Raw genomic sequence first — 54,778 nt, 5'->3', positions numbered from 1 at the left:
GCGGTACGCGAGCTGGGTTCAGAACGTCGTGAGACAGTTCGGTCCCTATCCGGCGTGGGCGTAGGATATTTGAGAGGAGCTGTCCTTAGTACGAGAGGACCGGGATGGACTGGCCGCTGGTGCATCTGTTGAACCACCAGGTTCATGGCAGAGTAGCCAAGCCGGGACGGGATAAACGCTGAAGGCATCTAAGCGTGAAGCCCCCCTCAAGATGAGATATCCCTACGTAAGTAGTAAGACCCCTTGAAGACGACGAGGTAGATAGGGCAGAGGTGGAAGTACAGTAATGTATGGAGCTGACTGCTACTAATCGGTCGAGGGCATGACCAAGCAAGGTGATAGGTAATGGATGATATTTCTTGTATGCAGTTTTGAAGGTATATAAGTTTAAGACAGTCAGTTTGACTGTCTTTTTTTCATATGTATAAAAGATTATTATCATTCAAAATGTTTTGTTATAATAGCTAGTTGATTTAAAGTGTCTAAAATGATACTGTTTTTACAGAACATGTAGTAGATGATAAACATTTACAGATATAAAATTCGTACAAAATAATAAAAATAAAAGGGAGAAGAACAAGTGAAGAATATTGCAGTGATTGGAAGTTTGAATCTGGATACAGTTATAGAGGTTCCTCAAATGCCAAAAGCAGGGGAAACACTTGCCGGAACGAGTGTAACTCAGATTCCGGGAGGAAAAGGAGCGAATCAGGCGTACGCAGTCGGTAAGCTTCTGGGAAAAGTTAAAATGATTGGTGCTGTGGGAGATGATGCTCCGGGGAAAGTTCTTGTCAATAATCTGAAAAGTGTCGGAGTGGATGTTTCCGGTATATCAGAGATTGAGGGAGGGACAACTGGACAGGCATTTATAACGGTAGAAGATAGTGGCGAGAATTCTATTATCATTATCCCTGGTACGAATGCAGATGTAACAAAAGAACTAATTCAGAAGAATGAGGATGTAATTCAAAAGGCAGATATTATTATTATGCAGTTGGAGATACCTCTGGAGACGGTGGAATATATAAAAGAAATGGCGATAAAGCTTGGCAAGACGGTTATTTTAGATCCGGCTCCGGCGGTTCGTGATCTTCCGGATAGTTTCTGGACAGGAATTGATTATATTAAGCCGAATGAAACAGAGCTTTCTATATTGGTGGGCAGGCCGCTTGAGGGGATAGATGCAATTCAGGAAGGTGCCTGTTCTATGTTAAAAAAAGGTGTAAAAAATGTATTGGTTACACTTGGGAACGAAGGGTGCTTGTTTGTGGCAGAAGGAACGGAAGAGTATTATCCGGCATGTAAGGTAGAGGCAGTAGATACAACTGCAGCAGGAGACTGTTTTACTGCAGCATTTGCTTTGGCGCTAAGTCAGGGAAAAACCTGTGGAGAGGCTATTGTGTTCGGACAAAAGGTGGCATCTATTGCAGTAACCAGAAAGGGAGCTCAGACTTCTATTCCATCACCAGAAGAAATTATGGAGTAAGAGAGAAAAAGGGTTACAGTATTTGGGAAAGTTATTACTAAATGCTGTGACCCTTTTTATGTTAATGTGTAAGAAATGTATTTTCATGACGCGTCAGTAATAAGTGAAATAATTAACGAAAAAATAAAATTTCTTACACATAATTTAAATTTAGCAATAATACATATTGACAATATGAAAAAATATTTTATAATATAATTAAAATAGCATAAAAAGTGGAAGAAAAATAAGGATAAATTAGCGAATATAGACATAAAAATCCATCCATATGTGATATTCGGAAATTTGCCTTAAAAATTTTTTTCACAAAATGCTGAAATAAAATTTCATTTAAAGGAGGAACTATTAATGAAAAAGAGAACAATCATGAAGAAAATGCTTTCAGTTGGTCTGGTTGGCGCAATGGTACTTTCATTAGCAGCTTGTGGATCTAGCAGCAGCGGAGATTCAGAAGAAGCTAGTGGAGACAGCGGAGATGGCGTTACACTTGAATTCCAACAGTGGTGGGGCGTAGAGCTTCCGGATGGAGCACTTCAGGAGATCTGTGATGACTTCACAGAGGAAACAGGAATCAACATTGAACTTCTGAGCAATCCTTATGCAGATACTAAGACTCAGATCGCGGCTGGTGCAGCAGCAGGAACAATGGCTGATGTAGTTGGTCTTGATGGATCTTGGGTATATGATTTTGCAAAACAGGAGTCTATCGCAAACTTGACAGATTTGATGACAGATGCAGGCTATGATGACAGCCAGTTATCAGATCAGATTCAGGTAGATGGAAGTACATACATGATTCCAGTTGTTAACTTTGCATATCCATTATATGTAAATATGGACATCCTTGAGGAAGCTGGGGTTTCTGAGGTTCCAACAACATGGTCTGAGTTCTTGGATGCATGCGATAAGATTACATCTAATACAGATGCAGCTGCATTTGCAATTCCATTATCTTCTGAAGCTCCTAACGGTATTCAGAATCAGTTCATGACATGGCTGTAGGCATCAGGCGGAGCTATGTTAGAAGATGGAAAACCGAACCTTGAAGGTAATGAAGATCTGGAGAAGGTTGTTGATTTCGTAAAAGAGATGAAAGACAACGGATACCTCTCTGACGGTGCTGAAGCTATGAAAGAGCAGGATATGGTTAACGAGTTCGAAAACGGACGTCTTGCATTCATGGTAGATGGAATTTCTCACTTGACACTGATCAAAGAAGAAAGCCCAGACCTTAACTTTGATTACGCTAAGATGCCTGTAATGGATGGTTACGAAGGCGAAAGCGGAATGGACGTTGCTAACTGGGGTATCGGTATTGCTGAAAACTGCGAGAACAAAGAAGAAGCATGGCAGTTTGTAGAATATCTTATGAGCCCAGAAGTAAATGCTAAATTAGCTCAGCTTGCAAATGCTTTCCCAGGAAATGCAACTGCAGAGCCTGATTATTCTGAAAACGATGAATTATTCCTGAAAGCATACGATATCTTCCAGACAGGTTATGCTATCAACGAATTCACAGGTGCTCCTACATCTGAAGATTTGATGAGAAGCTTTAATGAGCAGCTTGTATTATTTCTGGATGGAGATACAGCATCTGCAGCAGATATGTTAAGTGCAGCACAGGCAAGCTGGGAGCCGGCTTTTGAATAAAAATCGGACAGAAATATAGGTTAAAGAGTTAGAGTTAAAGAATATAGGCTGCGCGTATATTCGCGCAGCCTATACTTCTCAATAAATGAAGGAGGTGGGATGATTGGCAAAGGGAAATAAAGTAATGACAAGGCCGGCAGGAAGCAAAAAGGATGTTTTAAAGAAACAGGCAACACCATATTTATATCTTTTACCAACAGTTGCATTAATGATTGTTCTGCTGGTTGTACCTATTATCATGGTTATCGGATATTCCTTCTTCGATAATGTGATTGTTAATAAGAATCCTATTTTTGTTGGATTACAGAACTATAAAGCAGTACTGACGGACCCAACATTCCTGGTCGCAATAAGGAATACGCTTTTCTTTGTTATCGTCAGCATTGTAGCACATCTTTTAATTGGTATGTTATTTGCAATGGTATTGAATACAAGATACCTTGGTGTTAGAGTAAAAGGTATTTTCCGAGTAATCTATGCTTTGCCATGGATGTTTACAGCATCTGTTATCGCAATTCTCTGGAGAATGATGTTAGATCCGAATGGTGTAATCAACTATCTTATTACATCTATGCACATAGTTGATAAAAACGTATCGTTCCTGGCAACGAGAGATATTGCGCTTAAAGCGGTTACAGTGATTAATATTTGGTCGGGATATCCTTTCTATATGATTAGTATTTTGGCAGGATTACAGGGAATTTCAGGAGATTTATATGAGGCATCCGCACTGGATGGCGCGAATGCTATTCAGACATTTTTCCGAATTACAATTCCTCAATTAAAACCGATTCTTGTCAGTCTTCTGATGTTAGACTTTGTTTGGACATTGCAGCAATTCGCTTTGATTTGGATGACTACAGGAGGCGGACCGGTCAATGCAACCGAGACGATCAGTACATATATATACAAACAGGGCTTCACGAAATATCAGTATTCAATGGCATCGGCTGCAGCCGTAATTCTTCTTATTGTATGTACGATTATTGGAATCTTCTATGTCAGACAACAAAGATCGGAGGATTAAAGTATGATAGGAAAGAAAAAAATTTCAGTTCAGATTTTAGTTATCATAGTATTGATCATTGGTACTTTGTGGGCGGGTTTTCCGATTGTATGGATGTTCTTGAATTCATTTAAGCCTAATGCGGAGATTTTTGCATGGCCGCCGACATGGATTTCTGAGAATTTTAGTTTGGATGCTTATAAAGCAATCTTTACAAACCCGGAGCAGGTAAGGTTTTTTATTAACAGTTACATTATAGCTGGGTTGGTAGTAGTGATCACTCTTATTATTGGAATTATGGCATCTTATGCATTTAGCCGTTTTGACTTTAGAGGAAAGAGCGTAATTAATACGGTTATCGTTGCTGTACAGGCTGTACCGCCGATTACTTTGTTGATTCCATATTTGAGTTTGATTGTAAGCTTAAAATTATACAATACATATGCAGCACTTGTCCTGACATATCTGGTATTTACGCTTCCATATTGTATCTTGATGACAACGGGATATCTGAATACTCTTCCAAAAGAGTTAGATGAAGCGGTTATGATTGATGGAGGATCCCGTTGGAAAGCTTTGTGGAAAATCCTGGTTCCTACAGCTGTACCTGGTCTGGTATCCGTTGGAATGTATACATTCATGCAGGCATGGAATGAATATTTGTTTGCGTTAGCATTGACAAAGACGAATGATATGCGTACGGTGCCGGTAGGTATCAACTTGTTGATGGGACAGCATTCATATGAGTGGAATCAGATGATGGCAATGAGTGTACTTGGATCATTACCGATACTTGTATTATTCTTGTTCTTCCAGAGATACTTTATCGCTGGTATGACGGCAGGATCAGTAAAAAGTTAAGACAGATAATATTTAGGAGGATTTCAATAGTGATGAATGTATTACAGATTGAGCAAAAATACAGGCAGGCATATGAAACAATGGATGAGACAGTGAAAAAGCGTGTGTCTGAGAAGCGTTATACAGCAATGGGATATACCAGCAACTTAGATATTTTGTGCGATTTTCAGGTTGAAAGATTGAATGAATTGCTTGCAAAATACCTTCCAGATGGAGATCTTTCGCAGATGGAAGTCCCGGAAAAGGTTCACACTATGGAAGAATTGCTCCAGACAATTGTGTATTATTGTAGCCGGGGAATAGGCGGAGAAGCAGATATAGAGAATACAAAACTCTTGGAAGAGTGCTTTTCTGCACAGTATGGAATGGGCGGAACGGCAGTTCAGGCGGCTTTGGCACTTGCTCAGGTGGGCTGCCCGTCTGTCGTGCATCTTACAGATGACTCCAAAGAGGTATGTAAGTTGTTAGAGTCTCCTTATGTTTATACCGTTTCTGAAGAAGGAGAGTTGGTACATACAGATGGAATTGTCCAGACTCAGGATCAGGAAGTACACTGTATTATACAGTTTAAAAAAGGTGATGTGATCTGTCTGGGCGATCAAAAAGCAGAGATTCCTTGCTCGAACCGATTGATTTTAACAAAGATTACGGTGAATGAATATGTTCCGTTTTTTAAACCTTATTTTAAATGGGTTGAAGAAAATGCAGAACATGTGAGCAGTAATGTATTGTCCAGCTTTAATGCGCTTTTAGATCCGGAAGTTTTGAAGGAACATTTGGATTTTGCAGAACAGCATGTTATGAAATATCGTGAAAAAAACCCGGAAGGTATCGTATTTTTTGAAGATGCACACTTCCATGATATTTCAGTAAGAAAGCTTTGTCTGGAGACGGTATGCTCTTGCGTGGATATTGTCAGCCTGAACGAAGAAGAACTGAAGTATACATTAAAAGAAATGTATGATTTTGATATAGATATTAGTGACATTATTTCCTGTGTTGAAGGTGCAAAATTTATTCGGGAAAAATTTGGTATCCGTAAGGGTATTATCATTCATACCAAAGATTATTCTATGTATGTAGGTGAAAAACTGAAAGCAGATATCGAAAAAGGGCTGATGTATGGAAATATGTTGGCTACTGCAAAAGCACAGAATGGAAGTTATGGTACGAAGGAACAGATTGGAGAGGTTCTTACCTTTGAGCTGAGCCCGAAGGGGATTGAGAACTACAGTAAAGTGATAGAGAGCAAATACGCGGATGAAGTAACATTAGTACCGTCGAAATATATTGATAAACCTAAATATACCATTGGATTGGGTGATTCATTCTTAGGCGGCGTACAAATGTGTTTCTAAAAAATATTTTATAGAAAAAAATGGTAATTTATAGTATTATATTTCTAGAGGAGGACTAAATTATGTTAATGAATATGAAAGACATCTTGGCAGTAGCAAAGGAGAACAAATTTGCGATTCCGGCATTCAATATTTCCGATTACTCAATGTTCTTGGGAATCATGGATGTTTGCGAGGAAACTAATTCACCGGTTATCATTGAGATTCATCCAGATGAATTAAGCTTTACTGGACCAGAAATGGTTTTAGCTATTAAGGAAAGAGCATATAAGTCACCAGTGCCAGTATGTATTCACTTGGATCACTGTAGTGATTTTGGAACAATTATTTATGCGATCCAGTCTGGATTTACATCTGTAATGTTTGATGGTGCAGAGCTTCCTTTTGAAGAAAATATCGCGGGTGCTAAGAAAGTAGTAGAAGCTGCACATCCTGCAAATGTATCTGTTGAGGCAGAACTTGGAACTATCGGATCTACTGATCCGGCAGATTTCGAAGGCGGAACAGCAAAAATCATTTATACAAATCCAGACGATGCAGCAAAATTCGTTGCAGAGACAGGTGTAGATACTCTTGCTGTTGCAATCGGAACATGTCATGGTTTATATCCAGCAGGAATGAAACCAGAACTTAAACTGGATATTTTGAAAGAGATTGAAGCAAAAGTAGATATTCCATTGGTTCTTCATGGTGGATCTAACAATCCGGACAAAGAAATTGGAGAATCTGTAACACTTGGAATCAATAAGATTAATATTTCTTCTGATATCAAGGTTGCATATTTCCAGAAAATGAGAGAAGTATTAAAAGATGAAGGGGTAAGAGAGCCAAATGTAATTGAGCCTCAATGTATGGAAGCTATGAAAGAGTGTGCAAAACATAAATTAGAACTCTTCCAGACAATTGGAAAAGCTTCTTTATACTAAGCCTTTTGGGCTCTCCCTTCAAGGAGAGGTGTCAAAGTGAAAAAAGAGAGTATGCTGAATAAAGGTGTTCTCGAGGTAATAAAAGAGAACTATAACTGCATTTTTTCAGCTGAAAAAAAAGTAGCAGATTTTGTCTTGAAAAATCCACAAAAGACGGTGGATTCTAATGTGTCTGAACTGGCAAAGCAAAGTGGTGTGAGTGATGCAACGGTTGTAAGAATGTGTCACCATATTGGCTATACGGGTTATTATGAATTCCGTATTACTCTGGCGAAGGATTTGGGAAGACAGCAGTATGAGACGGTCAATCGTGTACAGACGCATGATGAGGTAGAAAGGCAATTTCGAGAATATGCGGAGAATATTATCGCAATAGGGCGAAGGATAGATGCCGATGTCATGTGGAATTGCGTGAATCTATTGAAGTCATGTAAGCAGGCGCATCTTCTGGCCGTAGGAAATACATGTCCATTAACTCAGTATATGGGATTCCGTCTTGGAAGATTAGGAATTAAAAGCACATATAATGTTGCCGCAGAATATTTTTTGAATAATGTAAATTTAGCTGATTCGGATGATATATTGGTTGCAATTTCTCAATCTGGTACATCCAAACAAGTGATTCAGGGATTGGAGCTTGGAAAGGAAAAAGGATTAAAAGCGATTGCGATTACTGCTTATGCAAATTCACCAGTAGCGAATCTTGCAGACTATGTACTGCTTTCGGCAGGAACAGAAGGACCTTTTAATTATTATAAAGGTTTTGCGCATTTGAATGAAACTGCAGTAATAGATGCTCTTTTGAACTTTGTCACAAATGCAGAATTAATCAATAAGAAGCAGGCTGACAGGCCTGAGATTATATTATCAGAATACAAGATGTAAGTATGATAATGTAGAACAGCGGGGCTCTTTTGCATGCTTCATGTATGAAGAAGCCCTGCTGTTTATTTATAAAAGCAAAGTTTTGAAAGAATAAAATGTTTGGAGGAAATAATATGAAACGTTCAAGGATTAATCAGGTAATTAAGGATATGGAGCAGTTGATCAAGGAACATGGGTTTGAGATTCCACCGTTTGCAAAGTGGGCTGCTGAAGACTGGAAGAGTGTTGGACATGAATATGATGAAATTCGTGATAATAAACTTGGATGGGATATTACGGATTACGGCCTTGGCAAATTTGATGAGGTCGGATTCGCGCTCCTTACAATTCGAAACGGAAATCAGAAGATGCCAGAGAAGTATCCAAAGACATATGCAGAGAAATTATTAATGCTCTACGAGGGACAGACCGCTCCATTGCACTATCATGTATCTAAGATGGAAGATATTATCAACCGAGGCGGAAATGATATTTATATCACTGTTTATAACGGAACTAAGGATATGGAAAAACTGGATACAGATGTAGTTGTATATAAAGATGGTAAGAAAGAAATTGTTCCGGCAGGAACAAAAGTGCTTTTGACACCTGGAGAGAGTATTACAATTACACCTTATATGTTCCATGATTTTGTAGTTCCGGAAACTGGCGGATCTGTTCTGTTAGGAGAGGTATCTATGTGTAATGATGACGATAACGATAACTTCTTCTATGAGAGAATGGGACGTTTCCCAACGATCGAAGAAGATGAGCCGGCATACCGTCTGCTGTGTACAGAATATCCAGATGCAGAATAGTGGGAGGAATGAACGTGAATTATGAGATTAGTAATCGATGCATGACGGTTAAGATAGCTGCCATTGGTGCAGAGATGCAATCTGTCATAAAAGACGGGACAGAATATCTGTGGGATGGAGATCCGAAGTACTGGCCGGAGAGAGCACCTATATTATTTCCATTTGTAGGAAGATTTACAGATGGGAAATATACTTTAAATGGTCAGGAGTATCATATGGGAATCCACGGATTTGCAAGAAAACTTTCGTATCAGGTTGTAGAGCATGAACGAGACAGGATCGTGATGGAACTTGTGGATACAGAAGAAACATATGAATCTTATCCGTATCATTTTGTTTTGCGCGTGAGTTATGAACTGGATGAGAATCAGATTAAGATTGGATATCAGGTTCGGAACAATTCAGATAAGATGATGTATTTCGGAATCGGCGGGCATCCCGGATTCAAGGCACCGCTGGAAGATGGCCTGGAATTCTCAGATTATTATCTGGAGTTTTCGGGAAAAGGTTGCCCGGACAGGGTTGGTCATACAGAAACTTGTTTCTTGAATGGAATCAATAAAGAATTTCCATTAGAAGATGGGCAGAAGATAAGAATGAGACATGATATGTTCGATGATGATGCTATTGTTCTTCAGAATATGCCGGGGGAAGTGACATTAAAATCGGACAAAGGAACAAGAAGTGTTACGGTATCTTATCCTAAGATGTCTTATCTAGGATTCTGGCATGCGCCGAAAACCGAAGCGCCCTATATTTGTATTGAACCATGGACTTCCCTTCCATCCAGACAAGATGTGGTAGAAGAGTTCAGCAATAAGAGTGATCTGGTACGTCTGGGAACTGGTGAGACTTATTGCAATCAGTGGAGTATAACAATCCGTTAAGGATCTGCAGATATATTGATATGCCCTTTAAGTTGTCGTAGTGCTTAAAGGGCGTATCTCTCCAATTTTAGAGTTGAAATAAATATTTGTAAAAAATAAAAAAGTCCTTGCAAAATAGATTGCGGAGAGTTATAATAGAAAGGTAGTAATCCTCGATAGCTCAATGGTAGAGCACACGGCTGTTAACCGTGGGGTTGTTGGTTCGAGCCCAACTCGGGGAGCTGGATATTGACCTATAGACTTTGCAGTCTATAGGTTTTTTGTTGTAAAGGATTATTTTAGGAGGGTTATTATGAGATTATTAGCAGATACAGCAAATATAAAGGAATTAGAAATTCTAAAAAATAAAAATCTTATCGAGGGAGTTACAACGAATCCTTCGATTATTTCAAAAGAAGGAAAAGATGGTATAAAAATACTTAGAGCGATTACAGAATTACTCCCTGATATGCCAGTATTTGGTCAGGTTGTTGGGGAAACAGTTGAAGATATGGTCGCAGATGGGAAGCGTATTAATTCTGCAGGAGATAATATGGTCGTAAAGATTCCTGCTAATTACCATGGAGTAGAAGCAATTGCAAGACTAAGTGAGCTGGGAATTAAAACATGTGCAACTGCGATATTGACTGCCGCAGAAGCCGTTCTGTGTGCACAGGCCGGAGCCACATATGTTGTGCCATACACAGGACAAAATGATATCATAGGGTATAAAGGTGTCGATACACTTTCGCAAATATCAACGGTATATAAAAAATTAAATATAGATACAAAGATTTTAGCTGCATCTATAGAAAAATCACAGGAAATTGTCGACTACTTTATGGCAGGAGCAGATTGCCTTACACTTCCATATCATGTTTTTGAAGATACCTTTACTTCACCGAATCCATTAACAGAGCATTATATCAATAATTTTAAGCGAGACTGGATGAATGCAGAATGCTTTTTTGAATAATAATAGATAAAAATGACGGGCGCTTGGCGAGCGCCCGTATTCCCAAAAATATTGAAGATATGGTAATAAAAATTCTTGCAAAATAGATTGGGGAGAGTTATACTAGAAAAGTAGTAATCCTCGATAGCTCAATGGTAGAGCACACGGCTGTTAACCGTGGGGTTGTTGGTTCGAGCCCAACTCGGGGAGTTTTTTATAATCCGTAGGCAGATGCTTACGGATTTTTTGTATTACAAGGCGCAGAGATTTTTAGTACAATCTCTGCGATTTTTGCGATATGCTGGTTTATTTGATATGAAATATTTAACTCAAATATTACAAAGATTTTTACAAAAGAGAAATAAGATTTTACATTGTTACAGTATATTTTTTTCTGAATCTATTATTACAAGGAGGATGAAAAAGATAATGAGAAAAAAGAAAAGAATTGCCAGCGTATTGATTGCCCTGGCTCTTATTGTCACAGCAGGCTTATCCTTTCCGGGGCAATCTGGAGCTGTTCGTGCAGAAGAGGATACAGACAATATCACAATTGTAGATGCCAATACGCAGTGGCAGTACAGAGATGACAATCAGGCACCGGCTGATGGCTGGAAGACCAGCGAGACGGTGACGGAAACATGGAAGACGGCGGCAGGCAGTTTTGGTGCCAAGAATGGTGTGATTGCGGACCTTGGTGGCGGCTGTACTCCTAAGACTTTGTTAAACCAATACATTGAGGGAACTTCGAATGATATTCCAGTCTACTATTTCCGCAAAACATTTGATCTGGAAGATCCGACAATCGTACAGTCCGTCACGGGAAGTCTTCTTTATGATGATGCTGTAACCGTTTACATTAATGGAGTAAGGATTGCAGGATATGATGATGGTTCCTTTGATGAAAATGGATATGGAGGCTCAAATGCAAGTGCTCCGAAGACAGGAGAAATTAATTTCACAGAGATTGAGGCTTTGAATCTGAAAGGAACAGGAAATGTGGTGTCTGTAGAACTTCACAACGGAAGACCATCGAGTTCTGATGTTTATCTTGATTTTCAGTCTCTGACATTTGGTACAGCAGTGCCGGAGAAAGAAGTCAAATATATCTCTCTGAATATTGGAAGTGACGAAACACAGAGAACTATTACCTGGATGGCAAGCTCTGATAAAGAGGCATATGTGTAGGTGGCGACAAAACCAGAGGGATGGGTCGAAGGGAATGAATTCCCGGCAGATGCAGTAAGCTATACAGCTACACAAACTGATAGTGCAGTAAACGGTCTTAAGAGTTGCAAGGCTACCATGACAGATTTGAAAGAAAACACAACCTATCTGTATAGAGTAGGAAATGATGAAAAGTGGTCTGACACTTACTCATTTACCACACAGGCATTGGGACAGGATCAGGAATTCAGTTTCTTGTTTGCAGGAGATCCGCAGATCGGAGCAAGTGGCAATTCAGCAGCTGATACTACAAACTGGCAGAATACCATGAGCAGATCATTGCAGGCATTTCCGCAGACGAGTTTCCTGTTAAGTGCAGGAGATCAGGTGAATTCCAGAGATAGCGATACTGAATATGAAGGATTCCTCTCTCCGGATGCAATGCGCTTGATTCCACTGGCAACCAATGTGGGCAATCATGACAATGGTTCTGAGAGATATACATCTTATTACAATATGCCGAATGTATCTGACAAAGGTGTAACAACAGGTTCAGGAAGTGGTGACTACTGGTTCATGTATAATGGTATGCTTGTGATGTCCATCAACTCAAATAATACAGACACTGCAGTGCACAGAGCATTTTTACAGGAAACACTAAACAATCATCAGGAAGCAACCTGGACAGTTGTAACCTTCCACCATTCTACATACAGTGTGGCAAATCATTATTCAGACAGCGATATTCAAAAAAGACGTACAGAACTTTCACCTGTATTCTCGGAGCTTGGTATTGATGTAGTATTGATGGGACATGATCATTACTATACAAGAACCTATATGATGAATGGATGTAATGCAGTCATTCCAGAGGGAAATGATGTGACAAAGGGTGAAAAAGCACCGGAGAGTGTCACGAATCCAGCAGAAGGACAAGTATTCTATTTAACAGCGAACTCTGCTTCCGGAAGTAAATATTATGCAAGAAATGGACAGCTTGCAAGTGGCTGGCCAGAGTATGTTGCTGTTCAGGATCAGAGTAACAAAACTACGATTACCAACGTAACGGTGACCAGAAATTCCTTTACCGTAGATACATATTATACAGACAAGGATGTGCTTCAGAAGATGGATTCCTTTACTATCTATCGTACAGAGGATCCGACGATTCGTGTGCCACAGACAGAGACTGGGAAGATAACTATACAGGATGGAAAAGCATTCAATCCGATGACGGGTGTCAGCGCACAGGACTATGAAGGAAATGATATTACAGAGCTTGTACATGTAACCGTTTATAATGCAGATACAGGTGAGCAAGTACAGTATGTAGACACATCCAAGACTGGAAATTATCGTATTGTATATGATGTGACAGATACATATGGAAAGACGGCTAGTGCGGAACAGCTTGTAGAAGTTGTTAAGAATACTGATGAAAATCCAGGTCAGAATCCAGATGAAAACCCAAGTGAAAATCCAGATGAGAACCCAGGACAGATTTCGGGTACGGGTTCAGGGAATGGACAGACAGACAACAATGGAAAGGGAAATGGTTTGGCAACGGCAGGAACCAGTCAGTCATCTAAGGCAACAACTGTGAAGACCGGCGACGAGGCACCGCTTGTGTTATTTGGCGTGATTATGCTGTTAGCAGCAGGAGCAGCCGTAGTTGTTCTTCGCAGACGCAGTATTCGATAAAATACAAAGAAAGCAGGAAACAAGAAGTGAACGGGCAGAAGATATTACAGGGAAAGATACAGAATAAAAAAGCGGATCTATTGGTCATTGCCATGATGACAGTTATTGTCATCATGACACTGGTGATGAACCGATGGTTCTCAGTGGAATATATTATGTATACTTCTGAGTCTTCTACTTACGAACGCGGAGTTGTGACCCGGATTCTGGCAGAAGAGTTAAGTCAGGAGGAAGGAAGCAACAGGTATCGTGGTGTACAGACCTTAAAAGTTGCCATGAAGAGCGGAAGCCTTAAAGGACAGGAGATTGAAGTTAAGAATGAATTGAGCGCAACTCATAACATTGCCACAGGTGTGGGACAAAGATTGATTATCAAGGTGGATACTCCAGAAGGTCTGGAACCATATTATACCGTATTTAATTATGACAGGACGGTGGGTATTTCCATGATATTGGTAATGTTTGCCGTGTTTATGATCTTGGTCGGAGGAAGAAAAGGAGTAAAGAGTATGATTGGTCTTTGCTTTGCACTTTTCCTGATTATTGATTTTCTGTTACCGGCTGTTTATCATGGATGGTCACCTATCGGGCTGGGAATCATCTGTGCATTCTTAATTGCAGTATTTTCTATGTTATTGCTCAACGGATTTAGTGAGAAGACATTTACCGCAATTACAGCGACTATGGCAGGAGTCATATTAGCAGCTGTTTTCTATTATATATTTTCTGGGATTCTGCATCTGAGTGGATTTAATCTGGAGGAAGCAGAGGAATTGATTATTGTTCAGGGTGCAACGGGTCTTAAGGTTGGACAGACCTTATTTACCGGAATTCTGATTGCATCGTTGGGAGCGGTGATGGACATGACCATGTCAGTAGCTTCAGCTTTGTTTGAAATGAAGGAAATTCATCCGGAAATGTATATGACAGAAGTATTCCGTTTAGGAATTTCTATCGGACAGGATATGATAGGAACTATGTGTGAGACTTTAATTTTGGCATTTGCCGGAAGTAGCATTACGGCACTTCTGGTAATGATTGCATATGGAGCACAGTTTAATCAGATCTTAAGCTCTGATTATGTGGCGATTGAATTGATACACAGCTTAACGGGAAGTATGGCGGTTATCCTTTCGGTTCCGATCACAGCAGGTCTTTCTGCATTTTTTACTTGTAACAGGCAACACTGCAAGTAAATAAAAATTTTATTGCTAAATGGCAATTTTTGTGTTACATTTAATACACTCTTTGCACTGCATATAGATCTACAGTACAAACTGAGCAGACCGTGACAGGATGTCATGGAGTCGGGTCGCAGAAATTGCCGGGCATCTGGAGTAAGTTGCCACTGGCAGATTCCGTAAGCTGCCGGTGGCAGCTTTCGTAGGTGACAGTGGAAGTAACATCCACGGGACAGTAGTTGCTAATACTGATTCGTGGGTGTTTTTTATTCTTTTTTCGTGAAGTATATCATAAAATTCCCCACAATATATTTAGTGCCATAGAGCTATCTTACGTTTGGGAGGTAACTAATATGGAAGAAAACAGAATAACGAATGATGAATTTCAAAAGGTCGCAAACAGGGTCTCGATGGTGTCAATTGTCGGCAATATAGTGCTTGCGCTTGGAAAGCTTCTTGCAGGAATTATCGCTCATTCCAATGCGATGATCAGTGATGCGGTTCATTCGGCTTCGGATGTGTTCAGCACGATTGTTGTGATTATTGGAATTCGGCTTGCGTCGAAAGAATCTGATAAAAACCATCCTTATGGTCATGAACGGCTGGAATGTGTGGCGGCGGTTGTCTTAGCGATGGTTCTCTTTATTACTGGACTTGGCATAGGGATGGAAGCATTGAAAAACATTTTATCTGGTAACTATAATGAATTGCAGATTCCGGGAATGCTGGCGTTGATTGCGGCAATTGTATCCATTGTCAGTAAGGAAGCCATGTTCTGGTATACGAAGATCAATGCCAGAAGAATCGATTCCAGTGCACTGATGGCAGATGCATGGCATCACCGTTCGGATGCATTTTCTTCTGTTGGAGCATTGATCGGTATCGCAGGAGCAAGGCTGGGATTCCCAATCATGGATTCTATTGCCAGTCTGGTTATCTTTGTATTTATCATAAAAGCAGCATATGACATTTTCAGGGATGCAGTGGATAAGATGGTGGATCATTCTTGTGATGACGAGACGGAAAAGCAGATATCTGACTGCGTGATGGAGAATGAAGCAGTAGAAGGAATCGACTTGCTCCAGACACGTATATTTGGAAATAAAATATATGTGGATATTGAGATTGCGCTGGATGGTTCTTTGCCATTACAAAAGGCGCATGATATAGCGGAAGAAGTTCACCATGATATAGAACGAAAATTTCCGAAGATCAAGCATATCATGGTCCATGTTAATCCTATGAAAATCTGAGGTAGAAAGAAAAGAGGCGAAGAGATTTGTGCGGGAATATCTCTTCGCTTCTTTTACAGGGTATCATATATCCAGAGGAAACGACTGGTAGAAGCTTCCTCTGGCGGAGGGTAGACCTAAACTAAAACAGTCCGGCAAGAATCTCTGCGCATTTCTCGATGCCGAGGACGCCACTATCCAATGCAATGTGATAATTCTGCATAGCGCCCCACTTCTGATCTGTATAGAACTGATAGTAAGAAGCGCGTCGTTTATCCTTGTCTTTCAGACGTTTTTCAGGAGAAACTTCACGTTCGCCGTATTGCTCAACGATTCGTTCGGCACGTTTGGCAATGCTTGCGTGAATAAATACGTTCAGACAGTCGGCCTCGTCTCTTAAAATATAATCTGCACAACGTCCTACGATGACGCAAGGTCCCTCTTCTGCCAGTTTCAAAATGACTTTTCGCTGAATTGCCCACAAGTCATCTTGTGTGGAATGTCCGTAAAAATCTCGGTCAGAGAAAGCATTGGCAAACCAGCCGCCGTGGGAAGAATATTCCCCGCGTTCTGCGATATATTCTTTTGCAAATCCACTTTCTTCGGCGATTTTTTCAATGAGTTCATGATCATAACAAGGGATTCCTAATTGTTCGGCTACTTTTCTTCCGATGGTCCTTCCGCCGCTGCCGAATTGACGGCTGATAGTAATGACTCTGTTTTTCATTTTACCGCCTCCTTTTCTTGTGCGATTTTCTTGTTAAGTGTTTTATATGTGTATATAATTACGATCAAAGAAATGATAAATGTAAGCACATCGGATACTGACATGGAGTACAGGACACCGTCCAGACCGAAGGAAAGCGGAAGTATTAATGCAAAACCTACACCGAATACAACTTCACGGACCAGAGACAGCATGGTGGAAGTCATAGCTTTTCCCATAGACTGCAGGTAGATGAAAGTTGCTTTGTTGACAGTGGCAAGGGTCATCATACAAAGGTAGGTTCGGAATGCTTTTACTGCAAAATCGGTATAGTAGATGCTTTCGTTGGATGCTCCGAAGATACCGATTAATTGTCTTGGGAAGCATATGACAATAACGGTAGCGACGGCACCAACGATGGCTTCGGCAATCAGCAGATGAGAGAAAAGACTCTTGGCACGGTCATCCCGTTTGGCACCAATATTGTAGCCGACGATTGGAATACAGCCGGCTGCCATTCCTACTGCAATTGAGATAACAATCTGGAAGAATTTCATAACAATTCCTACAACTGCCATTGGGATCTGGGCATATTCCGCCTGACCGAAGATTTCATCCATTGCCCCATATTTTTGAATCATGTTATTTACTGCAGCCATGGAAGCAACCAGCGAGATCTGAGATAAGAAACTGCAGATTCCCAGTGGAAGATATTTTTTACAAAGTTTTCCGTGAATACGAAAACTGTTTTTCTTAAGTTGAATTGCTTTCATGTGGCACAGATACCATATGGCCAGGATAGCAGTCAGAATCTGCCCTGTGATGGTTGCCACTGCAGCGCCCATCATTCCCCATTTGAAGATAAAGATGAATATTGGATCCAGGATAATGTTGGCAAATGCACCTGCCAGTGTGGAAATCATAGCGAATTTGGGACTTCCATCGGAACGAATAATGGGATTCATGGCCTGACCGAACATATAGAACGGAATACCTACCGTAATCCAGAAGAAGTATTCCTTAGCCTGACGGAAAGTTTCTTCATTGACACGTCCACCGAACATAGTCAGGATCTGTTCCTGAAAGATAAGATATACAGCAGTCAGGATGACACTGCAGATGATGCACAGGATAACGGCGCTGCCGATACTTTTGTGGGCGTCATCTTTTTTGCCGGCACCCAGACTGATGCTGACGAAAGCACAGCAGCCGTCACCGATCATGACTGCGATAGCCAGAGACACGACTGTCAGTGGGAATACGACTGTATTTGCTGCATTACCATAAGATCCCAGATAGCTTGCGTTGGCGATAAAAATCTGGTCAACAATGTTGTAAAGTGCTGCTACCAGCAGCGAGATAATACAGGGTACAGAATACTTGCGCATCAATACCCCGATTGGTTCTGTTTCCAAAAAACGATTTGATTTTTGGTCCATGATATTTTCCTCCTTCATATGTTAATTATTTTGTAAGAGACTTCTCTGGCAAAATAAAAAGTGTGGCCAAAGAGCTGGATTTATGCCCAGGGCCACACGCTTCACATAAAAATAAAAAGCATGTAGCATTCAACCGGATTTACGCAGTTTTGCTACACGCTGTACCATGTATCATAACAGTTTTTTGGGATGATGTCAAAGGGGTTTTTGGGGAATTTATGAAGTAGATTATACTGGCAGATTGGTACATTTTTAGGGTTGAGACGGAAAAACCAGCGTGATACTATATTGATATAAAAGATTGAAAAAATGATAAAATAAGGGTAAATTTACAATGTCAAAGTTTTCAGATGATAAGAATGTAAGAATAAAAAAACGTACGAAAACCAAGGTGATCATAAGCAGTATACTGATTGGTATTAGCATTATTTTGAGTCTGGCTGCGAGAATGTGTCAAGACTTTGCCCAGTGGTACAGCACGCATATCTATCCAGTATGGGTGGAGACAGTTGGTCGTGCGATGGGATATTTCCCCTTTTCTGTATCGGAAGTACTACTTTATCTTATGATTCTTATTTTCCTGGTGTCTGGTGCACAGCTTCTGATTCGAAGAATTCGGAAGAAATTGAAAAAAGAAGAAGGATATGGATGGCTGTGCAATGTTTTCTTAGCGGCAGGCGTCTTGTTTTTCTTATATGTGGTCAATTGCGGAGTGAATTATCACAGGGATTCGTTTTCGGAAACTTCTGGGATTCAGGCAGATGAATATTCGATTGAAGAGTTGAAGGAAGTCTGTGTATGGCTGACAGAAGAAGTAAATCAATATAGCAATGCGGTGGAACGGAATCAAGAAGGAACCATGGAGCTGGAGGTGTCGACAGAGGAACAGGCAGTGACTGCTATGCAAAAATTAGGCGAGACATATCCAGAGTTAAAAGGATATTATCCAAAGCCAAAAGGATTGCTGGATTCTTGGATACTTTCCATACAGAACCTGAGCGGGGTATATTCTCCGTTTACCATAGAAGCCAATTACAATCAGGCAATGACCGATTATAACATTCCATTTACCATCTGCCACGAACTGTCGCACTTGCGAGGATTTATGCAAGAGCAAGAAGCCAACTTTATCGCATTTCTTGCCTGCCGCGAGTCTGAGGAAGCAACATTCCAATATAGCGGAAATATGCTGGGGTGGATTCATTGCATGAATGTATTGTATAAAGTTGATTACGATGCGTGGGAAGAAGTGTGCGGTGAGTTAAGCACGGAGGCAGAGACAGATCTGCAGGCGAATCACGAATTCTGGGCAAGGTATGACGGGACAGTCGCAGAAGTATCTAATAAAGTGAACGATACATATTTAAAGGCAAACGGACAAAAAGATGGAGTGGAAAGTTATAATCGAATGGTAGATCTGATTGTGGCATATAAAAGGGACAGGGTAAATTAGGGACGGAGGTTTTTTTATTTTTCTCCGTCCCCAATTTTGCGTAGTGCCTCGGCGAAGGCGTTGTTGATGGGTTCGTCTTTTTGTTTTTTTAGATATTTTTGTACATCTTTTTTGGAGACACCGGCACCTTCTTTTTCTCTTCTGGCTTTGAATGCGGAGAGTTTTTCTTTGTATCCGCATTGGCATACGAAGGTTTCGTCTTCGCCTTTTTTTATTAGCTCCATCTTTTTGTGGCAGTTTGGGCAGCGGGCATTGCTTAGACGTGCAATGGTTTCGCGATAACCGCATTCTCGATCCTGGCATACCAGAAGGCGGGCGCTCTTGCCGTTGACTGCCAGCATTCGTTTGCCGCAGCGTGGGCATTTGGTATTGGTCAGGTTGTCGTGCCGGAAGTTCCCATCAGCGTTTTTGATCTCCTGAATGAGTTCTTGTGTATAATCGATAATTTCACGAAGGAATATATCTGCTTTGTGATTTCCTTTGGAGATCTGTGAGAGTTCCATCTCCCATTGGGCAGTAAGCTCTGGCTTTTTTAGATCCTCCGGGACAAGGTCCAGAAGTTGTTTGCCTTTGGAGGTGAGCAGAATCTCCGTTCCTTTTTTCTCGATATAGAAGGAGTGAAATAGTTTTTCGATAATATCAGCTCTTGTGGCGACGGTTCCCAGACCGCCGGTCTCCCCCAATGTTTTTCGTGCTTTTGCATCTTGGGAATCCATGTATTTTACTGGATTTTCCATAGCGCTTAGCAGGGTTGCTTCGGTAAATCTTGCTGGTGGTTTTGTCTTTCCGGTTGTAAGAGAAACCGTCACAATTGGAAACTTCATGCCTTTTTCCAGAGCAGGAAGCGGTTGTTCGGATACATATGTGGCGGCATCATTTTCCTCATCCGCGTCATCAATATTATCCGCTTCATAGATGGCTTTCCAGCCTGGAGATAGAACAATCTTTCCTTTTGCAATAAAATTTTGTCCGGCAGCAGAAGCTTTCATTGTGGTCTGCTCATACTCAAAGGCCGGGGATAGAACACTGATAAAGCGGCGCACAACTAGATCATAGATTTTGCGTTCTTCATTGCTCATGTGATCAAGCTGCACATATTCTTCCGTCGGTATAATTGCGTGATGATCACTGACCTTTTTGTCGTCTACAAAAGATTTACTGGTTCTAATCGGACCTCTCAGAAGTTCAGGAATGTATTTCTTATAAGGTCCAGTGTTACACGCTTTCAGCCGCTCTTTAATGGTCGGGACAATATCGGTTCCGATGTAGCGGGAATCGGTTCGAGGATAAGTGAGTACTTTGTGATGTTCATACAGACGCTGCATAATATTCAAGGTTTCTTTGGCAGAGAAACCAAAGCGTTTGTTAGCATCACGCTGTAATTCTGTCAGGTCATAGAGACCTGGGGAAAATGTTTTCTTAGCGGATTTTTGAACATCGGTGATGGCCAATATCTGCCCGTTCAGTCTGGCAGTGATATCAGTCATAACATCCTTTTGGAAAGAACGAAGACTTCCGGTCTTGGCGTTCTGCCAGGTCCATGTGACCGGGGAGTTGTACTGGCTGGAGTTGGTAGTACATTTTATCCCATAGTAGTCTTCGGGTTTGAAAGAACGAATCTCAGCTTCGCGGCGGGCAATGATTGCGAGAGTTGGAGTCTGAACACGTCCGCAAGACAACTGTGCATTATATTTGCACGTAAGGGCGCGAGTAGCGTTAATTCCAACCAGCCAGTCTGCTTCAGCACGGCTTTTGGCAGCATAATACAATGCATTATATTGACGACCATCTTTTAAGTGGGCAAATCCCTCGCGGATAGCCTTATCAGTCACAGAAGAAATCCAGAGCCGTTTGATTGGTTTGTGACATCCTGCTTTATCAAGAATCCAACGTGCAACCAATTCCCCTTCGCGCCCGGCGTCAGTAGCGATGATAATCTCAGACACATCCTTTCGGAAAAGTTGAGATTTGACGTTGTGGTATTGCTTGGATGTCTGCTTGATTACAACCAGTTCCCATTTTTCTGGAAGCATTGGAAGGTAGGAAATATTCCATTCCTTGAATTTCTTATCGTATTCTTCTGGATCTGCCAATGTGACAAGATGTCCTAAAGCCCAGGTGACAATGTATTTCTCACCTTCAATTGCGCCGGTAATACTTTTCTTGCAGTTCAAAACGCGGGCAATGTCACGGGCAACAGAGGGTTTTTCAGCCAGAACTAATGATTTCATGAATGTTTGCTCCTTATATAAAAAGTAATAATAATCTTAGATACCTATTCAACATATCGGATTTAGGCGGGTTTGTCAACGGATGGAAGGGCTCAAAACATGATGGAAAAAGGTTCTCCGTGGAGAAAAATGTATAGGAAAAAGAAAATTAGAAAAAAAAGAAAAAATACTTGAAAAATATGAATAACTATGTTAATATAAACATCGGTCGCGCTTGAGGAAAGCGTAATATGGCTCCGTGGTCAAGCGGTTAAGACATCGCCCTTTCACGGCGGTAACACGGGTTCGATTCCCGTCGGAGTCATTCGAGCGAAAGCTCATTCATATTATAGTGTATGGCGCCATAGCCAAGTGGTAAGGCAAAGGTCTGCAACACCTCTATCACCAGTTCAAATCTGGTTGGCGCCTTTCAAAATAGCAATCCTTGAAAAAGGATTGTTTTTTTGTGCTTAATTTGTAATTTGGGACGGGGGTTTTTTCATTTTCCTCCGTCCCAAATTAAAATATCCCTGTCCCAAATTAAATTTGCCGTGTCCCTAATGCCTGGCTGATTCGTTCGCGAGCTTCTTTGGCTTCGTGATGATTTAATCCGCTGGTGCTGATCCCGGTAACAATATTGCCTTGCCGTACGATCCCGGGGAAGTAGAAGTCACAAGATTCTTTTTTATGTGCGGTATTTACCGGTATTTTTCGTGCTTTACAGTCTGCCGCGATCTGATCGTTACAAGAGCTGCTGTTTGTTGTGGCGAGTACAATGTCTGCGCCTTCTGTCAGATTGGTGTGATATACATCCTGGATCCATTGGATGCGCCGGCTCTCACTCAATATTCGCAGTTTGTCTGTGATTTCTGGTGCTACGACGCAGATGTCGGCAGCAAAATCAAGAAGTGTCTCGATTCTTCTCTGGGCAATCTTGCCGCCCCCTATCACGAGGATTCTTTTCTCGGACAGGTCTACAAAAAGTGGAAAATATAAAGGTGATGATTTCTCCATGGAAGGCATCCTTTCTGTATAAACATTTTCTTTCATCATATCATGGATAATGAGGGTGTGACAGAATTATTTTCTGGAGTTTTCGGCGATGACCGATACAGACAAAAACCCCTTGAAGTATATCTGCTTCAAGGGGCTTTCCTTTTAAAAATCTAGAGATAAAGTCGAAACAACAAAAATCGGGGTTTTCATTTGTGTTCCAAAAACAATATATCACAAGAAAATATTTTTTGTATAGTCTATAAATACATAATTATGACAAAAAATTGTGGCTCAAGCACAAATGCAATGGTATAATATCCATGCGAAGTGTAGAGGAGGGGGAAAATGGCTGTTGAATTAGAGAACTTATATGCAGAGATCGATCCGGAATATGGCGTTGCATTGCTTACGAAGAGTTGCTTTCATAAGATGATTGGCTGGATACATATGGTGGAAGATATGGATTTTGTACCTATGCTGCACGGCGATGAATTGGTCTTTAATTCAGGGCTGAATTATGTTTCGGAGGAATGGCTGAAGAGGTATATAGAAGCACTGAATAAAGAGTGCGCCGGCGGATTGATGATTGCGATTCGTGAGGGGAAAAAGATATCACAAAAGATTGTTGATTATTGCAATGAACTGGAATTCCCGTTGTTTTCGGCAACATGGGAGACTCCATATATTGATATCATGCGTATTTTTTCCGTAATTTTATTGAAGAACGAGCAGAGAGACACGAATTTAAGCACTGCATTGCGAAATGCAATCTTTTTCCCGGACAATGAAGAACTGTATGTAAATTATTTTGAGGGAAATGGATTCTATCGCAATTTGACCTATAATGTTATTGTGTTAAGCTGTAATGTGTACAATACAGAACGTGGCAATGAACGTTTGAATCAGATTAAGAAGGAATTACATTATACCTTGGAGAGAAGAATTATATATGAAGAGAATAATCGTCTTATTATTCTTGCGACGGGGTATTCTGAAAGGAAATTATTGGATATTTTTCAAAAAATATGCGAGAAAGATGATAATGTATATGTTGGCATCGGAACAATGGTAAATAGCATCAAAGAGATCCATAAGTCTTATGAACGAGCGAGAACAGCATATGAATTGACAAAGGCTCCGATTGACAAGAATATATTATGTTACAAAGAGCTTGGAATATATAAGATTCTTTCTGATATAAAAGAGGAAGAGATCTATCCTGAGTTTGTAAAAGAAACATTAGGGAAATTAATGGACTATGATGAAGAGAATGGCACGGATTATGTAGAGATTCTGGAAGCATATTTTAAGAACGAGTGTAATATTGTCGAGACATCAAAGGCGTTATATTGCCATAAGAATACCATGGCTTATAAGATCAACAAGATTAAAGAAGTATTGGGATATGATATTACTTCTAATGAAAACAGAATGAAAATTATGGTATCATTCTATATTATGAGATCCAGAATTGGATATCGGTAAGAATTATCAGATGAAATGAGGAATCACATGGAGATGAGTAAGGGAAAAGTATGGCTGGTCGGAGCAGGTCCTGGAGAGATTGGATTATTGACTCAGAAAGCCATAACGGTCATAGAACAGGCAGATTTTATTGCATATGATGCGCTGATTGGAGAGGAGATACTGTGTATGCTTCCGGAGGATGCAGAAAAGGTATCTGTCGGGAAGCGCTCAGGCAGGTACTCTGTATCACAGGAAAAGACGAATCAGATTCTTCTGGAGGAAGCGTTAAAGGGGAAAAAAGTGGTTCGCTTAAAAGGCGGAGATCCGTTTGTGTTCGGGCGAGGTGGAGAAGAGTTGGAATTACTGGTGCAATATGGAATACCGTTTGAAGTGGTTCCGGGAGTGACTTCGGCGGTGGCAGTGCCTGCCTATGCAGGAATTCCAGTGACGCATCGCGATTTTACTTCTTCCTTTCATGTGATCACCGGACATCCAAGAAAAGATGGAAAGGATCGCATAGATTATGATGCGCTGGTGCGTATGGATGCGACATTGGTATTTCTTATGGGTGTTGGCTCGATGGGAATGATCATGGAGAATCTGATGAAAGCAGGGATGGACCCTAAGATGCCGGCGGCAGTCCTGGAAAGAGGGACGCAATACCGACAGCGCAAGGTAATCTCAACGGTTGACTGCCTGGAGAGAGACTCCAAAGATGCCAAAATTCAAGCTCCGGCAGTCATTGTCGTAGGGAGAGTATGTACATTATCGGAGCTGTTCGCATGGTACGAGAAGCGTGAACTTGCACAGATGCAGATTATTGTGACCAGATCCAGGAAAAAAGCAAGTAAGCTGACTGCACAATTAAGAGAATCGGGTGCAGAGGTGTTGGAACTGCCCATGATCGATACGACCGCTATTGCACTGGAACAGATTCGGTTGGATGAGTTGTTTGACGAACCGGCTGGAAGAGAATTGTGGCTTACATTTACAAGTCCAGTAGGAGTAGAAACTTTTTTCAGTGTTACGTTACCAAGTCTTGGGAAAGATATTCGAAGCGTGCTGCGAAAAGGAGCGGATGTAAGATTTGCTGCGGTTGGGGAAGCAACAGCAAAAGAATTGGAAAAATACGGATGGATGACGGATGTGGTGCCAGAAGTATATAATGGAAGGGAACTTGGCAAAGCACTTGTAAGAACTGCAAGAAAGGATGCGAAAGTCTATCTGCTTCACGCAAGGCAAGGTTCTGAGGAATTAAAAGAAGAATTGAAAAGAGCAGATCTTGCATATGAAGATATTGCGATTTATGAAACGATATGCAGACAGGACAGCCCTTGGGCCGATATGGTAAAGGATAAGATTAACCAGGGACTGATCGACTGGGTTACATTTACGAGTGCATCAACCGTCCGGGGGTTCGTTCAGACGATGGATGGAATGGATTTTTGCAAAGTTCCTGCTCTGTGTATTGGAGAACAGACTGCGGCAGAAGCACGAAAATACCATATGAAGATTGAGATATCGGACAGAGCAACCATTGCAAGTATGGTAGAAAAGTTGAAAGAACTTCACGCGAAGCAGGAGGTATAGTTGATGAAGAGAATATTGGGAGTTCTGCTGTCTGTCACCATGATTCTGGTGATGGCAGCAGGATGCAAAGATCAAAGAGCGGAGAATGTCTCTGGCAAGAGCGGACAGGAGATCGTCGTCGGTACAAACAGTGAAAGCGGCGGCCTGGATCCGGCGGGGATGATTGCAGATACTTATCTGGCATATTCCGTATCTGCGTTGGACGAACTTTTGACGTATGATGAGAATGGAGAGATTGAATACCGTGCTGCAGAATCCTATGAGGTGAATGACGATAAGACAGAGTGGATTTTTCACTTGAGAGAAGATGCAAAATGGTCGGATGGAACACCGGTTACTTCGGCGGACTTTCGCAACACCATTGAACGTTCTCTGGATCCGGCCAGTGGAAATGGATATTCAAACTATCTGTTCCCGATTGAGAATGCCGAAGCAATCTATAATGGGGAAGCAGATATGAGTACACTCGGAGTAGAGACACCGGATGATACGACGTTGATCTTCCATCTGTCTACGCCGTGCGTGTATTTCCTGGATTTACTACGCCTTCCGGTATATACTCCATCGTGTGTGGTTTATGCGGATGCAGTTGGAAGTGGGTGGGATATCGACCCGGCGACGAGTGTATCCAATGGACCGTTTTATCTGACAGAATATGTGCCACAGCAGTATTTTGTGTTGGAGAAGAATCCATATTACTGGGATGCAGACAATATAGCATTGGATAAGATTACCTATAAGTTCTTCGATAATAAGCAGTCGATGGCAGCAGCTTACGCGACTGGAGAGGTGGATGTGGCTTTGTCATTACTGGGGACAGTGATGGATGAATATGAGGGACAAGATGATCTTGTGGTGACGGATGCAATTGCTACACGATATATATATATGAATATAGAGAAAGTAGAAGTGCTCCAGGATGTTCGTGTGCGAGAGGCATTGAACCTTGGAATTGACCGACAAGAACTTTGCCGGGCGGTGGGAAAGGATACAGAGCCTACGGTAAATTTTGTCGCAAAATATATGGTAGATAAATCAACGGGAGAATATTTTGTAGATGGTGCGCAGGCTCCTTTTGAAGAAAATCTAAAGAGGGCAAAGGAGCTGCTTGCAGAAGCGGGTTATCCGAATGGAGAAGGGTTTCCTGTTCTTACTTATAATTATCCGACTTTGGAAATGGATATGGATACCGCACAGGTACTGCAGCAGCAGCTGAAAGAAAATCTGGGAATTACAATAGAATTGAATGCACAGGAGCTTCAGGTAAATTATTCGGAACGAAGAGCAGGAAACTTCGAATTATGCCGTATGAATTGGACGGCTGATTTCGCTGATCCGAATACGTATTTATCTATGTTGCTTTCAAACAGCACTTATAATTGTAGTGGAATCAGGGATGAGGTATATGACGCGTTGGTAGAAGCATCTGACACAGAGACAGATCCGGCAAAGAGAAGCGAACTTATGCATGAAGCAGAACAGTATGCGATTGGGGAACAGTTCTATATTATTCCGCTCTATTCTATGCATCATGTGAATCTGATCCGGCCGAATATTACGGGAATCACACAGATCCCGGCAACGGGGACACTGGATCTTAGAGGTGCATCGGTTCAATAAAGGATGGGAGGAAAGAATGCGGTATGAAGAAAGCAATTTTGGTCGTCAGCTTTGGAACGAGTTATAAAGAGAATCTGGAGCGGACAATTGGAGGAATAGAGAATTATCTAAGAGGAGAGTTTAAAAATTATAGATTGTACAGAGCATTTACCAGTCAGAGGATTATCCGAAAACTATGGGAAGAGAACAAAATTGCAATTCCGACGCTGGAAGAGGCAATTACGCAGATGCGAGAAGATGGAATGGAACATATTGTTGTACAGCCGACGTATGTGGTCCATGGCTTGGAATATGAGAGACTAAAAAGTGCATTGGAAGGTTACCGGGATTTTTTTCAGACCTTAAAATTAGGAGAACCTCTCTTAAATCAGGTAGAGGATTATAAGGCGTGTGTTCATTCTGTGATAGAAGATTGGCAGATGAATAAAGAAGAAGTAATCGTGCTTGCCGGTCATGGGACACAAGGACATGCACAGGCTGCTTATACTATGCTGGAATACGCTTTTCATTCTATGGGTTATTCCAATGTGCTGGTCGGAACCGTTGAAGGGTATCCGAGTGTATCTGACGTGATGCAGAAGCTTGGAATGTTGGAGCCAAGGCCGCTTCGGATCATACCATTTATGATTGTCAGTGGCGAACATGTTCATCATGATCTGTCTGGTGATGAGCGTTCCTGGATGGCCAGATTCCAGAGTATGGGATTCCCGTCTCGAGTAGTAGAGAAAGGACTGGGAGAGATGAAAGGGATACAGAGAATATTTGCAGAACATGTAAGAGAGGCGATGGAATCATGAAGAGAATCGTAAGGATTGGAAGCAGGGAAAGCAGACTTGCAGTGCGGCAGGCAGAATATGTTGCGCAATTGATCGAACATACACATCCTGAGATTCAAGTACAGATTATTACAATGAAGACAACAGGAGATAAGATTCTGGATCGCAGTCTGGATCAGATTGGCGGGAAAGGCTTGTTTGTAAAAGAACTGGATCTTGCGCTTCTGGAAAACCGGACAGATCTATCCGTGCACAGTCTAAAAGACATGCCTGTTGAGAACCCGGTACAACTCCCGATTCTTGCTTTTTCCAGGCGAGAGGATCCGCGGGATGCGATTCTTTTTCGCAAAGGTGTGAAGCCAGAAGACATTACGGTAATCGGAACTTCCAGCCACCGAAGACGGATTCAGCTGGAACGCCTGTACCCAAAATGTGCATTTACCGGAATGCGGGGAAATGTACAGACCCGCGTGCGTAAGTTGGAAGAAGGACAGTGTGATGCAACCATACTTGCAATGGCTGGGCTAAAACGCCTTGGAATGGAATCTGTGGCGGGAAGAATACTTGCAACGGATGAGTTAATACCGGCAGCAGGGCAGGGAATTCTGGCGGTACAGGGAAGAGCTGGTGAAGATTATAGTTATCTGGATTGCGTGATGGATGAAAAAGCGAAAGTGGCTGCTCTTTCAGAAAGAGCATTTGTGCGTATGCTGGGTGGAGGCTGCAGCGCTCCAACAGCGGCTTATGCACAGATAGAAGGAGAAGAAGTTATTCTGAACGGTCTGTACTATGACGAAGAAGCGAAAGATTATATCACAGGGAAGAAGCGAGGGCCAGTGGAGGAAGCTGAGAATATCGCAAGAACTTTGGCGGCAGAACTGAAAGCGAGGTTTAGAGAACGTGGCTAAGTATGTGGCAAAACGGCTGGTGACAGGAGCGGCGGCATTATTGTTTCTTACATTTCTTACTTTTGTGATGGCGCATAAGATGCCGGGAAATCCTTTTGATACGGGAAATGTATCGGAGCAAGTTCTTCAGACGATAGAAGAGGAATATGGGCTTGGAGAGCCTCTGCAGGTGCAGTTTGCTTTCTATATGAAGAACCTGTTGCGAGGAGACCTTGGCATGTCCATCAAGAAACCAGGAGTAACGGTAAATTCTGTGATTGCAAGAAGTCTTCCTGTGACGGCGAAGGTAGGAATACTGGCTTTTCTGTCGAGTCTGATTCTTGGAACTCTCTTAGGAATCTGGCACCTGATGACCAAAAGAAAGCTTGTAAAAAAAGTGATTTTGTTTATCGAGAGTGTAGGGATTGGTGTGCCAAACTTTGTATATGCCTTATTATTCATGCTCATCTTTGGGGTATATTTGAAATGGTTTCCAATTGCCGGGATCACGACGCCAATGAATTATGTATTGCCGGTGGCCGCACTTGCCGTGTATCCAACATGTGTGATTTCGCGGATGTTCTACAGCGCAGTGCAAAAAGAATATACACAGGAATATGTTATGTTTTTGAAGGCAAAAGGACTGAAAGAATCAGCAATCCTGATGAGGCATATGTGGCGGCCGGCTCTTACACAGTTGCTGACTTATCTTGGACAATTGCTGGTGTATCTTGTGACGGGCTGTTTTGTGGTAGAGAGTATCTTCACTATTCCCGGTCTTGGAAGAGAATTCGTTATGTCTATCAATAACCGTGATTATACGGTGATTATGGGACTTACGGTTTTTGCAGGGGCGATTGTGATTCTTGCGCAACTTGTGCTGGATGTAGTACAGATGTATCTCGACCCTAGAATTCGGTTTGGAACGGAGCAGAACAGATGAAACAATTAATGAAAGATAATAAATTAATTATATATCTGGGAATCTTGGGTGTGTTTGTGGCTGCAGCGATAGTTGTTCCTATCCTTTCGCCGTATTCGTATGATGCACAGGACGTGGCGAGTCAGAATCTTGGTGTGTCGGTGGCACATTTATTCGGGACGGATAAGTTCGGAAGAGATCTTTTTACCCGTGTATTCTATGGGTTGCGGATTAGTCTTACGGTTGGATTCGTCAGTGCATGTGTCTGCTTTGTCATAGGTGTTGTGGTTGGTGCAGTGTCTGGACTTGCCAACTTGGTTGTTGACAGCATTTTGCTGGAACTGATGAATATCATCAGTGCAATTCCGTCTATGCTCTATGTGATTCTGATACTTCTGGTATTGGATGCAAGTATTGGAAGTGTGATACTGGGAATCTGTGTGGCAGGGTGGGTTGATCTTGCGAAAATGGTAAGAGTAGAGACAAGACGGCTTCGGCAGATGGATTACTGTCTGGCAGCGGAGATGATGGGAGTTCCGATGTGGAGAATCATTTTTAAATATATTTTGCCAAATGAGAGAGGGCTTTTGATTGTGCAGACGATATTGCTGATTCCCAAAGCGATATTTACAGAGGCATTTTTAAGCTTTCTTGGGATTGGAATTGCAGCGCCCAGAGCAAGTCTCGGAACACTGATTCAGGATGCAAGGTCGTTGATTACTCAATATCCGACTCAGATATTATTCCCGGTTCTGGTACTTGCGGCATTGATTGTATGTTTGCAAAGCATTGGTTATGCACTGGAGCAACAGGGAGTGAATGGTGCTCAAAGGATACCGGAAGAGATATAGGAGGATACCGCATGGGAAAATTGCTTGTGGTCGATCATCTGACCATAACATATACGCGAAGACAGCAAGAAGTGGTAAAAGATTGTTCTTTTGAGCTTGAAAGCCAGGAAATCCTGGGAATCGTGGGAGAATCTGGATCGGGAAAATCAACGATGGCAATGGCTATCCTCGGGTTTCTCAAGAAAGGAGCCGTTATTTCAAGCGGACAGATTCGGTATTGTGGAGAAGATATCACACCGCCTCTGACTGATGTGAAAAGAAGAAAACTACGCGGTGGTGAGATCGCGGTCATCATGCAAAATGCGATGTCATGCCTGGATCCATTGATGAAGATTGGCAGGCAGATTATGGAAAGTCTAAGACTACATACGGATTGTACCCGACAGGAGGCGAAAGAAAAAGCAGAAGAATTGTTGGATATGGTGGGAATCCGAGATGTAAGTGCATGTATGAATCGGTATCCGTTTGAATGTTCGGGAGGGATGCAACAGCGTATCTGTATTGCAATCGCTCTGGCTGGGAATCCGAAAGTATTGATTGCTGATGAGCCGACGACTGCGTTAGATGTGACGGTGCAGGCACAGATATTGAATTTGCTGAGAAGACTGTCAAAAGATCTGGGGATTGCCGTGATTATGATCAGCCATGATCTGGGAGTGGTCGGTGCTCTGTGTAATCGCTTGTTGGTCATGCGCGAAGGAAGCATCGTCGAACAAGGAAGGGTAAGTGATATACTCTATCACAGCAGTGAAACATATACAAAAATGCTGATTCAGACAAGAAAGAATCTTGAACAGATTCCACAGGCCGCATCCGAAGCAGATAAGAAGGATATTCTGTTACATGCAAAGAATGTATGTAAAGAATTTCGACAAAAGAAAGTACTGCATTCGATAACGATAGCAATACAAAAAAATCAGAGCTATGGCCTGGTAGGAGAGAGTGGTTGCGGGAAAAGTACATTTGCGCGTGTCCTGGCGGGATTGTACAGACCTGAACAAGGAGAGGTGTATTGGAAAGGTAGGGAAATGAACTGGAAGTCAAGAAAGCAGCGTATAGATTATCGGAAAAAGATTCAGATGATCTTCCAGAATCCGTACCAGGCCCTGAATCCGACAATGACCGTCTATGAGAATCTGCAAGAAGCATTGATGGCGGCAGGAATTTCTGATGAAAAAGAAATCGCAGAACAACTCAGGCGTATACTGGATGAAGTGGGATTGGAAGAACAAAGAAAACAGGATTATCCACAACAATTGTCGGGAGGGCAGCTTCAGAGAGTCATGATTGCAAGAGCACTTTTGATGAATCCGGAATTTTTAATCTGTGACGAACCATTTTCCGGTCTCGATATACAGACACAGGAACAATTGGTCCATCTACTATGTAAGATGAAAGAAAAAGAACAACTCTCGATGCTGTTTATTGGTCATGATCTGTCGATCGTCGGTCACATCAGCGATACGCTGGGCGTTATCTATGATGGATGGCTGGTAGAAGAAGGTCCATCCGGCGAATTGATGGAAGAACCATGGCATCCATATACAAAGGCTCTGTTTATGGCCGCAGACAGAGTGAGGCTTAATGGAAGTGAAAAGAAAAGACCATTTGTAATAGAAGAAGTAACAGAGCAAGGCGGAAAGGCTGGATGTCCGTACGTGGGAACGTGCAAATATGCAAAGAAAAGATGCTTCGCCGAGAAACCAGAAATATACGAATATCAAGGACATAAGGTAAGATGCTTCCTCTATGCAGAAGAGATGAACCAAGTCCGTGATGCCGGGTACACCATGAGGACACAGATCTAATTGGGGACGGGGGTTTTTTCATTTTCCTCCGTCCCAGATTAAAATGACCGTGTCCCTTTTTCAATTTACCCTGTCCCTAACAAAGATTGGCGTGTTATAATAGACAATAAGTTTATGTAATATATAGGAGGCTGAGGCTATGGATATCAATCGTATAAAGCGGAATAAGATGTTGGGAGAAAAGATTATCAAGGGTTTAGAGTCTAGGAATATGGAAGGGTATTATGCCGAAAATGCAGAAGAGGCATTGGCGAAAGCTTTGGAATGGATCCCGGAGGGCAGCAGTGTTGCATGGGGCGGCTCTATGTCCATTGGGGAGATTGGGCTGAAGCAGGCAATCTGTGAAGGTAATTACCAGGCGTATAACAGAGATGCGGCGAAGTCACCGGAGGAGAAGAGAAAGATTGAGCTGATTACATACGATTGTGATTTCTTTCTTGCAAGCAGTAATGCGATTACAGAAGATGGTGTGTTGGTAAATGTAGACGGTATGGCCAACAGGGTATCTGCAATCGCCAACGGTCCAAGAAATGTTATTATGATCGTGGGAATGAATAAGGTGGTAAAGGATGTAGACAATGCGCTTTCCAGAGCAAGAAATGAAGCTGCACCTATTAATGCACAGAGATTTCAGCTGGATACACCGTGCGCTAAGACAGGGGCATGTTTTGACTGTAAATCTCCAGATACGATATGCTGTCAGATCTTGATTACCAGATATTCTAAGGTTCCAAAGAGGATTAAGGTTATCCTGGTTAATGATGAACTTGGATTTTAAAAATGTTTTGAAATAAATAATTGACTTACTTCTTGGCATTTGATATACTATATAAGTACCGAAAACAAGGCGCCATAGCCAAGTGGTAAGGCAAAGGTCTGCAACACCTCTATCACCAGTTCAAATCTGGTTGGCGCCTCTTAAAAAATAGAACCGCAATTCTTTAGTGATAAAGAATTGCGGTTTTTCTATTCCGCGATTAAGTTTTCTGCAATGTGCCGTGCCACATAGACGCCGCTGGCAGACGCGTGGGAGAGGGAATGTGTTACACCGCTTCCATCACCTATGATATATAAGCCTTTGTACTTGCTTTCCAGGTTTTCATCGATTTCTACTTCCATATTATAGAACTTCACTTCTACGCCGTAGAGCAGAGTGTCATCGTTGGCAGTACCGGGCGCAATCTTATCCAGTGCATAGATCATCTCGATGATACCATCCAGAATACGTTTGGGCAGCACGAGACTTAAGTCTCCCGGAGTTGCAGCAAGAGTAGGAGTTACCAGTCCTTCACGAATTCGTGTGACGGTACTTCTGCGGCCTCTGACCAGATCCCCAAAGCGTTGGACAATCACACCGCCGCCCAGCATGTTTGAGAGTCGGGCGATACTTTCTCCATATCCATTGCTGTCCTTGAATGGCTCGGAAAAATGCTTTGCGACCAGAAGTGCAAAATTGGTGTTGTCGGTCTGGTGTTCCGGATCTTCGTAACTGTGACCGTTGACGGTTACGATACCGTTGGTATTTTCATTTACAACGATACCATAAGGATTCATACAGAAGGTACGGACATTGTCTTCGAATTTTTCCGTACGGTAGACGATCTTGCTCTCATAGAGTTCATCCGTCAGATGTGAGAAGATGACGGCCGGAAGTTCTACGCGGACTCCAATATCCACACGGTTAGAGTGGGTAGGAATGTCCAGTTCATTGCAGATATTTTCCATCCATTTGCTTCCACTTCTTCCTACCGAGATAATGCAGTTCTTGCAGGAGGCTGTTCCATCTTTGTAGGAAATGCGGTAACCATTGTCAAGGCATTCTACATGTTCGACCGGTGTGTGGAAATAAAAATCCACCTTGTCTTTTAATTCATTGTATAGATTCTCAAGAACAATATAGTTGATATCTGTCCCAAGGTGACGTACGGAAGCATCCAGAAGTTTTAGTTTGTTCTGAATACAGATCTTCTTAAAATTAGTTCCGGCAGTAGAATACATCTTCGTACCTTCTCCACCATGGGAAAGATTAATCTTGTCTACATACTCCATCAAGTCAAGAGCCTTCTCCTTGCCAAGATACTGATAGAGCGTTCCGCCGAAATCGTTCGTAATATTGTATTTTCCATCGGAAAATGCGCCGGCTCCGCCGAAACCATTCATAATGGCACAAGTCTTGCATTTGATGCAGGATTTTACCTTGTCACCGTCAATTGGGCAATGTCGTTCCTGAAGAGGAAAGCCGGCCTCGAAGACGGCAATCTTAAGATCTCCGGCTCTTTGGGCAAGCTCATAGGCAGAAAAAATTCCTCCAGGGCCTGCGCCGATAATGATTACGTCATAATTCATAGTTATCACTCCTTGTTGCTTATTATAAACATTTTTTGTGTGGTAATGTATGACGAAAAAAGAACTCGCTATTCTCTGGTGAAAGAATACGAGTTCTTATGCAGTCACTTCTCTTTTTTATTATATCGTTAAATGAAAAGGAATGTCAATGGGTATATATCATAGAGAATATCAATAAATGCTTTTTGAATATGATAAAAAGCAATTGGAATAAAAAAGAGGGACTGGCTATACTAAAAGTAGTGTATAAAAGGAGGTAATAAGAATGTCTATTACAGCGGAAACCGCGAAAGCGCATGCTAAGGATCCTGCAGTATTATGCTGTAGAGCAGAGGCAGGTATTACAATTGAGCCGGCGAACCTGGAAGATCCGGCAATCTTTGATGAATTAGTTGATTCAGGCTTACTGAACCTTGATGGATGCCTGACAATTGAACAGGTATTGGGGGCAAAACTGACTAAGACGAGTGATTCTTTATGTCCATTGACTGCAGATAATGTAGATGGGATTAAAGAAGTAACAGAAGAAGAGCCGGAGGAAGAAGCAGCAGAGGAAGCAGAGGAAGTTCCAGCTGTCGAAATGAATGTACAGGGAGCTGTGACTACGATTAAGAGCGGAAAAGTAATTATTTCTATCAAAGAAGGGAAAGACATCCATCTTGAACTTCCAATATAGGAAAGCTTGCAGGTAAAGATAAGGCAGAGGAGTTTTAATATTCCTCTGCCTTTATTTTTTTCAGCGTTTTGTCAACAAATACTTTTGCGTGTTCCAGGTCAAGACTGTCTGGGTGTGTCAGCGCTTCGTCAAAGTTACGGATATACAGGTCGATTTGTTTAGAATTATCAGCAGTCTGCATAGCTTCATATTTCTGGCGTACCTTCTGAGGCATCTTGCCCTGACAGATAAATGCGCCCAGATAATCATTGTCTGATTCAATCCAGGCATTGACACTGTGCTCAATGGCTTTGTAGTATTCGGGAGAATCTCCCATACCGCAGGTGGCAAAGAGAGCAATCTGCTTGCCACTTAAGTCGTTGAGAAAGTCGCTGATTGCCATGCTGCAGGTTCCCCGGTGTACACAGAAACCTACAAAATAGATGTTGGCCTCAGGAATCGTCTTATTCGTGTTAATGTCGATCAGGTCTTTGGAGTTGCCTGGAAGACGGGAAAATATGGAGGCCGCAATCTTCTTCGTGTTTCCAGACTCGCTTTCGTATAATACCAAATACTCTAACAAAATATCATTCCTTTCTTACATATAGCCGTGTGGCATTCCGCCGCCACCGCCACAACACAGCCCGCTACCGCCGCAGCAAAGGTTACATACCAGATTGGCAATGCACAGTTTCATGCAGAAGCTGCTTCCGGTGTTAAATGTGGTCTGGTAAGGATCTTGTTGCTGTTGATACCAGCTTCCGCCGCTTTCGAAACGGTTGACCAGCATCTGGTATTGGAAATTATCGGGGTCCATTCGCAGGGCTTCTTTGGCGTGTTGCAGAGCAATTACATTGTTACCGACTCCTGAATTGGCCAGCGCGCTGTAATAATACCATTGAGCGTTACGTGATGAGATACCATTCAGAAGATTCAGAGCCTCTTGATAATGTCCACTGTTGATGAAATTCGCGGCAGCTTTCATATGAAGATCTTCTTCGCTGTTAGAAGACTGAGGGCCTGTCTGACGATATTGTCCACTGAATCCACGGAAAGGACCGTAGTCACCGAAGTCACCAAAGCCACCGCTATATCCGCCGTTATATCCTCCGGCAGATCCCGACCTGCCCGTGTAGGATGTATCAGAAGTTCCATACTCCCGTTCATGCATGATCTGCTGATAGGCTTGCTGAACCTCTTTGAATTTGGCTTCTGCCTGGTCTTTATTCGGGTTGTTGATATTGGCGTCGGGATGATATTTTCTGCTCAGGCTTCGATAAGCCTTTTTTATTTCTTCGTCAGAGGCGTCCCTTGATACGCCTAAGACTGCATAAGGATCGGTCATGTTTCTTAATCTCCTGTGTTCGAATTCTTAGTGTCAGGATGTCGGTTATCTTGTGTATTTTTACGCTTTTCTGTTACTTCTGTATAACGGCACCAAACGCCGGAATAGAGAATATTGCGTAGGATGTCAACATACAGAAGAATAGGTAATTTTTCAAATTCTCTGGAGCATTCTGCCATCATAAGAGTTAATAGCTTCTTACAATCTTCGGCAAAGTTACAATCAGACTGATAGGAAGAGATGAACGGATTATAGCAGCCGGACTTGATATCCTTTTCTACATCTTCATAAGCATCCATCAGATAGATGAACTTGCCAAGGAAGAAACCAATCTTGCGAAGAGAACCTTCCCATTCATCCTGCCGGACAGCAAAGAGTTCCGCCATAATATCTCCAAAAAGTCCTGACATATGATCAATGTTCTGTTCGTTCTCCTCTTCCAGAAGTGATAACCGTCTTAGATTAGAAGCGATTCTTACTGCTTTTTCCGGATATTTTTTCTGAATCTTTTGCATGTCAGATGCCAACAGATGGGCACCGATAAATCCTTTTTTCTTGCGTTCGTCTTCCCAGTCATCCTTACATTTGTAGTAGGAAAGAATCAGATTGACGGCAGCAGCATACTCGGTAAATTCATTGGTCCTCGCGAGATGCTTTTCCAATGGGTGAGCAATGCAGTTGACGACTTCTTCTTTGGTCTTGGGCTCATAGAGCCCGGTAAGCAGAATAATAAGAAATGTCATGTCGTAAGATAAAGTCACCTGACCTTTTATACCATAGCATTCTTTTAGACATTTGCATAGCCCGCAATAGTAAGAGTGGTAGATATCATAGTCTTTAAATTTCATCTCTGCTTTATTAATTGCAATATATCCGAACATAAGAAATCCTCGTTAACTCTTTTTGATAAATCTAGTGTTGCATTTTGGACAGCGAATCTCGATTCGGCCTTTGCCTCTTGGAACGCGATTTTTCTGTCGGCAGGTAGGGCATTTATAGATATGGTGCGTCTTGCGTTGTAATAACAGATTTTTCTGACGGTAGAAAAAGGTACGAATCTTATAAGACTTGTTCAGATACCATTGGTTTTCGGAAGAACGTTTATAGATATTTCTGGAAAACATACGGAAATACAGATATATGATACCTATCCACGATAAATAAGACAGGATGAGACTATCGGTCCATCCTGCCAGAAGCATCACAATAATACTTATGGCCAGTACAAATTTTCCAAGTGAATCTACGCCATTGCGTCCATACATAAAGCGTATCAGTTTTTCTTTCAAATCAATCAACCTCCTAAATATATATTTATCATACGCGGTACGATAGTAAAGTCAATAAACTGCCGATTAAAAATATATAAAGTTTTTAGACTTGTAAGCCCTATTTGAGTGAGGTTGTGTTATACTGTTGGGGAAATGAATGGAAAATAGGGGGGTGTATCTATGAATGAATTAACCCAGTTGATTAAAGAAGATATGAAACCTGCACTTGGTGTTACGGAACCGGGGGCGATTGCTTTTGCAGTTGCATCGGCGAAGTCTTATGTACAGGGAGAAGTGAAGCGTGTTTATGTGGCATTGAATTCTGGAATGTATAAGAACGCATATACTTGTGGAATTCCTAATTCTAATAGATATGGCAATCTATATGCAGCAGCGTTAGGAGCTGTGGCAGCCGATGCGAAGAAAGGACTGGAATCGCTGGCGGATATCACACCGAAGGATGACGAGGCAGCTGCACAGATGGTAGCTGATGGCAAGGTCACAGTAGTGTTGGATCACATTGGTTCAGAGATTACCATTGATGCTACGGTAGAGACGGCGAAGGATTGCTGTACAGTTTACATCAAGGACAGCCACACGCATATTGTGCGGATCGAGAAGAATGGTGAGGTTATCTGCCGGGCAGAAGATACACAAGACGAGAATGATATAGTGAAAGAAAATGTACCAATGATTCATCAGTATTCATTAGAAGAGATTCTGGAATATATTCGTCAGGTGCCACAGGAAGAGATCGCTTTTATCCAAGAGGCATTTGCAATGAATCTGGAACTCCTGGAAGAAGGGATGCAGTCAGAACGAACTACGATTACACGACAGCTTCTGCGGGAAAATGGCAATCAAAAGATATCAACGGATGTACTTAAGACGGCGCAGCTTCTGTGTAACGGGGCTATTGAAGCCCGCGTGCTCGGACTTAGCCGGCCGGCTATGAGTATTACCGGAAGCGGTGCCCATGGAATTATTGCAACGATGCCGCTCTATGCCTATAAGGAGGTCTGCAGTCTGACCGAAGATGTCCTGCTTAGGGCGACGGCACTTAGTTATCTGATTACCATGTATATCAAAGAGTATTCTGGAAAATTGTCTGCGTTCTGTGGCTGTGGAATTGCGGCGGGAACGGGTATGGCCTGTGGACTTGCGTATATGCAGGGAGGAGATGAAGCGGTAATTACACGAGTGATCCAGAATATGGCGAGTGGACTTACCGGTATGATCTGTGATGGTGGTAATCATGGATGTGCCATGAAGGGAGTCGTTGCAGTAGATGCCGCATTTCGGGCTGTCTCTATGGCACTGCGGGGAGTATGTATTGAAAATATTCATGGCATCAATGGGAAGACACCTGAAGATACGATGCGCCATATGGGAATGATCGCATCCCCAGGAATGGTGCAGACGGAGAAGACTATTGTAGAGATTATGGAGCAAAAGTAATGAGTAGGAAGAAGTATCACAGAGGAAGAAAAAAGAGAAAGAAAAAAGGAAGCATTCTTTCCAATATTGTGCTGGTAATCGCCATTGTTGTATTGTGTGTGTCCGCATTCCAGCTGTTCAAGATTGGCAAGGGATATTATGATGGCAGAAGTGAGTATGATAAGATCAGAGACTTGGCAGTTGAGACGGGAAAAGGAGAGGATGAACAAGAGGGATTCAAAGTGAATTTTGATGAACTGCTTGCAATCAATCCAGATACCATAGGATGGATACGTTTTTCACCGGAGCCTTCCCAGATCAGTTATCCCATCGTACAGGGAGATGATAACAGCACGTATTTGAAGAAAACATTTTCTGCAAATGAGAATACCCTGGGCGCTATCTTTCTGAATGTAGATAATCAGGCGGATTTTTCGGACAGAAACTCGATCATCTATGGACATCGTATGAAGGATGGCTCAATGTTCCGACATCTGCAGGACTATGAAGAAAAGTCATTCTGGGAGGCGAATCCCTATTTTTACATCTATACACCGGATGGAAGAGAGATCACATATCACATCTATTCTGTTGGTGTGGTAGAAGATACATCGGATACTTATCTGACAGTATTTCATACGGATGAGGAGTATCAGACATTCCTTACTATGACAAAGGAAGTGGCAGCATATGATACGGGAGTTGAAGTGACGACAGAAGATACGATCGTGACATTGTCAACCTGCACCAGTGCCAGTGACAATCATCGATTCGTGGTTCGTGGAGTAAAAGAAGAGGAGAAATCAGTAGAATGATGAATGACAGATATATATATGAAGTTGGAGATATTGTTACGATGAAAAAGCAGCATCCATGTGGCAGTAAAGAGTGGGAGATCCTCCGGGTAGGAGCAGATTTTCGACTGAAATGTATGGGATGTGGGCATCAGATTATGATTGCGCGAAAATTAGTAGAAAAAAATACAAAAGATTTGAAGAAAAAGGCTTGAAACAAGCACTGGAATATGGTATCATTGTAAACCGTGATACAATAAAACTGCCGACTGAAAGCGGCAGAAATCCTTGCTCCCACATAAGTTGAGCGGGGGCCAAAAGACCAGAAGGAGGTGCAAGACGACATGAACAAATATGAATTAGCTGTTGTTGTCAGTGCAAAAATCGAAGATGACGAGAGAGCACAGGTTATCGAAAAAGTAAAAGCATTAGTTGAACGTTTCGGTGGTCAGATCTCAGACGTCGATGAATGGGGTAAGAAGAGATTAGCTTACGAAATTCAGAAGATGAAAGAAGCATACTACTATTTCATCCACTTCGAATCTGATGCTACAACTCCAGGCGAAATCGAACAGAGAATTCGCATCATGGATAACGTTATCAGATATTTATGCGTTAGACAGGAAGCATAAGCAGGAAGTAGAGGTAATTATATGAATAAAGTAATTTTGATGGGACGCTTGACAAGAGATCCTGAAGTGAGATATTCACAGGGAGAGAATCCTTTAGCAATCGCAAGATATACACTGGCTGTTGATCGTAGATTCAGACGTGATGGAGAGGCGACCGCTGATTTCATCAATTGTGTTGCATTTGGAAGACAGGCAGAACATGCTGAGAGATATTACCGTCAGGGATTACGTGTTACGATCTGTGGACGTATTCAGACCGGAAGTTATACCAATAAAGATGGCGTGAAAGTCTACACAACAGAGGTTGTAGTAGAAGAGCAGGAATTTGCAGAGAGCAAGGCTGCAAGCGATGCGAATATCGGAAGTTTTCGTTCGGCTCCCACACCGGCACCAGCACCAGCATCTGATGCAGGCGACGGCTTCATGAATATTCCAGATGGAATAGACGAAGAATTACCGTTTAACTAGGCATTGAACACTTAGTGAAGCGAAGCTGAACTTAGTGAGAAAGCCGTTCTTTTTCTTTGGCGAGGTTCTGCCGAACCTGGGAAGAAGAACTTCATTAACCGAATGAAAGGAGAGTTTAACATGGCTTACGATAAAGGAAATCGTCCAGAAGGCGGCTTCAAGAGAAGAGGCGGCGGACGTAGAAGAAAAAAAGTTTGTGTATTCTGTGGAAAAGAGAATAACGAGATCGATTACAAGGATGTAGCAAAATTAAGAAAGTACATCTCTGAAAGAGGAAAAATTCTTCCAAGAAGAATTACAGGAAACTGCGCAAAGCACCAGAGAGCTCTTACTGTAGCAATCAAGAGAGCACGTCACATCGCTTTGATGCCATACGTACAGGACTAATTTTGTTAGTGTAATTGTATAATATGATAATAAGCCTTCAAGTACTGAAATATAGTATTTGAAGGCTTTTTTGTTGGAGAATTTTTATTTGTTATAATTTTTGAATGCAGGAATCTCGATGACTTTGCCGCCCTCCATTGCGGATTGGTGGGCGCAGATTCCAAGGCCGGTCCAATATGCGCCCAGGATATCATCTACGATTGGCTTGTGGTCTTCGATAATGGATCTGACGAATTCGTGAACCATATGTGGGTGGGAACCGCCATGCCCTCCGCCCTGTTTGAAAGAGAGGTGCATATTCTCATCATTATATATAGTTTCAGCCGTGAAACCAGCAATCTCTTTCGGAAGTCGATATCCATAATCTGGTACCTTAATCCGCTGCTCGATGATCTCGCTGCCGCGGTTGAATCTTTCAGGATCGGAATCCAGATCAATCATATCTTGCTGTAATTCACCGGTCCGGCTAAAGAGTACCGGATCTTCATTGGCCGTTTGCTGCCATTCGAAGCTCTTGTTCTCGCCATATACACGAAAGCATTCAGAATAGCTTCTGGCAACACCATATAAAAAGCGTTCCAGTTCAATCGTCACATCGCTGTCTTCCAGAGATACCATTGCGGATTCAAATGCAAACGGACATCCGTATCGTTCTTTCAGGATGTTTCTGACTCTGCCGGAACCTTTGGCATATACATGACTTGGATATTTTCTCAAAAGCATCAGGCACGGGCCGATGGCATGGGTCGGGTGCATAAGCGGCGGATATCCTTCCCAGTAGGATGGCCAGCCTTCCATGTCCTGATAATGTGCACAGCTCATATACTGGATTTTCCCCAACTCTCCCTTTTGGTACATATCCTGCACATAGAAGAATTCTCTTCCAAAGACGGTAGTCTCCAAGAACATATACTTTTTTCCGGATTTTTTTCTGGCTTCAATAACTGCATATAATTCATCCAGAGACATCCCCATTGGAATGGTACATCCGCAGTGCTTTCCTGCATTCAGAACACGAATGGATAATTCGGCATGTGTAGCGGGCGGTGTAACGATGTGGATGGCATCCACTTCTGGATCATCCAGCATAGGCTGGATATCGGTAAAGCATTCTTCTTCGCAAAAGCCGAATTTTTCCTGTGCAATTTTTAATAACCTTTCGTCTGTATCCGCAATGACGACAGATTCTACATCGGGATGTTTCTTATAGATTGCGACAAATTCCATGCCGAAGCTTACGCCCACGACACCGATTTTTAATTTCTTTTTCATGACGATACTCCTTTTAGATTTTTTTAAATACTTCTGTTATTGTTTTATAATATCTGGCATCTGAGCCGGTGCTTTTTTTGAAAGGCCGCGGCGTCTGGCAAGTTCTTTCTGGACTTCAGGCATCCGCCTGTCTAACTTATAGAATTGCATTAGCACAATAATGGCAAGACATAATGTGATGGGAACCCAGATAAAACTTATCTGAATGCTCCTAAGAGCAGATGCTGTCTGTTTTTGATTGGCAACGTATCCGCCGGCTTTGAGCAGATGCCCAAGAAGGGAACTGCTGGCGCCCATGGCAATATTGGACAGGAAACCGGAGCAGGCAGTGATCATACCTGCGATGCTCTGTCCGCTGGTGTATTCACAGTAATCAATGACATCTGGGCATATAGTGAAAAATGTAGCCTGAATCAGATACATGCCGCATCCTGTTGCCACAAGACCGCACATCAGAATGGGGGTAGTACTTTGAGCAAACCAGATGGTCAGAGTGCCAAGGATATAGATGACGGCACCTGTGATGACAGCGTTGCGTTTCCCGATCTTTCCTGTGATATATGGAAGAAGCAGTAATACGGGCAGGCCGGAGAAAGTACCTAGAATTCCAATTGTCGGAATCAACTCAATCTTCTCCAGATTATAGGTAAAGTAATAGATGACCGAGGTGCTTCGGATATTGAACATGGAGAAGTACAAAAGTCCGAATAAAAACATGACCAGACACTGTGAGTTTAGGGACTGGAAATCCTTCTTCACAGAGGATTTCTTTCCTTTGGCGGCAGGCTGGATCTTTTCTTCTGTGTTTTTAAAAGTAACGAAAAACAGAATGACTGCAATTGTTGCATAGATGGTAATGGTAGACAGATATCCTCGTCCCGGATCATCATTTCCAAAATGTCGGACTAACGGGGTGGTAAATGTTGTGATAATCGTAGCGGCAATCATGGAAAATATCATTCGTGTGGTAACCAGAACGGTGCGCTCTTTCGAATCTGATGTCAGAGTCGGTAGAATCGAAGAGAGAGGGATATTTACGATTGCATAGATAAAGCTTAGGATGACATAGGATACGAATGCATATACAATCTTCCAGTTTCCCTGAAGCGGGGGCGCATAGAAGACGGCAATCGTGATAAGCCCAAGCGGAATGGCGCCAAACAAGAAAAACGGGCGGTTCCGTCCCCATCGTGTGTTGGTGCGGTCCACGATCAGACCTGCCAGAATATCCATAAACCCTTCCGTAATTCTTGCTGCGAACATCATGGTTCCAGCAACAGCGGCACTGATGCCAAATACATCTGTGTAGAATATCATCAAATAAGACGCCACCATAGAGAAGATCAGAGTGCAGGCAAGGTCGGCCACTCCATAACCAATTCTTAATCTCCATTTTCCCATTCTATATACCTCCTACTATTGAACTGTCATAATATACATGTCTAACTGATTCTATTGTATCAGACAGGTGATAGAGTGTATTTCCCTATGTTGCTTAAAAATTGTCAAATTTTGCTTTTGAAAATAAAAAAAGCCTCATAAAATTAACATTTATGGGCTTTTTGGTATTGCTTCGGTGTTATATGGTATATCTTTTTGAAGGATTCGATGAATGATTTTACGTTCGGAAAACCATTGTTAAAGGCGATTTCCGTGATGGTTTGATTGGTATTTAATAATTCATCTCTTGCCTTCTGGACTCGATGAAGAGTCAGGCATTCGTAGAAATTAATTCCGGTAAATTGTTTGAATTTCCTCGAAAAATACGCAGGTGACATATTTACGTGGTGAGCAATCTCTGCAAGTGAGATCTGCCGGGAATAATTTTTTTCAATATATATGATGGATTCTTGTATCTGTTCGATCTTCCTGGCAAGGTCGTAATCCTGATAATAGGGATTGGGTTCCAGACAGTGCTCCAATAAAAGGCTCCCGACCTCCAGGAGTAATGCGTGTATCTTCATCTCAGAATAAGGAATTTTGGACTGGTGCAAGTCGGCGATTTTCAGGATTAGTTCTCGAAGCTTAGGCTTGATCCATTCGCGGTTATCCAGGGAGAATTGATGTTGAGGAAAGTCCGGACAGTATCGGAGAAAGAAGTCGTAATCCCATTGGATCGTGATTAGTTTTATAAAACCAGAATCTTCCAGAATATCACCGTAATGAATTTTTTTGCTGTTAATGATATTGATGTCGTTGGGTGATAGAATACTCTGTCTTCCATCTACGATAGAAATAGATGTCCCGGCCTGAACGAGATTCAATTCGATGTCTTTGTGCCAATGAGGAGGTACGCGGGATGTGTCGCCGGCCAGGGTCTGTAGTATAATTTTGGCGGGGAGATTGTCCTGGTGAACAATCTCCTCCATCTTAATGTTTTGAACCATAATGGGATAAACTCCCTTCGTGTGAATTCTTGTTTAACGCCACAGAATCTCACAAGGTTCGAGAGTGATGGTCTCGCAATTGCCCTCTCCATCATAAAACTTTGTAGTCTGTGTCTCGTTTGAATTATTAAGTATAGCATATTTTCCACTTTCTGGGTAGGCATTTACCTCACAATTCAGATTATCTGCATACCATACGTGGAAAGTATCTTCTTTATGAGCGGCATAATACATAGCGCGCATGAGAAGACGTGTGTTTTCGTAACTGTAAGGAAGTCCTGCAATATATACTCCGCGCCCCTTGCCGTAGGTGTTGGCCGCAAGGTGTACCTCATGATTGGAGTATTCGATAATCTCTGTGCGGTCAGACAATGCGTAGATATCATGCTTGCTTTCGCCAAAATCATAATCTGCAGTTCGGTCTTCAATGATGAAGTGATGATCTTGTGCCTGCGTAAAATATTTATCCGTAGACAGGGTGTATCCCAGTTCCTTGTCTACACCTAGAATGTCTGCAAGCTGGAAGTAACGTCCGCCGTGATGTACAGCGGTTGGATCGCCAATTCCGATAAAACCGCCGCCTTCATAGACCCATTTACGAATGGCGGTGACAAGCTTCTCATCCAGCCATTCTTCGCCGCCGGAGAACGCGGTCATAGCATCACCAGCGTTGATGATGACGTCTACGTCGGAAGGAACTCCATTTTCACGAATATCATCAAAGCTTAAGAAAACCACATCTACTGCAGCTCCGCTCAGGGATTCTAATACGCCAAAGTAAGAATAGGTCTGTTTGTACCAGAGAGCGTGGGCTACCATATAAGTCTGCCAGGAACGAAGCTTGCCCCAGGAATTCAGGATAGCAACTTTCAGACCGCAATAAGGCGTCTTGCCCTTGACGTTGTCATAAATCAGACGGAATTCATCGGTAACCTTCTCGATATAATCTACAAATTTCGGGAATTTATATGCCAGGCTTAAGTAACCGCCGTAGCCGATGCGGTCTACCGGATTACGCATCAATGCACGTCTTGCACTGAGCCAGTTGTCGATGGCTTCGATACAAGGGTCATTTCCTTCATAGAAGGTATCCGGGAAGAAATAAGGAAGGAAACGTCCTTCTGTATATTTGACACCTGGAATATCAGAAATCAGACGCAATGTTGCACCACCGCCGACACTTCCTACCACTGCATCCAAACCAATGTCCTCAAAATAAGGACCATAAGGTTCTGTTCCAATCCAGTTGTCACCAAGGAACATCATAGCCTCCCGGCCGGCTTCATGAGTGATGTCTACCAGTTCCTTTGCTTTTCTGGCAACAAAACGCTGGATGAAATCCATATAATCGCGGTAAGCTTTCGTTGGAACGCGGAATGTAGAGTTGTAGTAACCATTGTCCACGATATCTTCCGGTCTTAAAGCATAGCCATATTCCTGTTCGAATTCTTCCAGAGCCTTGATGGATACAGTCGCACCATAGCCGAACCAGTCTACAAACTTTTCCTTAGCCTGTGCGTTAAATACCAATGTAAAGTGATAGAAGAACGTAGTAAATCGCACGACATCGGTGTCCGGGTTGTCGATTAACCACTGCTTCAGATAATCCTTGGCAAAAGCTCCAGAATTGACCTGGCGTACATCAAATGGAATCTCATGCGGCTTATCCCCCCAGTTGTTGGTGATGTGGTTGTACATCTGCGTCGGATCCCAGATGGCATATACGAAAAAGGATACCGTATATTCATGGAATGGAATGGCATTGTTGATGGTGACCAGATCGTTTTTCTCATCAATGGTCCAGCAGTCTACAGGTACAACTTCTCCCGTAGTACGGTCAATGACCTCCCACCATTTCTTAGGATCGTGAATATAATCTGCGATTACTTGTTCGCGATAATAACCGTCCAGAAAATCAATCGTAACAGAAGAATCTGTTGCCAGATTGTGTTTCGACATCAGAAGCATCTGCTGGCATTCATCCATATGTTTTTCTGCAAATTCATTGTGTCCTCTTGCGACAAAATAAGTCGTATAGATCTTAGCATCCAAAGACTTGATCTCATCGTCAAGCTTTGTGCCGTCACTGTCACGGAGTGCATCGGCTCCCCAGCGTTCCAGCATCTCCTTCGTTTCGTTCAAAAAATTAGATTCACTTGGTAAAGTGACCCTTCCCTTTGTTTTAGACATAATACCCTCCTATTGGGGACAGGGTGATTTTAATTTGGGACGGGGGAAAATGAGTTTTCCCCCGTCCCCTCCCCATCCCTGTTGATATAAGATGAGTATATGAAATAACCCTTTAGTTTTCAATAGCACGATTGTTGACTTTTTTTGCACATTCGGGTCTTTGCATTTGCACAATCTTGTTTTCATATTCTTTTTTTGATAGATTAATTTTAGGAGTACAGCATGTGGTGAGCAACAATATTTTATAAAAGGAGTGGCAAGGATATTGTCTATGGAGGTTAGTGTAATCAGAAGTGCCAAGGAACTGGAGCGGGTGGAACCTTTTCGTGTGGAATATCTTCTGTGGGGAACGAAGAAGATTCCTGATACGTACGGATATCTTGGATTTGTGCCAGGGGAAGGCTTTTATCTGAAGATGGTGTGTGAAGAGGTGGATCCGCTTCGTACTTATACGAATGCATTGGATCCTGTGTATCGGGACAGTGCGCTGGAAGCGTTCTTTGAATTTGAAGCGGCTAAGGAAAGAATGGTGCCACCGATTTACTTGAATTTTGAAGTGAATGCGAATGGCGCTTTGCTGGCAGCATACGGAACCAGGCGTACATACCGGACATACTTTGCGAAAGAAGAGATGGATTCTTTTGATTGCAAGGCGCAGATCGATGCAGATAAGTGGAGTATGAGTCTTCGTATTCCGATTGGAATATTGGAGAAGATCTATGGACCATTGGAATTGAAAGTAGGCAGCGAATTTACTTGCAACTTTTATAAGATATCAGAAGCGAAGGAAATGGAACACTATGCTTCGTGTTTTCCGATTCTGTCGGAGATTCCCAGTTTTCATATGCCGGAATTTTTTGGGACGGCAAAGATTGTGGATTCACGAAAAAGATAGGAATTGGGTAATAATTTAAGGGTAGAAATATGTTGAGGAGGAAAAGATTATGCAAATCTACAAAGCAACCGATTACAAGGATATGAGCAGAAAGGCGGCAAACATTATCTCTGCACAGGTAATCATGAAACCAAACTGTGTATTGGGACTGGCAACAGGTTCCACACCGATTGGGACCTACCAGCAGTTAATTGAGTGGTACAAAAAGGGAGATCTGGATTTCTCTGATGTGACAACTGTGAACCTGGACGAATATAAGGGCCTTCCAAGAACGAATGACCAGAGCTATTATTACTTTATGCACCAGAATCTGTTTGATCAGGTCAATATCAATCCTGAGAATACACATCTTCCAAATGGAATGGAGCCAAACAGTGAAAAAGAGTGTGCCAGATATGAGAGCCTGATTCATTCTCTTGGTGGGGTGGATCTTCAGCTTCTTGGACTGGGACATAATGGGCATATCGGATTCAATGAGCCGGGAGAGGCATTTGAGAAAGAGACCCATTGTATAGATCTTCAGGAGAGAACTATCGAGGCAAACAAACGCTTCTTTGCTTCCGCAGATGATGTCCCGAAGCAGGCTTATACCATGGGAATCAAGACGATTATGCAGGCGAAGAAGATCCTGGTAATTGTAAGTGGCGAGGATAAGGCAGATATTGTGGCAAAGGCTTTCTTTGGACCGGTAACACCGGCAGTTCCTGCGTCCATCCTTCAGATGCATAATGATGTGACTTTGGTGGGCGATGAGGCAGCGCTTTCTAAGATTCCGCGGTAGAATATGCGTAATCATTCAAATAAAAGAGGATAAAGGATAAACCGAGGACGAGGTGGTTTGCATCGCCCTCGGTTTTTTTTGTGACTTTGTAGTGCGCATTTCTAGTAAATGGAAATGTTTTATGAGCGATTGTAGCAGAAATGTGGGAAAATAGAATTTCCTTTAGAAAAATACTCCTTTTTATGTTTTTTCATCATTAGGTATGAGGTAATATAATGCTATGATAACATAAACAAAAATATTGGGGGGATTCTGTGAAAAAAATATTCAGTATGTTTTCTTGGTCCAGTTTGAAAGGGAAAATTTTGACGGCGTTTGTTGTTACTGCAGTAATTCCATCGCTTATATTGATCTTTTTTTCATATATTAATACTTCTCGTATTGTCAGGGATAATGTAGAAGAACTCATGCAGGCGAATATTCAACGGACTAAGAGTAGTCTGGATGTATGGGTGGATTCTTATGAGGATATTCTGTTTCAGGTATATATGAATGATGATATCGTGGATATGGTAGATGATATTAATCAAGGAGAGGATATTACAGCAACAAAGGCGCGGCTTCGAAGTACTCTGAGGGGAATGTTCTATGCAAAAGAACATATTAAATGTATTACGGTTATTACAGAAAGCGGAGAGGTTGTATTCTATGATCTGCTGACGGGTTCTTCAACCCGTACTTCATGGATGGGAAGTATAGGTATGAGTCAGGATGGGATTTATGAGTATTTTTCATTGGATAATTTTACACATATTATTCCGACCAGACGTGCCGGAGTTTTTGCTGCAGATGTTTATTATCTGTTTCATCTGGGACATCGTATTATTGACTATCAAAATGTAAACAAGCAAATAGGCGTGGTGATTGTCAGCGTGGATGAAGCTATGTTAAGAGAAATATGCGGAAAGTCCGATGACAGGACTCATTTTACTTTCATGGTGGATACGCAGGGAAATATGATATCCTGCTATGAAGAAGAACTTTTGGGAACGAAAGTGATGGAGTGGTCAGATGATATTGAAAAAAGAAAACAATCATATTGGAAGTTCTTAAAAGAAAATAATCTGATAGGAGTTAATTCTGAGACAATAGAAATAGTTTATGACGAAGAGTTTGGTGCTGATATTGTAAATGTGTCAAGTCAGCAGGAACTGATAAAAAGATTAAATGCCCAACAGAGGATTTTATTGTTTGTATTAGGAGTAACAGTTTTCATATTGTTGATCCTCATAGTTACAATGACGAGAAATCTTATGAGTTCTATTAACCGTCTGGTAAGGACAATGAAAATTGCAGAAGAAGGGAAATTATCTGTCAGAGCTGTTGTGGATAAAAATACACCAACAGAAATCAGAATTATAGAGACACAGTTTAATCATATGATGGATGAACTGGAGAGTTCTATCAAGAAAGAAAAAGAAGCTTATGAACGACAGCGTAATGCGGAAATCGCTGCATTGGAAGCGCAGATCAATCCGCATTTTCTGTATAATACGTTAGATACGATTAACTGGATGGCGATCGACAGAGATGAATTTGAGATTAGCAATTCAATCACATCACTGGCGGCAATCCTTCGGTATGGGATTGATGATAGTAATGCGGAAGTGAAAATCGGTCGTGAAATAGAATGGCTGAAACAATACTTGTTCTTGCAGCAGACAAGATTAAAAAATGCATTTGAATGTGAAATTAACGTATCACCAGAGGTTGTAGATTGGAGAATTCATAAGCTCCTTTTTCAGCCGTTCGTAGAAAATGCTATTTTTCATGGCTTTAAGTCAAAGAAAGGGGTGCATCTCCTGAAAATAAATATAGAACCAAGACAGGATAGACTGATGATTCAGATATGGGATAATGGAAAAGGAATGTCAGAAGAACTGGTCAAAATGATTAATTCCAGAATCTATCCGGCCAGTGAAGATAAAAATTGTATTGGGATGGAAAATGCTATTACCAGAATACAGATGTATTATGGAGAAATGGCATCTGTTTATGTGGAAAGCAGCATAGAAGAATACACAAGTGTCTGGATATATATACCAAGGGTGTCTGTTTAATGGAGAGAAGAGGTTTTTATGAGATTTGTGATTGTGGAGGATGAGATCTGGATTCGTGAAGGCATTCGGAAATTGCTTCCTAAATTAGATGAGGAGAATGTTATCGTGGGGGAAGCAGAGAACGGAGTAGAAGGGGTGGAAGTCGTCCGTAAAGAAAACCCGGATGTAATTATTACAGATGTACGAATGCCGGTTATGGATGGTCTTGAAATGTTAGAGGAGATTTATGCAGAAGGTTGTAAAGCAAAGTCTATTGTACTGTCTGCATATTCAGAATTTGAATATGCCAGATCTGCATTGAGGCTTGGGGTAACAGAATATCTTTTGAAACCAATTGTGATGGCAGATTTTTCGGAAGCTGTAGAACGGGTAAAATTCGAACTGGAAAAGGAGCGGAAACGTCATCCAAAGCAGATTGGAAGCCTGGATCAGGTAATGAAGAATATTCTGGCAGGTGATTTTTTGCCAGAAGAAGAGGTTACAGAATATTTAATTAAAGAATTTGGACTTGATGGACAGCTGTCATTAGCTCTGTTTGTATCGTATTTTGAAGAATGGTCGGATAAAAAATGTGATAGATTTATTCGAAAAATAAAAATGATTTTTTCGGAGAAGCCGTCAATTTCTTACTGTGTTATAGAAGATGAAAAACAGAAGGAGATTATAATTATTATTTATAATTATGCGAAAAACCAAAATATTAAAAGATGGATACAAGGACATTTTCTGCAAAAAAGTAATGATTTAGACGGTGTCGCAATGGGATGGGCAGAATCTCCGAATATTTTTAATTTAAAAGATAATTATGAAGAAGTGGAGCAATATCTGGAGTGGAATATTCTTCTTGGAAGTGAAGTTATCATATCTTGCCCAGAGATTCAGCGTGTACAAACATCACTATGTGTATATCCACTGGATATAGAAAATCAGATGAAGACGGCGGTTTGCTCTAATGATCCTCAGAAAATAAAAAAGAGTGTGGAACAGTTTCAGAAGTATTTTCAGAATGGGAAAATATATGAGCCAAAAAGAATAAAAGAATGTTATGTGCGATTTTTCTGGGCTATGATTAATTTTTCAAAAGAAATAGGGAATTTTAATTTTGAACATTTTGAACAAAGAGAACTTCTGGATAGAATTACACATACAAAAACCAGAGAAGGAATGAAAAGAATAACAATAGAGCTGGTCGAAAGGCTCCAGAGGACGGAAGAACAGATTGAGAATCTGAATGTAAAACGTGCAGTGGCAATGATTCATGAATTTTATCGCACAGGAATTACATTGGATGAGATTGCCGCAAAGCTTGGAATAACGCCAGAATATCTTGGAACGCAGTTCCATCAGGTGTTAGGGGTGAATTTTAGCGCGTATCTCAAGCAATTTCGTTTGAATAAAGCTAAAGAATTATTGCTTGGAACACAGTTAAAATTGTATGAAATTGCAGAGCTGATAGGTTATTCGGACTCCAAATATTTTAGCAAAGTTTTTAAGGCTGAGACAGGGTATCTTCCCGCAGATTATAGGAAGATATATAAATAAATTACAGAAAAACTCCTTTAGATATCTCCTCCTTTTTAAGCTTTGTGGAATTTTCAAGTATATGTTCGTGTTTTAAGATATAAGTAAATTAAAACTGTTAAAGGAGGAAAAGAAATGAAATTGAAAAAGGCATTGGCTATGGGGCTGGCAACAGTGATGGCGGTTGGAATGCTGGCGGGATGCGGAAGCTCCGGCGGATCTTCAGACGGAGATGGATCTTCAGAAGGTGAGGCTTCCAAAGATGTAACAATCTGGTACTACTGGGAGACAGAAGCACATCAGGTGGCTCTGGATAAGGTAATTCAAGATTATAATGAATCACAGGATGCATATGAAGTAACTGCAAAATATGTACCATTTGCTGATTTTAAAAAACAGCTTTCCATCGGGGCATCTGCGGATGAACTTCCGGATATTGCAATCCTGGATTCACCAGACCATGCATCTTATGCGACAATGGGAATTTTCGAGGATCTGACCGGAAAATTCGACGTAGATAATTACTATGAAGGTACAGTAAACTCCTGTACATTGGATGGCAAGTTATATGGGGTGCCATTTGGAGCAAACTGTCTTGCGTTATATTATAATGAGGACATGCTCAATGCGGCAGGATGCAGTGTTCCTACTACATGGGATGAGCTGATGGACACTGCAAAAGCATTGACAACAGATTCTGTAACCGGTCTTGCGTTCTGCAGCGTTCAAAATGAGGAGGGTACATTTAACTTTGTTCCATGGCTGTGGTCTACAGGTGCAAGTTCTTATGAACTGGATTCTGAAGGCGGTATCAAAGCCCTTACTTTTGCAAAAGAACTGATTGACTCTGGTGTTATGAGTAAAGAATGTACAAACTGGACACAGGGTGATGTCATGAATCAGTTCATTTCAGGAAATGTTGCAATGATGGTAAATGGTCCATGGCAGATTCCGACCATGCAGGAAGAAGCTCCGGATTTGAATTGGAAAGTTACATTAATCCCAAAGGATTCTGAATATGCTTCTGTTCTTGGCGGTGAGAATTATGCAGTTATTAAGGGCGGCAATACAGAGGGCGCTTTAGATTTCTTACAGTATTCAACTGCTGAAGATCAGGTTAAGTTCCTGATGGATTCATTTGGATATATTTCCGCAGATCAGACAATTGCTGAAAATCAATTTGAAGAAGGTTCACCATATGAACCGTTTGTAGAAGAACTTAAATATGCTCAGCCAAGAGGACCGCTGGCAGAGTGGCCAAGCGTATCTGATGCAATTTCACTGGCATTTAATGAGGTGATGACAGGTGCTTCTACACCTGAAGACGCAGCGGCAAAAGCTCAGGAGACGATCGACGGTATTGTAAAATAATTATTGAAATAGAAATACGGAGTATACGATGTTCCGTGTACTCCCTTTTTATGGTGCGCCTAGCGGCGCACGTTTCTCAAGGGTTAAAGTCCCAAATCCGCCCGGTAGTGGGAAGGATATAGTCGAAGGCAAGGGTGTCGAGGGTGACCTCGAATCTGAAGGAAGCCGGA

The 54,778-nt window shown here is 41.9% G+C and carries 47 protein-coding genes, 5 tRNA genes, 1 rRNA gene, 2 pseudogenes and 1 riboswitch; of the genes and pseudogenes, 42 read left to right on the top strand and 13 right to left on the bottom strand.

Going from position 1 to position 54,778, the window contains the following annotated elements:
- The 17 genes and pseudogenes from ABE613_RS13000 to ABE613_RS12920 all read left to right on the top strand — a co-directional run.
- Positions 1–330: ribosomal RNA gene (locus ABE613_RS13000) — 23S ribosomal RNA — on the top strand; the annotation flags it as partial.
- Positions 331–580: 250 nt separating this feature from the next.
- The gene (rbsK, locus tag ABE613_RS12995) at positions 581–1,486 is read left to right on the top strand and encodes a ribokinase (protein ID WP_347376595.1); all 906 of its coding nucleotides are present in this window, start codon (positions 581–583) and stop codon (positions 1,484–1,486) included.
- Positions 1,487–1,834: 348 nt separating this feature from the next.
- A pseudogene (locus ABE613_RS12990) lies at positions 1,835–3,136 on the top strand (ABC transporter substrate-binding protein).
- Positions 3,137–3,239: 103 nt separating this feature from the next.
- Positions 3,240–4,163, top strand: a complete 924-nt coding sequence (locus ABE613_RS12985; protein ID WP_331473107.1) for a carbohydrate ABC transporter permease — start codon at positions 3,240–3,242, stop codon at positions 4,161–4,163.
- Positions 4,164–4,166: 3 nt separating this feature from the next.
- Entirely contained in the window at positions 4,167–5,003 is an 837-nt protein-coding gene (locus ABE613_RS12980) for a carbohydrate ABC transporter permease (protein ID WP_235232983.1), read from the top strand.
- A 32-nt stretch (positions 5,004–5,035) separates the two neighbouring features.
- The gene (locus ABE613_RS12975) at positions 5,036–6,361 is read left to right on the top strand and encodes an ADP-dependent glucokinase/phosphofructokinase (RefSeq protein ID WP_347376596.1); all 1,326 of its coding nucleotides are present in this window, start codon (positions 5,036–5,038) and stop codon (positions 6,359–6,361) included.
- Between the two features lie 62 nt (positions 6,362–6,423).
- The gene (locus tag ABE613_RS12970) at positions 6,424–7,287 is read left to right on the top strand and encodes a ketose-bisphosphate aldolase (RefSeq protein WP_235232982.1); all 864 of its coding nucleotides are present in this window, start codon (positions 6,424–6,426) and stop codon (positions 7,285–7,287) included.
- A gap of 36 nt (positions 7,288–7,323) precedes the next feature.
- Positions 7,324–8,172 (top strand): MurR/RpiR family transcriptional regulator, encoded by an 849-nt coding sequence (locus ABE613_RS12965; protein WP_235232981.1) that lies wholly within the window; start codon positions 7,324–7,326, stop codon positions 8,170–8,172.
- 113 nt (positions 8,173–8,285) lie between these two features.
- Positions 8,286–8,969, top strand: a complete 684-nt coding sequence (locus ABE613_RS12960) for a D-lyxose/D-mannose family sugar isomerase (RefSeq protein ID WP_235232980.1) — start codon at positions 8,286–8,288, stop codon at positions 8,967–8,969.
- 14 nt (positions 8,970–8,983) lie between these two features.
- Complete coding sequence (locus ABE613_RS12955; RefSeq protein ID WP_235232979.1) at positions 8,984–9,856, top strand: aldose 1-epimerase family protein; 873 nt, start codon at positions 8,984–8,986, stop codon at positions 9,854–9,856.
- A gap of 149 nt (positions 9,857–10,005) precedes the next feature.
- Positions 10,006–10,077: transfer RNA gene (locus tag ABE613_RS12950), tRNA-Asn, on the top strand.
- A gap of 71 nt (positions 10,078–10,148) precedes the next feature.
- Complete coding sequence (locus ABE613_RS12945) at positions 10,149–10,811, top strand: transaldolase family protein (protein ID WP_347376594.1); 663 nt, start codon at positions 10,149–10,151, stop codon at positions 10,809–10,811.
- Between the two features lie 117 nt (positions 10,812–10,928).
- A tRNA-Asn gene (locus ABE613_RS12940) sits at positions 10,929–11,000 on the top strand.
- Positions 11,001–11,219: 219 nt separating this feature from the next.
- Positions 11,220–11,978, top strand: a complete 759-nt coding sequence (locus ABE613_RS12935; RefSeq protein WP_347376593.1) for a hypothetical protein — start codon at positions 11,220–11,222, stop codon at positions 11,976–11,978.
- Entirely contained in the window at positions 11,979–13,658 is a 1,680-nt protein-coding gene (locus ABE613_RS12930; RefSeq protein ID WP_347376592.1) for a metallophosphoesterase, read from the top strand. It begins immediately after the preceding gene.
- A gap of 26 nt (positions 13,659–13,684) precedes the next feature.
- Positions 13,685–14,854 carry a YibE/F family protein gene (locus tag ABE613_RS12925; RefSeq protein WP_347376591.1) on the top strand — a complete coding sequence of 390 codons (1,170 nt, stop codon included), beginning with the start codon at positions 13,685–13,687 and terminating at the stop codon, positions 14,852–14,854.
- 71 nt (positions 14,855–14,925) lie between these two features.
- A riboswitch (NiCo riboswitch) is annotated at positions 14,926–15,077 on the top strand.
- A gap of 115 nt (positions 15,078–15,192) precedes the next feature.
- The gene (locus tag ABE613_RS12920) at positions 15,193–16,092 is read left to right on the top strand and encodes a cation diffusion facilitator family transporter (RefSeq protein ID WP_347376590.1); all 900 of its coding nucleotides are present in this window, start codon (positions 15,193–15,195) and stop codon (positions 16,090–16,092) included.
- Between the two features lie 121 nt (positions 16,093–16,213).
- Here ABE613_RS12920 and ABE613_RS12915 read toward each other — a convergent pair whose 3' ends face one another.
- Positions 16,214–16,798 carry a cytidylate kinase-like family protein gene (locus ABE613_RS12915; RefSeq protein ID WP_235232974.1) on the bottom strand — a complete coding sequence of 195 codons (585 nt, stop codon included), beginning with the start codon at positions 16,796–16,798 and terminating at the stop codon, positions 16,214–16,216.
- Positions 16,795–18,216 (bottom strand): MATE family efflux transporter, encoded by a 1,422-nt coding sequence (locus ABE613_RS12910; RefSeq protein ID WP_235232973.1) that lies wholly within the window; start codon positions 18,214–18,216, stop codon positions 16,795–16,797. Before ABE613_RS12910 ends, ABE613_RS12915 begins: the two co-directional genes overlap by 4 nt.
- Before the next feature lie 334 nt (positions 18,217–18,550).
- Between ABE613_RS12910 and ABE613_RS12905 the strand changes: the two genes are divergently transcribed.
- Positions 18,551–19,669, top strand: coding sequence for a DUF3810 domain-containing protein (locus ABE613_RS12905; protein WP_347376589.1), 1,119 nt, complete (start codon positions 18,551–18,553; stop codon positions 19,667–19,669).
- Positions 19,670–19,683: 14 nt separating this feature from the next.
- On the opposite strand, the gene ABE613_RS12900 is transcribed toward ABE613_RS12905, so the two are convergent.
- Positions 19,684–21,900, bottom strand: coding sequence for a DNA topoisomerase III (locus ABE613_RS12900; protein ID WP_347376588.1), 2,217 nt, complete (start codon positions 21,898–21,900; stop codon positions 19,684–19,686).
- Positions 21,901–22,132: 232 nt separating this feature from the next.
- On the opposite strand from ABE613_RS12900, the gene ABE613_RS12895 reads away from it, so the two are divergent.
- Together ABE613_RS12895 and ABE613_RS12890 are read left to right on the top strand one after the other, a co-directional pair.
- Positions 22,133–22,204: transfer RNA gene (locus ABE613_RS12895), tRNA-Glu, on the top strand.
- 33 nt (positions 22,205–22,237) lie between these two features.
- A tRNA-Cys gene (locus ABE613_RS12890) sits at positions 22,238–22,308 on the top strand.
- A 111-nt stretch (positions 22,309–22,419) separates the two neighbouring features.
- Here ABE613_RS12890 and ABE613_RS12885 read toward each other — a convergent pair.
- Complete coding sequence (locus tag ABE613_RS12885) at positions 22,420–22,893, bottom strand: precorrin-2 dehydrogenase/sirohydrochlorin ferrochelatase family protein (protein WP_347376587.1); 474 nt, start codon at positions 22,891–22,893, stop codon at positions 22,420–22,422.
- 327 nt (positions 22,894–23,220) lie between these two features.
- Between ABE613_RS12885 and ABE613_RS12880 the strand changes: the two genes are divergently transcribed.
- The 10 genes from ABE613_RS12880 to ABE613_RS12835 all read left to right on the top strand — a co-directional run bounded on the left by ABE613_RS12880 (position 23,221) and on the right by ABE613_RS12835 (position 33,713).
- Positions 23,221–24,360 (top strand): PucR family transcriptional regulator, encoded by a 1,140-nt coding sequence (locus tag ABE613_RS12880; protein ID WP_235232969.1) that lies wholly within the window; start codon positions 23,221–23,223, stop codon positions 24,358–24,360.
- Positions 24,361–24,387: 27 nt separating this feature from the next.
- Positions 24,388–25,932 carry a uroporphyrinogen-III C-methyltransferase gene (cobA, locus tag ABE613_RS12875; protein WP_347376586.1) on the top strand — a complete coding sequence of 515 codons (1,545 nt, stop codon included), beginning with the start codon at positions 24,388–24,390 and terminating at the stop codon, positions 25,930–25,932.
- A gap of 3 nt (positions 25,933–25,935) precedes the next feature.
- Positions 25,936–27,552, top strand: coding sequence for a peptide ABC transporter substrate-binding protein (locus ABE613_RS12870; RefSeq protein ID WP_347376585.1), 1,617 nt, complete (start codon positions 25,936–25,938; stop codon positions 27,550–27,552).
- Between the two features lie 23 nt (positions 27,553–27,575).
- The gene (locus ABE613_RS12865) at positions 27,576–28,349 is read left to right on the top strand and encodes a sirohydrochlorin cobaltochelatase (protein WP_347376584.1); all 774 of its coding nucleotides are present in this window, start codon (positions 27,576–27,578) and stop codon (positions 28,347–28,349) included.
- The gene (gene hemC, locus ABE613_RS12860; protein ID WP_347376583.1) at positions 28,346–29,236 is read left to right on the top strand and encodes a hydroxymethylbilane synthase; all 891 of its coding nucleotides are present in this window, start codon (positions 28,346–28,348) and stop codon (positions 29,234–29,236) included. Before ABE613_RS12865 ends, hemC begins: the two co-directional genes overlap by 4 nt.
- On the top strand, positions 29,229–30,158 hold the full coding sequence (locus tag ABE613_RS12855) for an ABC transporter permease (RefSeq protein WP_347376582.1): 930 nt from the start codon (positions 29,229–29,231) through the stop codon (positions 30,156–30,158). The genes hemC and ABE613_RS12855 overlap by 8 nt, the downstream gene beginning before the upstream one ends.
- Positions 30,155–30,988, top strand: a complete 834-nt coding sequence (locus tag ABE613_RS12850; protein ID WP_347376581.1) for an ABC transporter permease — start codon at positions 30,155–30,157, stop codon at positions 30,986–30,988. The genes ABE613_RS12855 and ABE613_RS12850 overlap by 4 nt, the downstream gene beginning before the upstream one ends.
- 11 nt (positions 30,989–30,999) lie before the next feature.
- Positions 31,000–32,796: an ABC transporter ATP-binding protein gene (locus ABE613_RS12845; protein ID WP_347376580.1), complete on the top strand. Its 1,797-nt coding sequence runs from the start codon at positions 31,000–31,002 to the stop codon at positions 32,794–32,796.
- A gap of 139 nt (positions 32,797–32,935) precedes the next feature.
- A complete protein-coding gene (locus tag ABE613_RS12840; RefSeq protein ID WP_235232961.1) occupies positions 32,936–33,574 on the top strand; it encodes a lactate utilization protein in 639 nt (212 codons plus the stop codon).
- Positions 33,575–33,642: 68 nt separating this feature from the next.
- A tRNA-Cys gene (locus tag ABE613_RS12835) sits at positions 33,643–33,713 on the top strand.
- 49 nt (positions 33,714–33,762) lie between these two features.
- Here the strand turns inward: ABE613_RS12835 and ABE613_RS12830 are convergent.
- Complete coding sequence (locus ABE613_RS12830) at positions 33,763–35,142, bottom strand: NAD(P)/FAD-dependent oxidoreductase (RefSeq protein ID WP_347376579.1); 1,380 nt, start codon at positions 35,140–35,142, stop codon at positions 33,763–33,765.
- Positions 35,143–35,407: 265 nt separating this feature from the next.
- On the opposite strand from ABE613_RS12830, the pseudogene ABE613_RS12825 reads away from it, so the two are divergent.
- Positions 35,408–35,815 (top strand): annotated as a pseudogene (locus tag ABE613_RS12825) (sugar transporter); the annotation flags it as partial.
- A 37-nt stretch (positions 35,816–35,852) separates the two neighbouring features.
- Here ABE613_RS12825 and bilS read toward each other — a convergent pair.
- Genes bilS through ABE613_RS12805 form a run of 4 tightly spaced genes read right to left on the bottom strand, consistent with a single transcriptional unit; the run spans position 35,853 to position 38,431 of the window.
- On the bottom strand, positions 35,853–36,380 hold the full coding sequence (gene bilS / locus ABE613_RS12820) for a flavodoxin family protein BilS (protein ID WP_347376578.1): 528 nt from the start codon (positions 36,378–36,380) through the stop codon (positions 35,853–35,855).
- Between the two features lie 15 nt (positions 36,381–36,395).
- Positions 36,396–37,142, bottom strand: coding sequence for a J domain-containing protein (locus tag ABE613_RS12815; RefSeq protein WP_347376577.1), 747 nt, complete (start codon positions 37,140–37,142; stop codon positions 36,396–36,398).
- Between the two features lie 5 nt (positions 37,143–37,147).
- Positions 37,148–38,023, bottom strand: a complete 876-nt coding sequence (locus ABE613_RS12810) for a DUF5685 family protein (RefSeq protein ID WP_235232957.1) — start codon at positions 38,021–38,023, stop codon at positions 37,148–37,150.
- Between the two features lie 12 nt (positions 38,024–38,035).
- On the bottom strand, positions 38,036–38,431 hold the full coding sequence (locus ABE613_RS12805) for a hypothetical protein (RefSeq protein ID WP_347376576.1): 396 nt from the start codon (positions 38,429–38,431) through the stop codon (positions 38,036–38,038).
- Positions 38,432–38,593: 162 nt separating this feature from the next.
- On the opposite strand from ABE613_RS12805, the gene ABE613_RS12800 reads away from it, so the two are divergent.
- From ABE613_RS12800 to rpsR, 6 genes are all read left to right on the top strand, one after another.
- Entirely contained in the window at positions 38,594–39,871 is a 1,278-nt protein-coding gene (locus tag ABE613_RS12800) for an L-cysteine desulfidase family protein (RefSeq protein ID WP_347376575.1), read from the top strand.
- Positions 39,871–40,665 (top strand): class B sortase, encoded by a 795-nt coding sequence (gene srtB, locus ABE613_RS12795; protein ID WP_347376574.1) that lies wholly within the window; start codon positions 39,871–39,873, stop codon positions 40,663–40,665. The genes ABE613_RS12800 and srtB overlap by 1 nt, the downstream gene beginning before the upstream one ends.
- A complete protein-coding gene (locus ABE613_RS12790; protein ID WP_235232986.1) occupies positions 40,665–40,859 on the top strand; it encodes a DUF951 domain-containing protein in 195 nt (64 codons plus the stop codon). Before srtB ends, ABE613_RS12790 begins: the two co-directional genes overlap by 1 nt.
- Positions 40,860–40,988: 129 nt before the next feature.
- Positions 40,989–41,276: a 30S ribosomal protein S6 gene (rpsF, locus tag ABE613_RS12785; protein WP_235232985.1), complete on the top strand. Its 288-nt coding sequence runs from the start codon at positions 40,989–40,991 to the stop codon at positions 41,274–41,276.
- A 21-nt stretch (positions 41,277–41,297) separates the two neighbouring features.
- On the top strand, positions 41,298–41,744 hold the full coding sequence (locus ABE613_RS12780; protein WP_235232953.1) for a single-stranded DNA-binding protein: 447 nt from the start codon (positions 41,298–41,300) through the stop codon (positions 41,742–41,744).
- A 120-nt stretch (positions 41,745–41,864) separates the two neighbouring features.
- A complete protein-coding gene (rpsR, locus tag ABE613_RS12775; RefSeq protein ID WP_101695879.1) occupies positions 41,865–42,131 on the top strand; it encodes a 30S ribosomal protein S18 in 267 nt (88 codons plus the stop codon).
- Between the two features lie 84 nt (positions 42,132–42,215).
- On the opposite strand, the gene ABE613_RS12770 is transcribed toward rpsR, so the two are convergent.
- The 4 genes from ABE613_RS12770 to gnpA form a co-directional block, all read right to left on the bottom strand.
- Positions 42,216–43,403, bottom strand: coding sequence for a Gfo/Idh/MocA family protein (locus ABE613_RS12770; RefSeq protein WP_235232952.1), 1,188 nt, complete (start codon positions 43,401–43,403; stop codon positions 42,216–42,218).
- 36 nt (positions 43,404–43,439) lie between these two features.
- Positions 43,440–44,804 carry a glycoside-pentoside-hexuronide (GPH):cation symporter gene (locus ABE613_RS12765; protein WP_347376573.1) on the bottom strand — a complete coding sequence of 455 codons (1,365 nt, stop codon included), beginning with the start codon at positions 44,802–44,804 and terminating at the stop codon, positions 43,440–43,442.
- Positions 44,805–44,947: 143 nt separating this feature from the next.
- Entirely contained in the window at positions 44,948–45,790 is an 843-nt protein-coding gene (locus ABE613_RS12760) for an AraC family transcriptional regulator (protein WP_347376572.1), read from the bottom strand.
- 33 nt (positions 45,791–45,823) lie between these two features.
- Complete coding sequence (gnpA, locus tag ABE613_RS12755; RefSeq protein WP_235232949.1) at positions 45,824–47,980, bottom strand: 1,3-beta-galactosyl-N-acetylhexosamine phosphorylase; 2,157 nt, start codon at positions 47,978–47,980, stop codon at positions 45,824–45,826.
- Positions 47,981–48,251: 271 nt separating this feature from the next.
- Between gnpA and ABE613_RS12750 the strand changes: the two genes are divergently transcribed.
- The 5 genes from ABE613_RS12750 to ABE613_RS12730 all read left to right on the top strand — a co-directional run bounded on the left by ABE613_RS12750 (position 48,252) and on the right by ABE613_RS12730 (position 54,608).
- A complete protein-coding gene (locus ABE613_RS12750; protein WP_347376571.1) occupies positions 48,252–48,875 on the top strand; it encodes a carbohydrate-binding family 9-like protein in 624 nt (207 codons plus the stop codon).
- A 49-nt stretch (positions 48,876–48,924) separates the two neighbouring features.
- Positions 48,925–49,656 carry a glucosamine-6-phosphate deaminase gene (gene nagB / locus ABE613_RS12745; protein ID WP_347376570.1) on the top strand — a complete coding sequence of 244 codons (732 nt, stop codon included), beginning with the start codon at positions 48,925–48,927 and terminating at the stop codon, positions 49,654–49,656.
- A 254-nt stretch (positions 49,657–49,910) separates the two neighbouring features.
- On the top strand, positions 49,911–51,716 hold the full coding sequence (locus ABE613_RS12740) for a sensor histidine kinase (protein ID WP_347376569.1): 1,806 nt from the start codon (positions 49,911–49,913) through the stop codon (positions 51,714–51,716).
- Between the two features lie 18 nt (positions 51,717–51,734).
- Positions 51,735–53,258, top strand: a complete 1,524-nt coding sequence (locus ABE613_RS12735; RefSeq protein ID WP_347376568.1) for a response regulator transcription factor — start codon at positions 51,735–51,737, stop codon at positions 53,256–53,258.
- A gap of 114 nt (positions 53,259–53,372) precedes the next feature.
- Positions 53,373–54,608: a sugar ABC transporter substrate-binding protein gene (locus tag ABE613_RS12730; RefSeq protein ID WP_347376567.1), complete on the top strand. Its 1,236-nt coding sequence runs from the start codon at positions 53,373–53,375 to the stop codon at positions 54,606–54,608.
- Positions 54,609–54,778 lie beyond the last annotated feature (170 nt).

It is taken from the genome of Dorea chungnamensis (assembly GCF_039832125.1).
In the GTDB taxonomy this organism is placed as follows: domain Bacteria; phylum Bacillota; class Clostridia; order Lachnospirales; family Lachnospiraceae; genus JAFBIX01.
This window is presented reverse-complemented; position numbering and strand designations above follow the sequence as displayed.

What these genes read in the sequence shown, in the direction of transcription:
- ABE613_RS12980 (WP_235232983.1), top strand. Translation starts at nt 4,167, where the DNA reads ATGATAGGAAAGAAAAAAATTTCAGTTCAGATTTTAGTTATCATAGTA.
- ABE613_RS12975 (WP_347376596.1), top strand. Translation starts at nt 5,036, where the DNA reads ATGAATGTATTACAGATTGAGCAAAAATACAGGCAGGCATATGAAACA.
- ABE613_RS12970 (WP_235232982.1), top strand. Translation starts at nt 6,424, where the DNA reads ATGTTAATGAATATGAAAGACATCTTGGCAGTAGCAAAGGAGAACAAA.
- ABE613_RS12960 (WP_235232980.1), top strand. Translation starts at nt 8,286, where the DNA reads ATGAAACGTTCAAGGATTAATCAGGTAATTAAGGATATGGAGCAGTTG.
- ABE613_RS12945 (WP_347376594.1), top strand. Translation starts at nt 10,149, where the DNA reads ATGAGATTATTAGCAGATACAGCAAATATAAAGGAATTAGAAATTCTA.
- ABE613_RS12935 (WP_347376593.1), top strand. Translation starts at nt 11,220, where the DNA reads ATGAGAAAAAAGAAAAGAATTGCCAGCGTATTGATTGCCCTGGCTCTT.
- ABE613_RS12920 (WP_347376590.1), top strand. Translation starts at nt 15,193, where the DNA reads ATGGAAGAAAACAGAATAACGAATGATGAATTTCAAAAGGTCGCAAAC.
- ABE613_RS12915 (WP_235232974.1), bottom strand. Translation starts at nt 16,798, where the DNA reads ATGAAAAACAGAGTCATTACTATCAGCCGTCAATTCGGCAGCGGCGGA.
- ABE613_RS12910 (WP_235232973.1), bottom strand. Translation starts at nt 18,216, where the DNA reads ATGGACCAAAAATCAAATCGTTTTTTGGAAACAGAACCAATCGGGGTA.
- ABE613_RS12905 (WP_347376589.1), top strand. Translation starts at nt 18,551, where the DNA reads ATGTCAAAGTTTTCAGATGATAAGAATGTAAGAATAAAAAAACGTACG.
- ABE613_RS12900 (WP_347376588.1), bottom strand. Translation starts at nt 21,900, where the DNA reads ATGAAATCATTAGTTCTGGCTGAAAAACCCTCTGTTGCCCGTGACATT.
- ABE613_RS12885 (WP_347376587.1), bottom strand. Translation starts at nt 22,893, where the DNA reads ATGGAGAAATCATCACCTTTATATTTTCCACTTTTTGTAGACCTGTCC.
- ABE613_RS12880 (WP_235232969.1), top strand. Translation starts at nt 23,221, where the DNA reads ATGGCTGTTGAATTAGAGAACTTATATGCAGAGATCGATCCGGAATAT.
- cobA (WP_347376586.1), top strand. Translation starts at nt 24,388, where the DNA reads ATGGAGATGAGTAAGGGAAAAGTATGGCTGGTCGGAGCAGGTCCTGGA.
- ABE613_RS12870 (WP_347376585.1), top strand. Translation starts at nt 25,936, where the DNA reads ATGAAGAGAATATTGGGAGTTCTGCTGTCTGTCACCATGATTCTGGTG.
- ABE613_RS12865 (WP_347376584.1), top strand. Translation starts at nt 27,576, where the DNA reads ATGAAGAAAGCAATTTTGGTCGTCAGCTTTGGAACGAGTTATAAAGAG.
- hemC (WP_347376583.1), top strand. Translation starts at nt 28,346, where the DNA reads ATGAAGAGAATCGTAAGGATTGGAAGCAGGGAAAGCAGACTTGCAGTG.
- ABE613_RS12850 (WP_347376581.1), top strand. Translation starts at nt 30,155, where the DNA reads ATGAAACAATTAATGAAAGATAATAAATTAATTATATATCTGGGAATC.
- ABE613_RS12845 (WP_347376580.1), top strand. Translation starts at nt 31,000, where the DNA reads ATGGGAAAATTGCTTGTGGTCGATCATCTGACCATAACATATACGCGA.
- ABE613_RS12840 (WP_235232961.1), top strand. Translation starts at nt 32,936, where the DNA reads ATGGATATCAATCGTATAAAGCGGAATAAGATGTTGGGAGAAAAGATT.
- ABE613_RS12830 (WP_347376579.1), bottom strand. Translation starts at nt 35,142, where the DNA reads ATGAATTATGACGTAATCATTATCGGCGCAGGCCCTGGAGGAATTTTT.
- ABE613_RS12815 (WP_347376577.1), bottom strand. Translation starts at nt 37,142, where the DNA reads ATGACCGATCCTTATGCAGTCTTAGGCGTATCAAGGGACGCCTCTGAC.
- ABE613_RS12810 (WP_235232957.1), bottom strand. Translation starts at nt 38,023, where the DNA reads ATGTTCGGATATATTGCAATTAATAAAGCAGAGATGAAATTTAAAGAC.
- ABE613_RS12800 (WP_347376575.1), top strand. Translation starts at nt 38,594, where the DNA reads ATGAATGAATTAACCCAGTTGATTAAAGAAGATATGAAACCTGCACTT.
- srtB (WP_347376574.1), top strand. Translation starts at nt 39,871, where the DNA reads ATGAGTAGGAAGAAGTATCACAGAGGAAGAAAAAAGAGAAAGAAAAAA.
- ABE613_RS12790 (WP_235232986.1), top strand. Translation starts at nt 40,665, where the DNA reads ATGAATGACAGATATATATATGAAGTTGGAGATATTGTTACGATGAAA.
- rpsF (WP_235232985.1), top strand. Translation starts at nt 40,989, where the DNA reads ATGAACAAATATGAATTAGCTGTTGTTGTCAGTGCAAAAATCGAAGAT.
- ABE613_RS12780 (WP_235232953.1), top strand. Translation starts at nt 41,298, where the DNA reads ATGAATAAAGTAATTTTGATGGGACGCTTGACAAGAGATCCTGAAGTG.
- rpsR (WP_101695879.1), top strand. Translation starts at nt 41,865, where the DNA reads ATGGCTTACGATAAAGGAAATCGTCCAGAAGGCGGCTTCAAGAGAAGA.
- ABE613_RS12770 (WP_235232952.1), bottom strand. Translation starts at nt 43,403, where the DNA reads ATGAAAAAGAAATTAAAAATCGGTGTCGTGGGCGTAAGCTTCGGCATG.
- ABE613_RS12765 (WP_347376573.1), bottom strand. Translation starts at nt 44,804, where the DNA reads ATGGGAAAATGGAGATTAAGAATTGGTTATGGAGTGGCCGACCTTGCC.
- ABE613_RS12760 (WP_347376572.1), bottom strand. Translation starts at nt 45,790, where the DNA reads ATGGTTCAAAACATTAAGATGGAGGAGATTGTTCACCAGGACAATCTC.
- gnpA (WP_235232949.1), bottom strand. Translation starts at nt 47,980, where the DNA reads ATGTCTAAAACAAAGGGAAGGGTCACTTTACCAAGTGAATCTAATTTT.
- ABE613_RS12750 (WP_347376571.1), top strand. Translation starts at nt 48,252, where the DNA reads ATGGAGGTTAGTGTAATCAGAAGTGCCAAGGAACTGGAGCGGGTGGAA.
- nagB (WP_347376570.1), top strand. Translation starts at nt 48,925, where the DNA reads ATGCAAATCTACAAAGCAACCGATTACAAGGATATGAGCAGAAAGGCG.
- ABE613_RS12735 (WP_347376568.1), top strand. Translation starts at nt 51,735, where the DNA reads ATGAGATTTGTGATTGTGGAGGATGAGATCTGGATTCGTGAAGGCATT.
- ABE613_RS12730 (WP_347376567.1), top strand. Translation starts at nt 53,373, where the DNA reads ATGAAATTGAAAAAGGCATTGGCTATGGGGCTGGCAACAGTGATGGCG.